Below are 55997 nucleotides of genomic sequence, written 5' to 3'. Positions count from 1 at the left end.
CGGACGGGCATGCGCCGCCACCTCTCGTGGTCTCTCACGATCTCTGGTTCCTCAGGCGATTCCAGAGCAGATCACCGGTGGCCGCATGTTGATCTTCACTCTGTCGGAAGGATCGGGCCCTGAAGATCGCGCCAGGACGCCGAAGGCCCCCGGCCGGGGGAGCCGGGGGCCTTCAGAAGCAGGTGCGGACCGTCAGTCCACCGGCGCGTAGAACGCGCGGAGCTTGCCGACGCCCGGTTCGAGGCCCTTCCAGAAGGACGGCACGTCGATCACGGCGATCGCCGAGGTCGGGAAGCCGGTGGCGCGCAGGTGGCCGAGGGTGTCCTCCTCGAACTCGCCGGAGAGGATCTCCGCCAGGCCCTGCACGCCCGGGTTGTGGGCGACCAGCAGCACCGTCCGGACGTCCTCCGGCAGCTCCTGCAGCACCTCGATCAGCTGACCCGGGGCGGCCTCGTAGAGCCGGTCCTCGTACACCGTGCGCGGGCGCTCCGGCAGCTCGTGGGCGAAGAGCTTCCAGGTCTCCCGGGCGCGCGCGGCGGTCGAGCAGAGGGCCAGGTCGGGGACGATGCCCGCAACGGCCAGCCAGCGGCCGGCGTTGGGGGCGTCCTTACGTCCACGGTCGGCCAGCGGCCGCTCGTGGTCGGCCACCCCCGAGGGCCAGTCGGCCTTGGCGTGGCGGAGGACGATGATCGTGCGGGACGTGTCGACGCTCATGTCTGTCAGCTTCGCAGAAAGCGGACGAAGCGGCAGGAGCTCACCCGAAGTTCGCGCCGATGGTGGCGATGATCGCGATGACCACCATGATCAGGCCGATCAGGCCGAACATCTGCAGGAGCTTCTTGTTGCCACCGGTGGGATTCGGTTCAAGAACAGGCATGGCAGGAAGTCTGCCACTCACCTCTCGTCCTCGATCTGCCGGGGTCGTCCTGCGGCGAGTCCGACGAACAGCTGGACCGTCATCAGCACCGCGAGCAGGATCAACGCCTGGTGCCAGCCGTGCTCACGCTGGTACAGCACGCCGATCACCACCGGGCCCGGCACCGAGATCAGGTAGCCGACGCCCTGGACGAAGGCGGAGAGCCGGGCCACGCCCTCGCTGGTCCGGGAACGCAGGCCGATCATCGTGAGCACCAGCGGGAAGGCGCAGTTGGCGATGCCGAGCAGCAGCGCCCAGACGTACGGCGCGGCGGCCGGGGCGAAGCCCAGGCCCGCGTAGGCGGCGAGCCCGCAGACCGCGAGGACGGCCGCGATCGGGCCCTGGTGCGGGATCCGCGTCGCCAGCGAGGGGATCACGAAGGAGAGCGGAGCGCCGACGGCCATCGTGACGGCGAGCAGCACGCCCGACTGCGTCGCGGAGATCCCGGCGTCCTGGAAGATCTGCGGCAGCCAGCCCATGGTGACGTAGGCCGCGGTCGCCTGCAGACCGAAGAAGACGCCGAGCAGCCACGCGGTGCGGCTGCGGGTGATCCGGATCGTGGCCGTGCCGGCGGCCGGGGCGCCCGCTCCGTCGCGGCGCAGCGTCGCCGCCTGGAACAGCCACAGCGCCAGCGCGACCGCGGCCGCCAGCGCCCAGACACCGAGCCCGACCCGCCAGCCCCCGCCCAGCGCGGTGGTCAGCGGCACCGCCAGCGCCGCCGCCACGGAGGTGCCGAGGGCCAGCGACATCGAGTAGAGGCCGGTGACCGGCCCGAGCCGGTCCGGGAAGTACCGCTTGACCAGCACCGGCATCAGCACGTTCGACACCGCGATGCCTGCCAGGGCGAGCGCGCTGAGCAGCAGGAACACCCCGCTGTTCGGGGCGAACGAGCGGGCGACGATCCCGAGCGTCACGGCCGCCATGCCCAGGCAGACCGTCACCGCCGGACCGAGCCGCCGAGCCAGCTTGGGCGCCAGCAGCCCGAACAGCGCGAAGCAGAGCGACGGCAGGGCCGTCACCAGACCGGCCACCCCGGCGCTCATGTGCAGGCTGCTCCGCACCGTGTCCAGCTGCGGCCCGAGCGCAGCGACGGCGGGGCGCAGGTTGAACGCGGCGAGGGCGAGCGCGAGCGCCAGCAACCAGCGCGCCTTGACGTGCACGGGCGCGAGGGTTCGCGGGGCTGAAACAGAAGATCGCGGGGCTGAGACAGAAGATTCGGCGTCGGGCAACGCCGGAGCGGCGGTCTGGTCGGCAGGCATGGCTGGATCATACAATGATGGGATGAATCCGGGGAGCGGTTTTACTCCCCTCCCGAACGCGGGATGATGTTCCGCACTCAGAACCAGCCGACAGGAGCGACATGGCACTGACCTCGCCCCGGCGCGAGCCGCTGGCCGACCAGGTGATCGCGCAGTTGCGCAGCCAGATCACCTCGGGTGAGTGGCCCGTGGGCTCCCGCATCCCCACCGAGGCCGAACTGGTGGAACGCCTCGGCGTCGCCCGCAACACCGTCCGCGAGGCGGTCCGGGCACTGGCCCACAACGGCCTGCTCGACATTCGCCAGGGCTCGGGCACGTACGTGCTCGCCACCAGCGAGCTCGCCGGCGTCATGCACCGGCGCTTCGCGGACGCGGACAAGGCGGAGATCACCGAACTCCGCCAGGCGCTGGAGGCGTCCGCGGCACGGCTCGCGGCTTCCCGCCACACCGCGCAGGATCTCCGGCTGCTGGAGACGGCACTGAGGCGGCGTGAGGACGCCTGGCGCTCCGGCGACGTGGAGGCTTTCGTCCTCAACGACGCCGCGTTCCACCAGGCGGTGACGGCGGCGGCCCACAACGAGGTCCTCTCCGCGCTCTACGCCGACCTCGGCGAGGTGATGCGGGAGGAGCTGCGCTCGGTCGTGGGACCGGTCCTGGACGAGAGCCGGTACATCAGCCACGACGGCATTCTCGACGCGATCCGCGCCGGCGACGGCGACACGGCGGCAGCGGAGGCCGCGTCAGCGCTGCAGTCGTGCCGGTAGGCACGAAGGGGCGCGGGGCTCTGCCGACATGCGGCTCCGCCGCGTGGGCGCGAGCAACCACCCTGCGCGGATGACCCTGACCGTTGAGGACCATCCGCATGCCGGTGGCTTGTCGCGCAGTTCCCCGCGCCCCTTGGTAGTGCAGCTATCTGCGGCAGCACGGGCACGGCTTGTCGCGCCCACGCGGCGGAGCCGCAAATCGGCAGAGCCCCGCGCCCCTAAAGTGCAACTACCTCGCGTGCCGAGCGCAGCGCTTACGCGCCGATGGCGTGGAGGCCGCCGTCGACGTGGATGATCTCGCCGGTGGTCTTCGGGAACCAGTCCGAGAGCAGGGCGACGATCCCGCGGCCGGCCGGCTCCGGGTCGGACATGTCCCAGGTCATCGGGGAGCGGGTGTCCCAGGTCTTCGCCAGGTCGGCGAAGCCGGGGATGGACTTCGCCGCCATCGAGCCGATCGGCCCGGCCGAGATCAGGTTGCAGCGGATGTCCTGCTTGCCGAGCTCCTTGGCCAGGTACCGCGAGGTCGCCTCGAGCGCGGCCTTCGCCGGGCCCATCCAGTCGTACTGCGGCCACGCGAACTGCGCGTCGAAGGTGAGGCCGACGACCGAGCCGCCCTCGGTCATCAGCGGAAGCAGCGCCGTGGTCAGCGACTTCAGCGAGAAGGCCGAGACCTGCATCGCGGTGGCGACGGACTCCCACGGCGTGTTCAGGAAGTTGCCGCCCAGGGCGTCCTGCGGCGCGAAGCCGATGGAGTGGACGACACCGTCCAGCCGGTCGCCGAGCTCGGCGCGGACCTTCTCGGCCAGGCCGGCCAGCTGCTCGTCGTTGGAGACGTCCAGCTCGAGGACCTTCGCCGGCTTCGGCAGCTTCTTGGCGATGCGCTCGGTCAGGCTGGGACGCGGGAACGCGGTCAGGATGATCTCGGCGCCCTGCTCCTGGGCCAACTTGGCGGCGTGAAACGCGATGGAGGACTCCATCAGCACGCCGGTGATCAGGATGCGCTTGCCGTCGAGGATTCCACTCATGGTGTTCAGTGACCCATTCCCAATCCACCGTCCACGGGGATGACGGCTCCGGTGATGTATGCGGCGTCGTCGGAGGAGAGGAAGCGCACCGCGGCGGCGATCTCCTCCGGCTGGGCGTAACGGGCCAGCGGCACCTGCGAGACGATCTCGGCGCGGCGTTCCTCGCCCAGCACCGCCGTCATGTCGGTGTCCACGAAGCCCGGGGCGACGACGTTGACAGTGATGTTGCGCGAGCCCAGCTCGCGGGCGAGCGAACGGGCGAAGCCGACCAGACCGGCCTTGGAGGCGGCGTAGTTGGCCTGGCCCGCCGAACCCAGCAGGCCGACGACCGAGGAGATCAGCACGACCCGGCCCTTGCGGGCGCGGAGCATGGCCCTGCTGGCGCGCTTCACCACCCGGAAGGTGCCGGTGAGGTTGGTGTCCAGGACGGAGGTGAAGTCGTCCTCGGACATGCGCAGCAGCAGCGTGTCGCGGGTGATGCCGGCGTTGGCGACCAGGACCTCGACCGGGCCGTGGGCGGCCTCGATCTCCTTGAACGCCTGGTCGACCTGCTCGCCGTCGGTGATGTCGCACTTGACGCCCAGCAGGCCCTCCGGCGGCTCGCCGGAGCGGTAGGTGACGGCGACCTTGTCGCCCGCCTCGGCGAAAGCCCGGGCGATGGCGAGGCCGATGCCCCGATTGCCTCCGGTGACCAGAACCGACCGGCTCACAGGCGTACCTCTCTCAACTGCGGGGACGTTCTCAGGGGCGGACAGTGCGACGCTATCCGCTGATCGCAGGCAGGAGCGAATCGACCCTCCACAGCACGGCGTGCGGGTATCTGTCGGCTTCTGACAGTTATGCGCGCACCCAGCGGGATTCAGGGCAGGATGCTGCCAGCGGATGATCCCACCTCACCGAGGAGACCCATGTCGCAAACTCCGACCCCGCCGGGCGTGGACGGCGCGTTCCTCTCGCTGCCGCTGCGGCGGCTCGCCGAGGCGGCCCTGACCAGGGCCCAGGCGCTGGGCGCCGCCCACGCGGACTTCCGCCTGGAGCGGGTCCGCAGCGCCTCGCTGCGGCTGCGGGACGCGCGGCCCGCGGGCGGCTCGGACGCGCTGCAGCTCGGCTACGCGGTGCGCGTGGTCGTCGACGGCGCCTGGGGCTTCGCGGCGGGCGTGGACCTGACGCCCGAGGCGGCGGCGCGGGTCGCGGAGCAGGCGGTCGCCGTGGCGCGGCTGTCGGGCGGGCTCAGCGAGGAGACCGTGGAGCTGGCCGAGGAGCCGTCCTACGGCGACGTCACCTGGGTCTCCTCCTACCAGGAGAACCCGTTCGACGTCCCGGACCCGGAGAAGTCGGCGCTGCTGGCCGACTGGAGCCGCAGGCTGCTGGACGCCAAGGGCGTCTCGCATGTGACGGCGTCTCTGCTGGCCGTCCAGGAGAACAAGTTCTACGCGGACACCGCCGGGACCACCACCACCCAGCAGCGCGTCCGGCTGCACCCCGAGCTGGAGGCGGTCTCGGTCGACGAGACCTCCGGAGCGTTCGACTCGATGCGGACGCTGGCCCCGCCGGTCGGCCGCGGCTTCGAGTACCTGCGCGGCACCGGCTGGGACTGGGACGCCGAACTCGCCCAACTGCCGGAGCTGCTGGCCGAGAAGATGAAGGCCCCGGGCATCGAGGCGGGCCGCTACGACCTGGTCGTCGACCCGTCCAACCTGTGGCTGACCATCCACGAGTCGATCGGCCACGCCACCGAGCTGGACCGGGCGCTCGGCTACGAGGCCGCCTACGCGGGCACCTCCTTCGCCACCTTCGACAAGCTCGGCTCGCTGCGCTACGGCTCCGACGTCATGCACGTCACCGGCGACCGCACCGTGGAGCACGGGCTGGCCACCGTCGGCTACGACGACGAGGGCGTGCAGACCCAGCAGTGGGACCTGGTCAAGGACGGCACCCTGGTCGGCTACCAGCTGGACCGGCGGATGGCGCTGATGAAGGGCCTCGGCCGGTCCAACGGCTGCGCCTTCGCCGACTCCCCCGCGCACGTCCCGGTGCAGCGGATGGCCAACGTCTCGCTCCGGCCCGCCGAGGGCGGCCCGGACACCGCGGGCCTGATCGCGGGCGTCGAGGACGGCATCTACATCGTCGGCGACCGCTCCTGGTCGATCGACATGCAGCGCTACAACTTCCAGTTCACCGGGCAGCGGTTCTTCAGGATCCGCGGCGGAAAGCTGGCCGGGCAGGTCAAGGACGTCGCCTACCAGGCCACCACCACCGACTTCTGGGGCTCGATGGAGGCCGTCGGCGGTCCGCAGACGTACGTCCTGGGCGGTGCCTTCAACTGCGGCAAGGCGCAGCCGGGCCAGGTGGCGGCGGTCTCGCACGGCTGCCCGTCCGCCCTGTTCCGCTCCGTCAACGTGCTCAACACCCAGCAGGAGGCCGGACGCTGATGCCCAGTCAGAACACTGTCCAGGCGGGCGCCGTCAAGCCGCACGAGCTGGTCGAGCGCGCGCTGGAGTTGTCCCGCGCCGACGGCTGCGTGGTCATCGCCGACGAGGAGTCCACCGCCAACCTGCGCTGGGCCGGGAACAGCCTGACCACCAACGGCGTCACCCGGGGCCGGACGGTCACCGTGATCGCCACCGTCGACGGCCGGGAGGGCACCGCCGCGGGCGTCGTCTCCCGCGAGGCGGTCACCGCCGACGAGCTGGAGTCGCTGGTCCGCGCCGCCGAGGACGCCGCGCGGGCGGCCGGTCCGGCCGAGGACGCGCAGCCACTGCTCGCACCGGCCGGTCCCGCGTCGGCCGACTTCACCGGGGCCCCGGCCGAGACGTCCATCGACGTCTTCGCCGAGTTCGCGCCCGCGCTCGGCGAGGCGTTCGCGCTCTCCCGCAAGAGCGGCCGGCTGCTGTACGGCTTCGCCCACCACACCGTCACTTCGACGTATCTGGGCACCTCCACCGGCATCCGGCTCCGTCACGACCAGCCGAGCGGCACGCTGGAGCTCAACGCCAAGACCGCCGACCTCTCGGCCTCCGCCTGGACCGGCGCGGCGACCCGGGACTTCCGCGACGTGGATGTGGAGGCCCTGGAGCAGCGCTTGGCGCAGCGGCTCGGCTGGGCCGAGCGGACCGTCGACCTTCCGGCGGGTCGCTACGAGACGCTGCTGCCGCCGTCTGCGCTGGCCGATCTGATGATCTATCTGACCTGGTCGGCGGGCGGTCGGGACGCCCACGAGGGCCGCACCGTCTTCTCCAAGCCGGGCGGGAAGACCCGCCTCGGCGAGCGGCTGTCCCGGCTGCCGCTGACCCTGCGCAGCGACCCGACCTACGCCGGGCTGGAGGCGGCGCCGTTCGTGGTCGCGCACGCCTCGGGCGGCGACACCTCGGCGTTCGACAACGGCCTGCCGCTGACGGCCACCGACTGGATCCGCGACGGCGAGCTGGCCAACCTGATCACCACCCGCCACTCGGCCGGTATGACGGGTCTTCCGGTCCGGCCCGCGATCGACAACCTGGTCTTCGAGGGCCCCGACCCGCGCGGCGGCGCGACGCTGGACGAGATGATCGCCCGCACCGAGCGTGGCCTGCTGCTCACCTGCCTCTGGTACATCCGCGAGGTGGACCCGGCGACGCTGCTGCTCACGGGCCTCACCCGGGACGGCGTCTACCTCGTCGAGAACGGCGAGGTGAAGGGGGCGGTGAACAACTTCCGCTTCAACGAGTCCCCGGTGGACCTGCTCGGCCGGATCACCGAGGTCGGCCGCACGGAGCAGTGCCTGCCGCGCGAGTGGAGCGACTGGTTCACGCGGGCGGCGATGCCGCCGGTGCGGGTCGGCGACTTCCACATGAGCTCGGTGAGCCAGGCGTCGTAGACCGTCCGGCCTCGCCCCTGGGCCGACACGCGACGTTTCGGGCACCCCCCTCTCCTCGGCGGGGTGCCCGAAGCGTACGGTGGACGGGAAGGGCCGCGAGAGGGGTCGGCCGGGCGTGGGCGGGTGAGTCAGGGTGGGTAAGTCGAAAGCGGTCCGTATCACCGGTGCGCGGTCGAGCCTGACCGAGGACGTCAAGGGCCGCCAGCGCAAGTACATGGTCTCGATGGCCGTCCGCACGATCTGCGTCATCCTTGCGGTCGTGCTCTGGTCCGAGTCGCGGATAGCGGCGATCATCGCGCTCGTCGGCGGCACGGTCATCCCCTACTTCGCCGTCCTGTTCGCCAACGCCGGTCGCGAGGGCCCGCCGAAGACGCCGGAGACGTTCGTGGGTTACCAGCCCCCGCCGATGCTGGGCGCCGGGTCGGCGGCTCCGACCGACGGTGAGGGGTCGTGAGGGCGTCCCTCGCGTCCGGGCTTGAGCGCGGGCTTGAGCGCGGACTCCGGCCCGGCTCAAGCGGAATGGCCTGATCCCGGGTCCGGAGCCCAGAGTTACGTGCCATACTGCTCACGCGCTCCGCGTCCCCCGTCGGAGCGACGGACCGATGCCGGGCGGCTCCCCCCGTGGCTGCCCGGCATCGCCATTAGGGTTTGGGGCATGAGCACCACCGACGCCCCCATCTGCTCCGCCAAGGGCTGCCGCGCCGCCGCGGTCTGGGTCCTGGCCTGGAACAACCCCAAGCTGCACACGCCCGACCGCAGGAAGACGTGGCTCGCGTGCGAGGAGCACCGCGAGCACCTGACGCAGTTCCTGGACCTCCGCGGGTTCCTCAAGGACGTTGTCCCGCTGGCGGAGTGGACTCAGGAGTGAGTTGCACGACCTAGTGCCGCGCCCCATGAGCACCGTGCAACCGGCCCTATCCGCCGATGGCCGACATCGGCCGCTCGGGCTGGTGGAAGGAGGGGTCGTCGATGCCGGCGGCAGCCTTCTTGCCCCACATCGCCTTGCGCCACAGCTCCGCGATCTCCGCGTTCCCCGCTCCCGCGCGCAGCGCGCCCCGCAGATCCGTTTCCTCCGTCGCGAACAGGCAGTTGCGGATCTGACCGTCGGCGGTGAGCCGCGTGCGGTCGCACGCCCGGCAGAACGGGCGGGTGACGCTGGCGATCACGCCGACGCGTGCCGGGCCGCCGTCGACCAGCCAGCGTTCGGCGGGGGCCGCACCGCGCCGCTCGTCCGGCTCGGGGGTCAGCGTGAAACGTGCGGACAGCCGCTCGAGGATCTCCTCCGCCGTGATCATCTTCGAGCGGTCCCAGCCGTGTTGGGCGTCCAGCGGCATCTGCTCGATGAAGCGCAACTCGTAGCCGTGCTCCAGCGCGTAGGCGAGCAGATCGGCTGCCTCGTGGTCGTTGACGCCGCGCATCAGCACCGCGTTGAGCTTGACCGGTCGCAGCCCCACCGCCTCCGCCGCGGCCAGGCCCGCGTGGACGTCGTCGAGGCGGTCGCGGCGGGTGAGCGTCTTGAAGGTGGCTGGGTCGAGGGTGTCGACGGAGACGTTGACCCGGTCCAGACCGGCGTCGCGCAGCGCCTGCGCGGTGCGCGACAAGGCGATGCCGTTGGTCGTCAGCGACAGCTCAGGGCGCGGCGTCAGCTGCGCGCAGGCCGCGACTATGCCGACGATCCCGGGACGCAGCAGCGGCTCACCGCCGGTGAAGCGGACCTCGCGCACGCCCAGCTCGCCGACGGCGATGCCGACCAGGCGGACGATCTCCTCGTCCGTCAGCAGCGTGTCCTTGGCGAGCCACTGCAGGCCCTCCTCGGGCATGCAGTAGGTGCAGCGCAGGTTGCAGCGGTCGGTCACCGAGACACGCAGGTCAACCGCGCGACGCCCGAAGGTGTCGAGCAGACCGGTTTCGACTGCGGTCACGATGCCACACACCTTTCTCTCCGCCTCACAGCCAGCGTAGTGCCCCGCACCGACACACGAGTCGACCGTCCACGGCTCCGCGTCCACCCGACCGGGCCGGAAGAGGCGCGTCCCCGGCCTGTCCCCGGCCTGCGCCCGTCCCATCCCCAGCTATGGACACGCAGGCGTGTCCAGGTGGCGCTTCTCACCACCCAGGCCTATTCCTCGGTCCGTTTGGATCTTGCAAGCATGGCCGCATGACAACGCCGACAGCACCCGCACCGCTCGACGGCGTGCTCGTGGCCGACTTCAGCCGGGTGCTGGCCGGTCCGCTCGCCGCAGCGACCCTCGCCGACCTGGGCGCGACCGTGGTCAAGGTGGAGCGCCCCGGCGCCGGGGACGACACCCGCGCCTGGGGACCGCCGTTCGTCGACGGCACCGCCGCCTACTTCGACGCCGCCAACCGCACCAAGCGCGGCATCACCCTGGACCTCGGCGACCCGGACGACGCCGCACTCGCCCGAGAGCTGGCGGCCCGCGCCGACATCCTGATCGAGAACTTCAAGCCCGGCTCCCTCGCCCGCTACGGGCTGGACCAGGCGTCCGCGCTGGCCGCCAACCCGGGGCTGGTCTACTGCTCGATCACCGGGTTCGGCACCGGCAGCCCGCTCCCCGGCTACGACTTCGTGGTCCAGGCCGTCGGCGGCCTGATGAGCATCACCGGCCCGGCCGACGGTGAGCCGCACAAGGTCGGCGTCGCCCTCGTCGACGTGCTGACCTCCAAGGACGCGGTCGCCGCAATCCTGGCCGCGCTGCGGCACCGGGACCGGACCGGCCAGGGCCAGCATGTGGAGGTCAACCTCCTCTCCAGCCTGCTCGGTTCGCTGGCCAACCAGGCGTCCGGCTTCCTCGCCACCGGCCGCGCACCCGGCCGGATGGGCAACCAGCACCCCAGCATCGCGCCCTACGAGACGCTGCACTGCGCGAACGGCGAGCTCCTCGCCGTCGCGTGCGGCAACGACGGCCAGTTCCGCGCGTTCGCCAGGACGCTGGGCGTGCCGGGCCTGGCCGAGGACCCGCGGTTCGCGACCAACGCGGAGCGGGTCCGGAACCGTCCGGAGCTGGTCTCGCTGCTGGAGGCGGCGCTGACGGCGCACGGCACGGCCGAGTGGCAGGCGCTGCTCACCGGGGCCGGGATCCCGTGCGGCCCGGTCAACGACCTGGCCGGCGCGTTCGCGCTCGCCGACGAGCTGGGCCTCGCGCCGGTGGCGGACGTCGGCGAGGGCCGCGTCCCGCAGGTCCGCAGTCCGCTCACCCTGACCGCGACACCCGTCCGTCAACCCGTCGCCCCGCCGCGTCTCGGCGAGCACAATGACGCCGTACGCGCCTGGCTCACCGCCCCGCGTTCCGAACCGCTCTCGACCACCGAGGAATCAGCATGAGCCCTGCTCTGGACCCCCGTGACCCGCTCGGTTTCGACGACCTGCTCAGTGCCGAGGACCTCGCCGTCCGCGACACCGTGCGGGAGTGGTGCGCGGACCGGGTGCTGCCGCACATCGCCGACTGGTACGAGGCGGGCGAGCTGCCCACGGTGCGCGAACTGGCCCGCGAGCTGGGCTCGATCGGCGCGCTGGGCATGCACCTGCACGGCTACGGCTGTGCGGGCGCCAGTGCCGTGCAGTACGGCCTCGCCTGTCTGGAGTTGGAGGCGGCCGACTCCGGGCTGCGGTCGCTGGTCTCGGTGCAGGGCTCGCTGGCCATGTACGGGATCCACCGTTGGGGCAGTGAGGAGCAGAAGCAGCAGTGGCTGCCGGGCATGGCGGCCGGCGAGATCATCGGCTGCTTCGGCCTGACCGAGCCGGATCACGGCTCCGACCCGGCGTCGATGCGCACCGCCGCGAAGCGCGACGGCTCGTCCGACGGGGCAGACTGGATCCTCAACGGCCGCAAGATGTGGATCACCAACGGCTCGGTGGCCGGCGTCGCGGTGGTCTGGGCGCAGACCGAGGACGGCATCCGGGGGTTCGTCGTACCGACGGACACGCCGGGCTTCTCCGCTCCGGAGATCAAGCACAAGGGCTCGCTGCGCGCCTCGGTCACCAGCGAGCTGGTGCTGGACAACGTGCGGCTGCCCGCCGACGCCGTCTTTCCGGAGGTGCGGGGCCTGAAGGGCCCGCTGTCCTGCCTGAACCAGGCCCGCTACGGCATCGTCTGGGGCGCGCTGGGCGCTGCGCGCAGCTGCCTGGAGACGGCGCGGGAGTACAGCATCACCCGCGAGCAGTTCGGCAAGCCGCTGGGCGCTTTCCAGCTCACCCAGGCCAAGCTGGCGGACATGTCGTTGGAACTCAACAAGGGCCTGCTGCTCGCCCTGCACCTCGGCAACCGCATGGACGCAGGCACGCTGCGCCCGGAGCAGGTCAGCTACGGCAAGCTCAACAACGTCCGCGAAGCGATCGAGATCGCCCGCACCGCGCGGACCATTCTGGGCGCGAACGGCATCAGCTACGAGTACCCGATCATGCGGCACGCCAACAACCTTGAATCCGTGCTCACTTACGAGGGCACCGTCGAGATGCACCAGTTGGTCATCGGCAAGACCCTCACCGGGCAGGACGCCTTCCGGTAGGAGCCGCACCGAAGACTCCCGGGGCGGTCGCCGGCTTCCCTCCCGGCCGCCCCGGGAGTCCTGGTGGTGCCGCGAGCCTACGACGGGTAACGGATCAGGCTCGTGGTAGCCAGGTCGAAGTCGAAAGGCGCCGGGATCGGGACGGTGTCACCGAACTTCCCGATCCACCGCTGCCGGTAAGTGCCGTCGGCGGGCTCGGAGTAGAGGGTGACCGTGCCCTCGCGCGGGTCGATGAGGAGATAAAGCGGAACACCCATGCGCGGATAGTCCCGCACCTTGCCGACGAGATCGTTCTCCGGGTTCGACGGGGAGACGATCTCCACCGTGATCTCCGCGAGGTCCGCGGACACCTCGTTGCCGCCCAGTTCCACGACTGCCAGCGGGATGTAGGTCAGGTCCGGATTGCGCAGAGTGCCGGTGTGCGGCGAGGCAAGGTCGGTGTTCTCGCTGGGCATGAGCTCAGCCGGCCGGTGCCTGTCGAACTGCTCCCGCACCACCAGAAGGTTCCGCTGGTGGATCACCGAGGGCCCGGCCATCATGATGACCTCGTCGCCGGACACCTCGATCTTCCAGCCCGACGGCGGGGTCAGGCTGGACGCGTAAGCCAGCAGTTGGGCGTGGCGCTCAGGGATGACAGGACCGGTCATGTCGCCATCATCCCATTCCGGAGCCACCCGGCGAACGACTCAGAAGGTGATCTTCACCTTCAGCGCCGTGCGCTCGTCCATCGACTTGTAGCCGTCCGGGACACCGTCCAGGCCGACCTCCGCGTCGAAGACCGGGGACGGGTCGATCGTGCCGTCGAGCACGTCGGCGAGCAGCTCAGGGATGTACGCCCGCGCCGGGGCCACACCGCCGCGGAGAGCGACGTTGCGGTTGAACATCTGGCTGATGTCCACGCCCGCGCTGCCGCCGTGCGGGACGCCGACGTAGCCGACCGCGCCGCCGTCGCGGGCGATGGAGATCGCGGTCTTCATGGACTGCTCGGTGCCGACGGCCTCCAGAACCGCGTGGGCGCCCACGCCGCCGGTCAGCTCGCGGACGGCCTCGATCGCCTCGTCGCCCCGCTCCGCGACGATGTCCGTCGCGCCGAAGGTGCGGGCGATGGCCGTGCGGGTCTCGTGGCGGCCCATGGCGATGATCCGCTCCGCGCCGAGCCGCTTCGCGGCGAGGACGCCGCAGAGGCCGACCGCGCCGTCGCCGACGACGGCGACCGTCGCGCCGGGACGGACGCCCGCCGCGAGCGCGGCGTGGTGGCCGGTCGCCATGACGTCAGACAGCGCCAGCATCGCGGTGAGCAGCCGCGGATCCGACTGGGCGTCAGTCGGCAGCTTGACCAGCGTGCCGTCGGCGAACGGGACGCGGACCGCCTCGCCCTGGCCGCCGTCGGAGCCGGGCGTGCCCCAGAAGCCGCCATGCGGGCAGGAGGTGGTAAGTCCTTCGGCGCAGAACTCGCAGACGCCGTCGGACCAGACGAACGGCGCGACGACCAGGTCGCCCGGCTTCACGTCGCGGACGTCAGCGCCGACGGCCTCGACCACGCCCAGGAACTCGTGCCCGATCCGCTGTCCCGGCTCGCGTGCGGCGACGCCGCGGTAGGCCCACAGGTCGCTGCCGCAGATGCAGGCGAGGACGGTCCGCACCACCGCGTCGGTGGACTTGCGTACCACCGGGTCGGGGACCTCCTCGATCCGGATGTCGTTCGGTCCGTGGATGACTGTGGCGCGCATGGTGCTTCTCTCTGGTGGTTCCGAGCCCGTGGTCACGGGCTTCGCCCGACAGTGCGGCGGTCGGCGCTGTCAGGCTCTCACCGTATTGTGGTCCACCATGCTTGCAGGGAGCGACACAGAGGCCATCTGGCCCGCGGAGTACCCGGACGCCGGCTGGGCGGTGGTGGACGTCGAGACCACCGGGCTCGGACGGACCGACCGGGTGATCTCCGTCGGCGTGTACCAACTGGACGCGCGCGGCGGCGTGCAGGACCACTGGTACGCCACGGTCAACCCGGAGCGCGATCCCGGACCGGTCTGGATCCACGGCCTGACCTCCGACGTGCTGGAGGGTTCGCCCACGTTCCCCGGCATCGCCGACGAGCTGTCGCGGCGGCTTGCGGGCCGGGTGCTGGTGGCCCACAACGCCCTGTTCGACTGGTCGATGATCTCCCGTGAGTACGCCCGGATGGACGGGCGCGCGCCGATCGAGCAGCGCCTCTGCACCATCGTGCTCTCCCGGGACCTGCGCCTGCCGCTGCCCAACCACAAACTCGGCACGCTGGCCGCGCACTTCGGCGTGGAGACCCGGCAGGCGCACCACGCGCTGGACGACGCCCGCGTGCTGGCGGAGGTGTTCCGGCCCAGCCTGCGGCTGGCCGCGGACGCGGGGCTGCGGCTGCCGCTGGTCCCGTGCGTGCCGATAAGCGACCTCGGGCCGAGCATGAGCACGGGGGCGACCGCGCCGGTGCCCTCGCAGACGATCCGCCGTCAGGGGTCCTGGGGCGGGTACCGGCCCGCCAAGCGGCGTCCGGCCTGCCCGTACCCGAACCCGGGCCGGTGGCAGCAGGACGGACCGCTGGTGCAGGGCATGCGCGTGGCGATCACCGGCGACACCGCGACCGACCGCGAGGTGCTGGAGGACCGGCTCACCGAGGCCGGGCTGCACGTCGCGACCTCCGTCAGCAGCCGGACCAGCCTGCTGGTCACCAACGACCCGGACGGCTGGACGGGCAAGGCGCGCAAGGCCCGCGAGGTCGGCACGCCGGTGGTCGACGAGGCCGCTTTCCTCCAACTCCTCCAACGGGTGGCACCCCAGCGCAAGGACTGACGGGGAGCGGAGGTAACGTCGTGGAGTGCTCCGCATCTTCCTCACCCGGCGCTGGCTGATCCTGACCCTGGTGTTCCTCGCCCTCATCCCGGCCATGGCGTGGCTGGGCCAGTGGCAGTACCACCGGTACCAGCAGACCAACCGCAGCAACGCGACGATCAACGCGAACCTGGCCGCGCGCCCGGTCGCGATGGAGACGCTGTCGAAGCCCGGTGTGACCGTCCCGTTGAGTGAGATGTATCGCACCGTCACCGCGATGGGACACTTCGACGCGGCGAAGGAGGTCGTGATCCGGAACCGGACCGACGCCTCCGGTGACCAGCCCGGCTTCTACCTGGTCACCCCGCTGGTCACCGACGACGGCAAGGTGGTCCTGGTCAACCGCGGCTGGATCGCGCCCGGCAACGCCACCGGCGCCCAGCTGCCTCCGCTGCCGACCACGCCGAGCGGCGAGATCACCGTCACCGGCCGGCTGCGGCCCGACGAGACGGCCGCGCTGACCGGCATCCACAACCCGGGCGGGCTGCCGAACCGGCAGTACATGCTGATCAACAGTCAGGAACAGGCCAAGAACTTCAGTCAGCCCGTGCTGGCCGGCTATCTGGAGATGACCGGGTCCTCTCCTGCCCTGTCGTCCTCCGCCCAGGCCGAGATGGTGCCCAACCCGAACGACACCAACTCCAACTCCCTGGCCGTGGTGGGCAAGGGCGTGCACCTGCCCTACGCCGTCCAGTGGTGGCTCTTCGCGGTGATGATCCCCATCGCCTGGTTCTTCCTCTTCCGACGCGACGTGAGGCTGGCCGCAAAGGCCTGACTTCGGGTGCCCCACCGGGCAGGATGGCCCCATGCCCGGACGCATCGAGGACTACGCGCTCATCGGAGACCTGCAGACCGCCGCGCTGGTGGGCAGGGACGGTTCCATCGACTGGCTCTGCCTGCCGCGGTTCGACTCGCCCAGCTGCTTCGCCGCACTGCTGGGCGGCGACGAGCACGGCCACTGGCGGCTCGCCCCCACCTCCGACGGCCAGGCGCCCCGCCGCTCCTACGTCGGCGACACCCTGGTGCTGCAGACCGAGTGGACCACGGCCACGGGCACGGTCCGGGTGATCGACTTCATGCCGCAGCGCGACCGCACGCCGGACGTGATCCGGATCGTCGAGGGCGTCAGCGGCGAGGTGCACATGACCGGCGAGGTCCGGCTGCGCTTCGACTACGCCCGGATCATCCCGTGGATGCGCCGCACCAACCACCACCGGGTCGCGGTCGCCGGTCCCGACTCCGTCTGGCTGCACTGCGGCGACGGCGTGCGGACGGTCGGCAAGGACTTCGCCACCATCTCGACGTTCACCGTCCGCGCGGGCGACCGGGTGCCGTTCGTGCTCAGCTACGCGCCCTCGCACCAGCGGCAACCCCCGCGCCCGGACGCGGAGGCGGAGCTGAAGAGCACTCTCGCCGACTGGGAGACCTGGTCGGCGCGGTGCTCGACGGAGATGGCCGAGAGGGACCACGCGGCCGTCATCCGCTCCCTGATCACGCTCAAGGCGCTCACCTACGAGCCGACCGGCGGCATCGTCGCCGCCGCGACGGCGGGACTGCCCGAGCAGATCGGCGGCGCGCGCAACTGGGACTACCGCTTCTGCTGGCTGCGCGACTCCACGATGACCCTCTCCGCGCTGCTGAACGCCGGCTACCGGCGCGAGGCGGAGGCCTGGCACAACTGGCTGCTGCGCGCGATCGCGGGCGACCCGGCCGACCTGCAGACGATGTACGGGGTCGGCGGCGAGCGCCGGCTCCCGGAGACGGTCGCCGACTGGCTGCCCGGCTACGAGGGCTCGCACCCGGTCCGGTTCGGCAACGCGGCCGTGGACCAGCTCCAACTCGACGTCTACGGCGAGGTGGTGGACACCCTCTACCTGGCCCACCAGCACGGGATCCGGATAGAGCGTCATGTCTGGGGCCTGCTGCGCAAGCTGCTGGAGTTCCTGGAGGAGCACTGGTCCGACCCGGACGAGGGCCTGTGGGAGGTGCGCGGGCCGCGTCGCCAGTTCGTCCACTCCAAGATCATGTGCTGGGTCGCCTTCGACCGCGCGGTCAAGCTCGCCGACGAGACCGGCCTGCCCGGCCCCACCGAGCGCTGGCGCGAGCTGCGCGACAACATCCACGACGACGTCTGCGCACGCGGCGTCGACCCCAAGCGGGGCGTCTTCACCCAGTACTACGGCGGCCAGGCGCTGGACGCCGCCACCCTCTTCGTGGTCAAGACCGGCTTCCTGCCCGCGTACGACGCCCGGGTGGTCGCCACGGTCGAGGCGGTCCAGCGCGAACTGGACCACGACGGCTTCGTCCGCCGCTACTCGACGCCTGCGGGCTCCGACCAGACGGACGCGGTGGACGGCCTGGCGGGCACCGAGGGCGCGTTCCTGGCCTGCTCGTACTGGCTGGCCGACGCGCTGCTGGCGATCGGCCGCGTGGAGGAGGCGCGGGCCCTGTTCGACCGGGTCTCCGGCCTGGCCAACGACCTCGGCCTGATCTCGGAGGAGTGGGATCCGCTGACCGGACGCCAGCTCGGCAACACACCACAGGCGTTCACCCATGTCGCCCTGGTCAACACCGCGTTCGCGCTGGCCGCAGCGGAAGAGGAGTGAGACGGAGATGGATCTCGGACTCGGTGGTCGCGTCTACCTGGTGACCGCGGCGACGCGCGGACTGGGCTTCGCGACGGCACGGGAGCTGGTCGCCGACGGCGCGAAGGTCGTCGTCACCGGCCGCACCAAGGAGTCGCTCGCGGACGCGGTCGAGGCGCTGGGAGGACCGGAGGTCGCCGAGGGCGTCGTCGCCGACAACGGCGACCCGGACACCGCGACCCGCCTGATCGGCGCGGCGCTGGAGCGCTTCGGCCGCCTCGACGGCGTCCTGATCAGCGTCGGCGGCCCGGCTGCGGGCTCCGCGCTGGCCACGCCGGAGTCGGCGTGGCGGGACGCGTTCGAGTCGGTCTTCCTCGGCGCGCTCCGGATCGCCCGCGCGGCGGCGGACGTCCTGGGCGAGGGCGGCGCGATCGGCTTCGTCCTCTCCGCGTCGGTCCGCGAACCGATCCCCGGCCTGGCCGTCTCCAACGGCCTCCGGCCCGGTCTGGCGATGGCAGCGAAGACGCTCGCCACCGAGCTCGGCCCGGAGGGTATCCGGGTCTTCGGGCTGCTCCCCGCTCGGATCGAGACGGAACGGGTGACCCACCTCGACAGCCTGGCGGCTGATCCGGCGGCGGCCCGGAGCGCGGCGGAGGCGGGCATCCCGCTCAGGCGCTACGGCCGCCCGGAGGAGTTCGGCAAGGTCGCGGCGTTCGCGCTGTCGCCTGCGGCGTCGTACCTGACGGGAGTGATGATTCCGGTGGACGGCGGCGCGCTGCACGGCATTTGAGCACTTTGAGGTCGGCGGGGACCATGCAGTGACCTCAGGGGCGCGGTGCTCTGCTTGATCAACTGCGTGCGCGAGAAACCACCGGCATGCGGATGGTCCTCAACGCGCAGGACCATCCGCACAGGGTGGTTACTCGCGCAGAGCCCCGCGCCCCTTGAGTAGTTGCAACTACATCACCCGCAAAGAGTTACTCCCCCACGCCTGCCAGGTCGCGCAGGCGACGGAGCTGGGCCGCCCGCTCAGCCGCGCGCTGCTCGTCGAGCGAGCGCCCGCCCACGCCCTGCAGCAGCGCCTTGGTCTCGATCAGCGCGGAGCGCGGCGCGGCCAACAGCGCAGCGGCCAGCTCCGACGCGGCGGCGTCCAGCTCCTCGGCCGGGACGACGAGGTTCGCGAGCCCGGTGCGGGCCGCCTCCTCCGCGCCGACCCAGCGGCCGGTCCCGCAGATCTCCAGGGCGCGGGCCGGGCCGACCAGGTCGACCAGCGGCTTGGTGCCGGTGAGGTCGGGGACCAGGCCGAGGGCGGTCTCCTTCATCGCGAACTGGACGTCCTCCGCGACCACGCGGAGGTCACAGGCGAGCGCCAGCTGGAAGCCCGCGCCGACGGCGTGGCCCTGGACGGCGGCGATGCTGACCAGGTCGGGGCGGCGCCACCAGAGGAAGCCCTCCTGGTACTCGGCGATGACCTCGTCCGCGTCCTCGCTCTTGGCCAGGTCGATGAAGGACCGCTCGCCGGGGATGCCCTCGGGGGTGAAGGCCTGCCGGTTGAGCCCGGCGGAGAAGGAGACGCCCTCGGCGCGCAGCAGCGCCACGCGGATGGTGCCGGGCAGCTCCCGGCCGATCGCGGCGAGCGCACGCCACATCGCGGGCGACTGCGCGTTGCGGCGCTCGGCGCGGCACAGCGTGACCGTGGCGAGCTCACCCGCCAGCTCCAGGCGGACGCCCGCCTCCGCCCACTCGGCTGCTTGATCGCTCACAGGGTCCCTCCGGCAGTAGCAGAAGCATTGCTACCGAAGAGTAACCTCTGGCGTACCGCACTGCCAGCGTCCCGTGACGTGACGAACGACGGCCGGGGGGAGGATACCCGGACCGCCGTTTCGTCGAAGTGCAGATGGGGCGGAGCGTCAGGAAGTCGCCGCGGCCTTGGCCTTACCGCGCGTGGCACCGCCACGGCCACGCAGGGAAACCCCGGACTCGCTGAGCATGCGGTGGACGAAGCCGTACGAACGACCCGTCTCCTCCGCCAGCGCGCGGATACTCGCACCGGAGTCGTACTTCTTCTTGAGCTCGGTCGCGAGCTTCTCCCGCGCGGCACCAGTCACCCGGCTGCCCTTTTTCAGAGTCTCGGCCACCCGTGCCTCCTCGTAGCAGTCTCTGTCGGAATCCCATGATCACCCATGGGGGGCCCGATGGCCACCCATTCGACAAGGTCGATACGGGGATTCCCCCACCGAAGTGGTGCTGGCGCGCACTCGGGGAGCGTGCAGTACTGGGCTGCACGCCCCCGATCCGACTCACCCGATTCCGCGAAAATGCTGATCAGCAGCGGTAATTGAGCAGTGCACCGGAATCCGGATTCTCAGGAATCCCAGCAGACCCGGGAGAGGGAAGGGCCAGAAGGCGATATGAACTCTTCTGGTCCAGATGCATGATCCCCCGACTAGTCGAACAGTTCCGATACAGGGTTTTGCTACTGATAATTCACGCGAGGGACACGAGATCGGCGTATCCCTCGTTCCACAGGTCCTCCACACCGTCCGGAAGCATGATGATGCGCTCCGGCTCGAGCGCCTGGACGGCGCCCTCGTCGTGGGTCACCAGGACCACCGCACCGGCGAAGGAGTGGAGCGCGCCGAGGATCTCCTCGCGGCTGGCCGGGTCGAGGTTGTTGGTGGGCTCGTCGAGCAGCAGCACGTTGGCGCTGGAGACGACCAGGGTGGCCAGCGCCAGCCGGGTCTTCTCGCCGCCGGAGAGGACTCCCGCGGGCTTCTCCACGTCGTCGCCGGTGAAGAGGAACGAGCCGAGGATCTTGCGGACCTCGACCAGGTCCATGTCGGGCGCGGCCGAGCGCATGTTCTCCAGGATCGTCCGGTCCGGGTCCAGGGTCTCGTGCTCCTGGGCGTAGTAGCCGATCTTCAGGCCGTGGCCGGGGACGACCGAGCCGGTGTCGGGCTGCTCCACGCCCGCCAGCATCCGCAGCAGCGTGGTCTTGCCCGCGCCGTTGAGGCCGAGCACGACGACGCGCGAGCCCTTGTCGATGGCCAGGTCGACGTCGGTGAAGATCTCCAGCGAGCCGTAGGACTTGGACAGCCCCTCGGCCGTCAGCGGCGTCTTGCCGCAGGGGGCCGGCTCCGGGAAGCGCAGCCTGGCGACGCGGTCGTTCTGGCGCACCGCCTCCAGCCCGGAGAGCAGTCGCTCGGCGCGGCGGGCCATGTTCTGGGCGGCGACGGTCTTGGTGGCCTTGGCGCGCATCTTGTCGGCCTGCGAGTTGAGCTGCGCGGCCTTCTTCTCCGCGTTGGCACGCTCGCGCTTGCGGCGCTTCTCGTCGGCCTCGCGCTGCTGGAGGTAGAGCTTCCAGCCCATGTTGTAGACGTCGATGCAGGTGCGGTTGGCGTCCAGGTAGAAGACCTTGTTGACGACCTCGTCGACCAGGTTCACGTCGTGGGAGATGACGATGAAGCCGCCCTTGTAGGTCTTCAGGTAGTCGCGCAGCCAGAGGATCGAGTCGGCGTCCAGGTGGTTGGTCGGCTCGTCCAGCAGCAGGATGTCGGAGTCCGAGAAGAGGATCCGGGCCAGCTCGACGCGGCGGCGCTGACCGCCGGAGAGGGTGTGCAGGGGCTGGCCGAGGATCCGGTCCGGAAGGCCCAGGCTGGCGGCGATGGTGGCGGCTTCGGCCTCGGCGGCGTAGCCGCCCTTGGTGAGGAACTCGGTCTCCAGCCGCGAGTACTTCTTCATGGCCTGATCGCGGGTCGCGCCCTTGCCGTTGGCCATCTTGTCCTCGTTGATGCGCATCTTGCGCAGGACCTCGTCGAGGCCGCGGGCGGAGAGCACGCGGTCGCGGGCGAGGACGTCGAGGTCGCCGGTGCGCGGGTCCTGCGGAAGGTAGCCGACCTCGCCGCTGCGGGTGACCGTGCCGCCCGCGGCCTGGCCTTCACCCGCGAGGACCTTGGTCAGCGTGGTCTTGCCCGCACCGTTGCGGCCCACCAGCCCGATCCGGTCACCGGCCGCGACGCGGAACGTCGCCGACTCGATCAGGATGCGCGCGCCCGCGCGCAGTTCGACGTCGTTGGCGGCGATCATGGCGAAGCGGCTCCGTAGCTGGGCCCGGGGTGCGGGACGGTAACTGGCTGCGGGACCGTCCGGACGGACCCATGCTGCAGATTTCAAGCAATTCTAACGGGCCGCGCAAATGCATTCCCGAGCCGCTCGGCCGGTGACGGGGTCCACGGCGAAGGACCGCAGCCAGGGCAGCGCCGTGACCTGGAGGGCCGTGCCGCCGACACCGCTCATCGAGACCGCGTCGTAGGGGCGTCCCCAGAGCCGTCCGTCGAGGTCGTAGCCCTCCAGCGAGACCCCGCCGCCCGCGCAGTCCCGGCGCACCACCAGCCAGTCCCCCACCTGAGCGGGCGCTGCCGCTCCGGTCAGCCGGTAGCGGCAGCCCTGGGGCGGCAGGGTCGAGGTGCGGATCGTCCCGTCGCCGGTGTTGTAGGTCATCACCAGCTCGGAGGTCAGCACCAGGAACGACGCTCCGGTGGGCACCGTCGGCGGAGGCAGCGGCCTCCCGCCCGCGTCGGCGCCGTCGCCCGGCTCGCTGCCGAGCGGCACGACCAGCAGCGGGCCGGTGGGCGTGATCCCGGGTACGAAGCGGTGCCAGCGCACGGCGGCGGCGCCGGGCTGCAGGCCGGTGAGCATCCCGTCGTCCCAGACGGCCACGCTGGTCCCCGTGCCGTCGCTTCCGTCCCCACGGGCGCTTCCGGTCAGCGGGACCAGTCGGATCGGGGTGCGTCCCGGCCTGCGGTAGCTCCACGCGGCGACGCCGGTACGCCGGTCGTAGGCCTGCACGGCGCCTCCTGCGGTCACCCGCAGGGCGTCGGCGGCGATCCCGCGCGCGTGCGGGTCGGACGAGTCGGCGACGGCGTCCCCGAACGGCGCGGGCCGCAGGGAGCGTGCGGTCGCGCCGAGGGCGACCAGCCCGCCGAGCAGCAGGGCCACCAGCGAGAGGAGCAGAAGCCGCGGTCGGAGGGTCGGCGAGCGCATGGACGTCACGGTAAGGGCGCGACCCCGGCCAGAACGTCAGGCGCGCGGCTGATAGATGATCAACCCCGCGCCGACCAGGCATACGCAGGCCCCGACGATGTCCCAGGGGGACGGCCGGAAGCCGTCCACCAGGACGCCCCAGGCGAGCGAGCCCGCGACGAAGACCCCGCCGTAGGCGGCCAGCACCCGCCCGAACGAGCCGTCCGGCTGCGCGGCGGCGACGAACCCGTACGCGCCGAGCGCGAGCACACCGCCGACGGCGAGCAGCCAACTGCGGTGCTCGCGCACGGCCTGCCAGATCAGCCAGCAGCCGCCGATCTCTGCGAAGGCGGCGAGGACGAAAAGCAGGAGGGAACGGGTGACGGCCATGGGAATGAGACTAAGAGATCGTCGATGCAGGTGGGGACGGGCTAAACGTCAGTGGCGCGGCGCTCCACCGATCTGCGGCGCCGCCGCGTGGGCGCGGCCAGGCGGTACTTCGCTCCCGTAGGACGTTGCACGGTCAGGGAGAGCCCCGCGCCCCTGAGGCGCGACTTCCCCAAATTGCCTCAGAAGTCGCTAACTGTCGCTCTGCGTCCCGCCGGAGAGGCGATGTGCCAGCACTCGCCGCCACGACCGGACGCTCGCCAGCCACGGCATGCGCTCGCGCGCAAAGCCCTTCACGCGCCCGCTCGCGCACGCCGCCATTGCGACGGCGGCGACGGCCGGGCGAGAGCCCAGGAGGACGCGTTCGTTGTGGGCAGGGTCGGGGCGCCAGCGTTGTTTGTAGGGCTCGTTGCCGCGAAGCAGGCTGAGTTCGGCGCGGCCGGCGGCGACGGTGTGGGCGAGGGCCTCGCCGAACAGCATGCCGGCGATGTCGACGCGCTCGCGGGCCTCCGGGTGGACGCCGTAGACGTAGAGCGCCGTCAGGGTCGGGCCCTGGAGCTGTAGGTCGCAGGCGATCAGGCGGCCGTCCAGGCGGTACTCGCGGAGGGTCGCCCGGTCTGTGGCGGCCATGCTGGTCGCCGCCGCGCGCAGGTGTGTGGCGAACCGGTCCCGCATGTGCTCGGGGGTCGCCCCGCGGTCGCGCCACTGGAGCGCGTGCAGGGCGAGCATGCGGTCGACCGCCTCGGGGGCCTCCCCCGGCAGGACGGTGCGGACCTCGATCCCCGCGGCGGCCAGCTTGCGCAGCTTGACCTTGGTGCGCTGGGCCGTGCGGCCCGGCAGGCGGGTCAGCAGTTCCTCCATCGGGACGCCGGGCAGGTGCTGGACCAGGGAGCCGGGCAGGCGGCGCAGCGTGCGCGGCCAGTGCGGGGCGAGGTGGTGGAGCGCCGCGTCGGCCCGTACCTCACCGAGGTCGAGGCGGGCCCAGGGGCCACGCAGCTCCGCCGCCAGCGCGGCGGCGAGCGCGCCGGCGGCCTCGTCCAGATGCTCGCCGTCGAGCAGCACGTCGTGGAAGTCGGTGATCTCCCCGCCGAGCGGACGCAGCGCCGCGCCGTCGCGGTGGAGCGGGGCCACGGCGATCAGCCTGTCGTGCCGACGGACCGTCACCAGCCGGAGCCGTCCCGGGCGTCCGTAGCTGTGCCACCACGAGGAGAGCCAGGCGTGGCTCTGGAACGGCGTGGCACCGGGACTGCGGTCCTGCAGCTCGTCCCACTCCGCCGCCAGGGCGTCCAGCGCGCGCTCGTCGCGCAGCACGACGGTCTCCAGCAGCGGAGCGGGCCCCGAGGCCGCCGACTCGGGGGCGAGCGTGGTCATGCCCCGGCCCCGGCCGACTCCCGCTGTTGCTCGGGCACCGGCGCGGCGTCGGACTCCGTGGGCTCCACGCTCCCGGTCACCGCGTCCGCCGTCCCGGGCAGGTCCTCCGGGCGACGGCCGGTGCCGCCGGTGCGGGCCAGCAGGGCGAGGCTGCCGAGCAGCGCACCCGCCGCGCCGCCCACCGCGACGTCCAGGCTGCGCGAGGGTGAGGACGGGGTGGCGGGCTCGGCGGCTGTGGCGAAGGTCATCAACCGGATGTGGGTCTGCTTGGCCGTGGTGTCGCCGAAGTCGACCATGGAGCGGGCGACCGCGTTGGCCTCGCGAGCCGCCTGGTGGGCGCTCGCCGCGGAGCCGGTGATCTCGATCACCGGCGCGTCCGGGGAGGTCTGCGCCTGGATCTGGGTGGTCAGTTGACGGACCGTCGCGCCGGTCGTGGCGGCGGCCGGGGCGAGGATCTCCGGCTGGCCCACGACGCGGCCGTAGGCCTGGGCGAAGTTCACCGCCGTCGAGCTGTCCGTGCCGGGGTCGGCGACCGCCATGACGTAGGCGTTCGCCTGGTACTGCGGGGTGGCCACCAGGGCGTAGCCGCCGCCCGCGACCGCTCCGGCGGGGACGGCCACCAGCAGGGGCCACCACCTGCGCAGCGCGGCGCGCAGCACGGGGTGCGCCTTGGCTGTCTGCTTCTCGCTCTCAGGCACGGGTCATCTCCTTGGGTGAGGCTTCGCGGTCTTGCGGTGCGGCGGGGTGTGCGGCGGAGTCCGGGTCGGGATGCGGGAGGGGGTGAGGGACGGGGTGAGGGTCCGACGACGGGCGGCCGGGTTCGCCGAGTGCCTCGGCGTAGACGGCGGCGACGCGCGGGGCCAGCCGGGCGATGTCGTAGCGGGTGACGACCGCGCGGGGCGGGTCCGGTCGGTCCGAGCTCCCCTGTCCGGGTTCCGTGCCGCGCAGGCGCAGTCGCTCCACGGCCGCCGCATACGCCTCGGGCGTCGGCTGGGTGCGGGCCGATCCCTGGCGGTCCAGGGCGCGTTGGTCCATGACCGGCAGCTCCGTAAGGGCCGGGCCGGAGGACCAGAGCACGGGCAGCCCGGCGGCCAGCGCCTCGACCAGCGCCAGCCCGAAGGTCTCCCCCTCGGACGGCGCGGCCAGCACGTCCATCGCGCCCAACAGCGCGGGCACGTCGTCGCGTTCGCCGGTGAGGACCACCCGGTCGGCGACGCCGCGCGCTCGGGCCAGGTCGAGCAGCTCCGCCCGTGCGGGGCCCGCGCCGACCAGCAGCAGCCGGACGGCGTCCGGCAGCAGCGGCATCGCGTCGAGAAGGACGTCGAAGCGCTTACCCGGCACCAACCGGCCCACGCCGCCGACGACGTACGCCTCCTCGGGCAGCCCGAGCGCGGCACGGCATGCGGCACGGGACGTGTCGGGGGACGCGGCTCGGGACGCAGCCGGGGGCGCGGCTCGGGGCACCGCGGGGCACGCGGCGGGGAGGTGGTAGGCGTCCGGCTCGATCCCGTTGGGGACGATCCGGATCCGGCCCGGCCTGACGCCCCAGGCGCGGAGCTGCTCGGCGACCGCCTCGGAGACGGCGATGGTGGTGGTTCCCAGCCGCTCAGCGGCCAGGTAGAGCCGCCGCACGCCGAAGCCGGTGCGCCGTCCCTCCAGCACGCCGGGCTGGAGCGAGTGCTCGGTGGCGACGACGGCCCTGACCCCGGCCAGCCGGGCGGCCAACCGGCCGTAGAGACAGGCCCGGTAGAGGTGGCAGTGCACCACGTCGTAGCGGCCGTCGCGGATCAGCCGGACCAGGCGCGGCAGCGCGGCCAGGTCGCGGTTGCCGCGCATCCCGAGCTCGTGGACGGTGATCCCGTCGGCGCGCAGGCCGACGGCGACCGTGCCGGGGTCCGGTCCCGATGCGCAGAGCTGGACCACCTCGCAGTGGACCGCGCCCGGCCCGGCGGTGGGCAGGTGCCGCAGCAGCAGCCGCAGTTGCTGCTCGGCGCCGCCTGCCCGCAGGCCGGTGATCACATGGAGCACCCGGAGCGGGCGCTCGGCACGGACCCGCTCGGGGCCGGGCTGATCCGCACCGGCCTGACGCATCGTCACCATCCGATACCCCGCACCGCGTGGCGTACGCGCTTGGCACGCAGGCGCAGACCGCCGTCCCGCTGGCCGACGTAGCAGCGCGGCAGCGCCCAGCGGCTGGTCCCGGCGTGGTGGCCGATGCCGACGCCGTAGCCGTACCCGGCCTCGCGGACCGCGCCGATCGCTGCGTCGTCGAACAGACCGTACGGGTAGCAGAAACCGGCGACCGGGGCCTCCACCACCGACTCCAGCAGTTCCTTGCTGCGGCGGGTCTCCAGGGCCAGCTCCTCGGCGGGCAGGCCCTTCATCCGGCGGTGGCTGAGCGAGTGCGAGCCGATCTCCACCCCGGCCGAGGCCATGGCCCGGACCTGCGCGATCGTCACCAGCGGCTTGCGCGGGGCGTCCGCGTCCCAGGCGTTGTGGCCGCCCATCCGTCCGGCGACGACGTAGGCGGTCGCGGTGAAGCCGTGGCGGCGCAGTACCGGCACCACCTCGCGCGGGAAGTCCGCGTAGCCGTCGTCGAAGGTCAGTCCGACCAACCCGGCGGCGGCGCCGTCGGCGTGGGCGCGGAGCAGCTCGCTCATCGCGACGCCGCGCAGCTTGCGCCGGTGCAGCCAGTCCATCTGCCGGGCGAATCGTTCCGGGGAGACGGTCAGCAGGTACGGGTCCTGCTCGTCCGAGTCGACCGAGTGGTACATCAGCGTCCACGGCGGCCTGCCGGCGAAACCCTCCGCGCGCTCGACGCCTTCGGTGCCCTCGACATCCTCGGTGCGCTCAGCCTGGACCACGTTCCCCCTCTGCTGCGCCAACGGCCGTTCGTCCTGCAGCGGTTCAGCAACCATCAGACTCTCCCGTCGCATGTTCGATCTCTGCGCCGCGCGGGCGCACGACGGTCGGCCGCGAGGCCAGCCGTCCGCGCAGTCCGGCCAGCACGTCGCTCACGCCGGGAGCGCGCAGCGCCCCCGCCAGAGCGAGGAAGAAAAGCAAGCCCGTGACCGCTCCGAGCAGCAGCGGCGGCAGGTTCCCGAACGCGTCCACGCCGGGGATGTTGGCGGCCAGCCAAGCCGGGACGGTGGCCCCGGCGGCGGCCAGGACGAGCCGCAGCTGGCCGCCCAGAACGGTGTGCGTCCGCACCGGAATGCCGCGCGTGCGCAGCGCGTGCAGCAGCAGCACGGCAGTGAGGCTGATCCCGGCGGCGTTGCCCGCGGCCAGGCCGAGGGCGCCGACGAAGGGGGTTGCCCCGACGGCGACCACGATGTTGACCAGCAGCCCGAGGGCCATCGCGGCGATCGGGTACCAGTCGGTGCGGTCCAACGGCCGTGCGGTGTGCCGCTGCGTCCCGTCGACCGCGACGCCCGGGCCGAAGCCGACGGCCGGACGAGCGGCGAGAAACGGTCGGATCAGCGCGCCGACCAGGCCCTGCGCCAGCAGTCCGAGGCTGTAGACGCGCATCAGCGACGCCGTCGCCGCGGCGTCCTGTGCGGTGAACGCGCCGCGCTCGAACAGCACACCGACCACCTGCGGCGCGCAGGCCACCAACACCACCGTCCCGGCCAGCACCACCGCGCCGACCACGGACAGGTCGGCCTCGACGCGCTGGCGCGCGCGCTGGACGTCGCCCTCGGCCAGCGCCCTGGCGATCATCGGGAAGGTGACCGTGCAGACCAGGATCCCGATGATCATGACGTTCTGGGCGACCTTCTCGGCGTAGTTGAGCTCCGAGATGGTGCCCGGCGGCAGCGTGGAGCCGATGAACCGCTCGACGAAGATCTGCGACTGCCGGGTCAGCGTGAACAGCACGATCGGCAGCAGCGCCATCGGGCTGAGCACCGGCCCGCCGGACGTCGCCGCCCCGGCCGCGCCCGCTCCGCGCGGCCGACGCCACGTCAACCGGCTGACGTGCCGGGCGAACGGCGGCAGCAGCACCGCCGTCATCAGCAGGCTGCCGAGCGCCACGCCGCCCGCCGCGGCGCGAACTCCGAGGCTGCCGTGGAGCAGCAGCATCACGCCGAGGATCCCGGAGTTGTACGCGATGTAGACCGCGCCGGGCCCGGTGAAGCGGTGGTGCGAGCGGAGTCCGGCGCTGAGGTAGCCGGTGAGGCCGAACGGCAGCACGGTGACGGCGGTCAGCCGGGTGCAGACGACGGCGAGCTGCGGATCGGCCAGCCCGGGCGCGAGCAGGCGCACCAGCACCGGCGCGCCGATCGCGGTCACCGCGGAGAGCAGCGCCAGCGCGAGCGCCAGCGGCGGCAGCGTCGCCGCGACCAACGCCCGGACCTGGTCGACCTCCTGGGCTTCGGCGGCGGCCTCCCCGGACACCGCCTGCTCACCCTGCTTCCCGCGGGCGGCCAGCGCGGCGCTGAAGGCGGGGACGGTCAGGAACGCCATCCCGTCCTCGATCAGCAGCGGCGCGGCCGTCTCCGGCACGGTCCAGGCGACCAGGAAGGCGTCCGTGGCAGAGCCCGCGCCGTAGAAGCGGGCCAGCAACAGGTCGCGCAGCAGCCCCAGGATCGAGCCGAGCGCGCTGAACAGCGCGGTGACGCCGAACGCCCTGGCGACGAAGGAGCGTGTCGGCGCGGGAGCCGGTGCGTCGGGTGCCGGTGCGGGCGGCGGGGCTTCGGTAGCCGTGGTCATCGGGCCGACGCCTCCCTTCGGGTCAGGGCGGAGCGCGGCGACGGGATCGCCAGCGGTCCGGGCCGTGTGCCCACCCCGGCGCAGAGGCCCAGCAGCACGGAGATCAGCACGGTGGTGGTGCCGCCGATGTCGGCGTAGAGGAAGTCGACCAGCTGCCAGACCAGCAGCCCGAGCACGGCCGGATTGCGCCAGCAGCCGAGGGCGGTTCCGAGCAGCAGCGCGCCGAAGCAGGTCAGCCCGAGAAGGCCCTGCTCGCTCAGCACCAGCAGGTACATGTTGTGCGGCGACAGCAGCGGTTCGCGCGAGTACGCCGCGCCCGCGCCGCCGGTGTCGGAGCCGGACGAGAGCCGCAGCGGCGCGGAGGCGTCGCGGAAGGCGGGGAACTCCTTCGGCCCGACGCCGGTGACCGGGTGCGCCCGCCAGATGCGTTCGGCGGTGGTCCACAGGTCGTAGCGGTCGGTCACCGAGTGGTCGGCGGCCCCGGTGACCGAGCCGATGCTGGCCAGACGGGCCGTCACCGAGGCCTGGCCGCCGTCCGGTCCCCCCATCTTCACCACACCGCCCGCGGCCAGCCCGCCGAGCAGCACCACGCCCGCCGCCGTCGCCACGACCACGCAGCGCAGCAGCAGCCGGACGTCGGTGAGCAGCAGCACCACGGTCACCGCCACGCCGGTGGCGATCCAGCTGCCACGGCTGAACGACAGTGCCAGCGGAACGCTCAACGCCAGTGCGGTCAGCGACCACCAGCGCATCGGCACGGTCCGCTGCTCCCGACGGGCCTCCAGGGCCAGCCCGAGCGCGGCGAGCAGCCCGAAGCTGACCACCACGGACATCGCCATCACGTCCTGCGCCCCGAAGGTGCCGACCGCCCGCTGGTCGCCGCCCGCGTAGGAGGCGCCGGTGCCGGTCAGGTACTGCGAGACGCCGAGCGCGCCCTCCAGCAGCGCCGCCGCCGCGAACGCGCCGAAGACCAGCCGCAGGTCGCGCCGGTCGCGGACGGCGTAGAGCACGGCCGCGGGCACCACCACGAAGATCTGGACGAACCGGACGAAGCCGGAGAGGCTGGTGTGCGGGTCCTGCGAGGCGGCCGTCGCCACCCCGACGCCGACCAGCGTCGCCGCGCTCAACACGGCGGCCCGGAGCGGCATGAACCGGGTGCGCCGCCACAGCGCCCACGGCAGCGTGATCGCGACCAGCGCGAGCGAGCCGACGTCCGCCGGGGTCACGTGGACCTGTGCGGTCACGTCCTGGTTGCCCGGCGGTACGCAGACCAGGACCACGGTCAGGGCGACCAGGTGGGCCGGCCGCACGGCGCCCCACCGTAGGGCGAGTCCCCGCAGGGTGAACCCCCGGAAGGTACTCCCGCACAAACCGAAGCCCCGCACCGTGAGACCCTGCACCCTCTCAGCCAGGTGCACTCTCAGCTCCCGTCCGTCCGCAGCACCGCGAGCACCGTGCGGAGCAGGATCTTGACGTCCTGCCACAGGCTCCAGCTGTCGATGTAGTAGTTGTCGAACCGGGTCCGGTCCTCGATGGAGGTGTCCCCGCGCAGCCCGTTGACCTGGGCGAACCCGGTCAGCCCGACGGGGACGCGGTGCCGCTCGCGGTAGCGCGGGTAGGCCTGGGCGAACCGCATGACGAAGTAGGGGCGCTCGGGACGCGGGCCGACCAGACTCATCTCGCCGCGCACCACGTTCCACAGCTGCGGCAGTTCGTCGAGCGAGGTGCGGCGGAGGAACCGCCCGACGGGGCCGAGCCGGTCGTCGTGGGCGATGTTCCAGCGCGTCGAGGACTCGTGCTCGTCCACCGGCCGCAGGGTGCGGAACTTGAACAGGGTGAAGGTCCGCCCGTCCAGGCCGACGCGTTCCTGACGGAAGATCACTCCCGGTCCGCCCTCGGCCCGCACGGCGATCGCGCAGGCCAGCAGGACCAGGGAGGACAACAGCAGCCCGACGCCCGCGAAGCAGAGGTCGGCGGCGCGCTTCAGCGCCCAACTGGGCCGGTGCATCGGGCTGCTGCCGAGCCGCAGGCAAGGGAACCCCCAGAGGTGGTCCCCGACGGCCGTGCGCCGTCCGCCGTGCTCGAACGCCCCGTAGTCGGGGAAGCCCGGCACGAACCAGACGTCGCAGCCGAAGTCGGTGCTGGTCCGCAGCATCTGCGCGGACCGCTCGTCGTCCATGCCGCCGCTGGTGAGGATCACGTCGCGGATGCCGCGCAGGGGCAGCTCGCGCACCAGTGCGTCCGGGCCGCCCAGGACCGGCATGGTGGAGTCGGCGGGCAGGAAGATCGGGTCCGGGTCGATGAAGCCGACCGGACGCAGCCCGTACTCGGGGTGCTCCAGCAGCGCCCCCGCGATCCGCTGGCCGACGTGCCCCGCGCCCGCGATCAGCGTCGGTCGGGGGGAGCGACGGCGATGCGTGCGCACGGCGCGGTAGACGAGGGCGCGGCCGACCGAGTCGAGCACCAGGTGGCACAGCAGCAGCGCGCCCAGCACCCGGGCGTCGGCCGGGATGGAGGTCGGCAGCGCGAACGGCAGCAGGTAGGTCTGCAGACAGCGTTCGAGGGTCAACGCGAACGAGAGGGCGATGGCCGCCCGCCCGGCCAGGCCGGGCAGTTCGTCCAGTACCGAGGGGGCCAGCCGGAGCCGGTACTGCCCACCGGAGGAGTACATCAGCACGAGCACCGGAAGCAGCCCGCAGGCGGCCCGCAGAGTGGCGGCCGCGTCGCCCGGCAGCACCAGCGCCAGCGCCCCCAGAGCAGCCACGACGTCGACGGCGAGCAACGCGGCGGGGATGCCGGTTCCACCCCGGACGGCCGGGGAGCTCGCCGCGGAGGAGACTCCCGGACCCTGCCGACGGGCGGGGGCCAGGCCGACAGCCCCCATGCCCGCAGGCAGTTCCTCGTTGTCGATGGTGGTCATCCGCGCACGTACTCCCCTGACGGAGGTAGCACCTGCCGCCGCGAGCGGCACCCATGCCGTCTCACGGAGAAAGGAATGAAGCAGGCAAATAGGACATTACAGAATTTCTGCTGGAATACTCACAGCGGCGGGCGGTCTTCACACCGTTGACGATTAGTCAGACTTTCCGATCCGTCGACCGACGGCTGTCGCGGCCGTCCCGACCGGACCGGCGGGCGCCGGAACGCGACGCGACTGGAGCACGGCGTCGTACGTCTGCGCCATCAACATCCGTGTGGCACGCAGATCATGACGCTCCGCCGTCCGCACGCGGGACCGACGCCCGAGCTCCGCGCAGAGCGACTGGTCGGAGAGCAGCCGGGTGAGCGACGTGGCGAGCGTTCGGGTGTCGCCGACGGGAACAGGGAATTGCTGTTCGCCCAGACATTCGCGTGCGCCCGCCACATCCGAGAGCACCACCGGGCGGCCACAGGCCATCGCCTCCAGCGGAGCCAGCGCCATGCCCTCCCACCGCGAGGGCAGCACCATCACGTCACCCGCCATGTACCAGGGGCGCGGATCGTCCACCCGACCCGCGAAGACGACACTCTCCGGCACCGGAAGCGTCGCCGCGCAGTCCTCCAGCGCGCCCCGGTCCGGCCCGTCCCCGACCAGCGCGAGCCGCGCGTGCGGCAGCTCGGCCAGCACCTCGCCCCAGGCCCGGAGCAGCAGGTCCTGCCCCTTCTGCCGGCAGAGCCGCCCGACGCACACCGCCAGCGGCGCGTGCTGGGTCAGCCCCAGCGCCCGACGGGCGCGCTGCCGGGAGGGCAGGCCCTTGGGGTCGTACCGCTCCAGGTCGATGCCGTTGGGCACCAGCGCCCACCGTCCGCCGAGCCCCACGGCCTGGCCGCGGGCCCGCTCCTCGGCGCTGACGCAGACCAGCCGGTCGCTCCAGCGCGTCGCCCAGCGCTCCCACCGCTCGGTCATGCGGGCCGTGGGCCCCGACACCGCCTCGAACGACCAGGCGTGCGGCTGGAACACGGTGGCGATCCGCCCACGGATCGCCAGTCGGCCGGCGAGGCCGGCCTTGGAGCTGTGCAGATGGACCAGGTCCGGCCGCGCCTCGCCAACGACCTTGCGCAGCGCGGCGATCTCCTGCGGCAGCCCCGGCCCCGGACCGCGCTCGGCGCTCCACGGCACGAGCCGCGCGCCGGCCGCCACGGCCTCCCGCCCGAGCCGACCACCCTCCGGACACGGGCACGTCACCACCACGTCGTGCCCGTCGGCGACCTGACCCCGCACCAGGTCGGCCACGACCTGGGCGACGCCGCCGTCGACGGGCTGCGATACATGAAGGATCGTCAAGGGTTCACAACTGGGCACGTCGCGCAACATATGCCGGTGGACAGGAGGTTTTCTCCGACGCTCACCCGGACGGAGGATTCTTGTACCTGCTTGGGTGAGCAGGCGTCACTTCGGTGACTCCGACGGCGTTGGACCGCCGGGGACCGTCACAGGATCTTCACGGACCGTTACGCCGACCGGGTCCGTTGCACTACCAGGGGCCCGGGGCTGTGCTGATCTGCGGCTCCGCCGCGTGGGCGCGACAAGCCACTGCTTTCGCTGCCGCAGGTAGTTGCAACACCCAGGGGCGCGGGGAACTGCGCGAGAATCCACCCGGTGCGGATGGCCCTGCGCGTTCGGGGTTCCACCTGCGTGGGTGGCTTGTCGCGTAGTTCCCCGCGCCCCTGGTAGTGCAACGTCCCCTTGTCCCCGACTTGCCCGCTAGTCGTCCAGGCGGTGGGAGAGGTGCAGGTCGCGTTCCGTGTGGCCGTCCTCCAAGCGGAGCGCCGTGGCGACCGGCGGGTAGCCCGCCGCGATCACGGTGTACTCGCCCGGTTCCAGGTCCGTGAAACGGAACAATCCGTCCTCGCCCGTCGTCGCGGCAGCGACCACCGCGCCGGAGGCGTCCATCAGCGTGACGCGGGCGTCGGCCACCGCGCGGCCGAGCGACGTGCGGACGGTGCCGCGCAGCGTCCCGCTGCCCGCGAGGGTGACGTCCTGCCGGGTCTCGCCGCTCGGCGCGACGTCGACGGCGAGCGCGGCAGGGCGGTAGGCCCGCGCGCTGACGGTCAGTGTGTAGACGCCCGAGACCAGGTCCCGGAACGCGTACGCGCCGTCCGCGTCGGCGTGCGCGCTGGCGACGACCTCGCCGTGCGGGTCGGTCAGCGTGACCGACGCCTCCGCGACGGGCGCCCCCTCCGCGCTGCGGATCGCGCCGCTCAGGCGTCCCGTGCCGCCGAGGACGACGTCGACCTCCACCGGTCGGCCGCCGACGCTCACCGTCACCGCCTGCGGCTGGTGGCCGGGGGCCGCGGCGATCAGCACGTAGTTGCCGTTGCGCGGAGCGGCCAGCACCCAGCGGCCGTCGCCGCCGCTGCTGGTGCGGGCGATCTGCCGCCCGTCCATGTCCACCAGCGTCAGCACGGCACGCGCGACCCCGACCCGGTCGGGCTGCAGCACCGAGCCGGTGACGGGGGTGCCCGTCAACGGCATCGAAGCCGACTGCTGCGGAACGGACTCGGGCGTGAAGCTCTCCGAGCCGAAATCCTCCGGTGCGGCGTGGGTGACCAAGGGTTTCTCCTTCAGCAGGAAGGCCAGGACGAAGCCCAGCGCCAGCACCGGCGCCAGGTAGAGGAAGACGCGCGGCATCGCCGCCGCGAAGGCGTCCACGTAGCCGCTGCGCAGCGGCGCGGGCAGGGCGTGGACGAGGGCCGGGGTGATCGAGTCGTTGCGCGGCAGGCCGCGCTGCGCCAACTGGTGGTCGAAGCGGGACGCGAAGATCGTGCCGAAGACCGCCGCGCCGATCGAACCGCCGATCTGCCGCAGGTAGTTGTTGGCCGAGGTGGCCGCGCCGATGTCCCTCGGCTCGACCGAGTTCTGCACCGCGAGGACCAGCACCGCCAGCACCAGGCCGACGCCGAGCCCCAGCACGGCCATGGCCAGGCTCTGCACCGCGAAGGAGCTGTGGGCGCTGAGCCGGCCGAGCAGCACCATGCCGACCGTGGAGAGCGCGCCGCCGGCCAGCGGGTAGATCTTGTAGCGCCCGTACCGGCTGATCAGCTGGCCGGAGGCGATCGACGCCACCACGATGCCGCCCATCATCGGCAGCATCTTCAGCCCCGAGTCGGTGGCGCTGGCGTCGTCCACCATCTGCAGGAAGCTGGGCAGGTAGCTGGCCGCGCCGAAGAGCGCGACGCCGACGACCACGCTGATCAGGCCGGAGACGGTGAAGACGTTGTCCTGGAACAGCCGCAGCGGAATGACGGGCGCACCGCCGCGTCGCTCCACCCACAGTTCGACGGGCGCGAACAGCACCAGGCCCAGCGCCGAGCCGCCGATCAGCCCCAGGATCGTCGGCGAACCCCAGGCGTAGGTGCTGCCGCCCCAACTGGTCGCCAGCACCAGGCAGGTGCCGACGGCGGCGAGCAACAGCGCCCCGAGCCAGTCGAGTTCGCGGTACCGGCCACCTGATGTGCTCTGTCCGAGGGCGCGCGGCAGCACCAGGGTGACCACCAGCAGCGCCAGCGCTCCCAACGGGAGGTTGACCCAGAAGCACCAGCGCCAGCCGGGCCCGTCGGTGAACCAGCCGCCGAGCAGCGGACCGGCGACCGAGGAGAGCCCGAAGACCGCGCCGATCAGGCCCATGTAGCGGCCCCGCTCACGCGGGCTGACGACGTCGGCGATGATCGCCTGGACGCCGATCATCAGCCCGCCGCCGCCGATGCCCTGGACCGTGCGGGAGACGATCAGGTCGGTCATGCTGTGCGCGGAGCCGGACAGCGCGGAGCCGACCAGGAAGACCACGATGGCGAACTGGAAGACCGGCTTGCGGCCGATGAGGTCGCCGAGCCTGCCGTAGACCGGCAGGCCGACCGTGGACGCCAGCAGATAGGCGGTGACCACCCAGGACATCCTGCTCAGTCCGTGGAGGTCGCCGACGATCCGCGGCAGCGCGGTGGCGACGATGGTCTGGTCGAGCGCGGCCAGCAGCAGGGCCAGCATCAGCCCGACGAAGACCAGCCGGACCCGCACCGCGGGGACCGGCGCCGGTCCGCCCGACACCCGCTCGACAGACACGAATTCGGGTGCGGTTTCGGCCCGTTCGGGTGCTGCTTCGATCACGGACATGCCGGAATCCTTGCAGCTTGCACCGATTGACCGGACCGGCACGATCATCACATCAACCGCGCCGGTCCGGCGTCACCTGCACGGATGTGACGCCAAGTCGACATGTCCGCTCACCGATCAGGCGTCAGATTCACCCTCAGGGGCGAGCAGCTTGGAGCGCGCTCGCAGAGCCGTGCAGAACGGTGGGACAGGGCCTCAGACGGCCGCGGCGAGACGGTTCAGGACCTCGTCGTGGATCCGGTTCAGACCCTTGGGCGCGAAGGTGCGCTCGAAGAAGCCGCCGATGCCGCCCGCGCCCTGCCAGGTGGTCTCGATGACGACCTTCGACTTGCCCTCGCCCGCCGGGGTGACCGTCCAGGTGATGACCATGGAGGAGTTGGCGTCCGTCTCCACCAGGCGGCCGGAGGACGGCTCGGTGACGGTGAAGAGGCAGTCGCGCACGCGCTTCTCGGTCGCCTGGAGCTTCCAGTGCACGACCGTGCCCGCGCCACGGCCGCCCTCGCGGACCTGGTACTCGCTGTACTGCTGCGGCAGCAGGGTGGGCCGGACCTTCTCGTAGTCGGCGACGGCGTCGAAGACCTGCTCGGGCGACGCGTCCACCACGCGCTCGGTGACGGCGTAGACCTGACCCATGACGTGCTCCTGACGGGGGTGTACTGGTGCTTGGGATTGCGGGGGAACCGATGCAGGAATGCTGCGCGCCAAGCCAACCACATCGACCGATCGCCTCCGCCCTCTGGTGGCCGGGCGCGCGGCACTGCCATCTTGGCGACATGACCGATGGAGCGACGAAATGGACCACCGACGGATCGCGCGAGCGCCGGATCCTGACGGTGCGTCCCAAACCCGACGAGTACGCGTGGACCTTCGGCGGCGCCGCGCCGGTGGCGCGGATCGCGCCCGGGACGGTGCTGGACCTGACGACCGAGGACTGCTTCGCCGGACGGGTGACCTCCGAGCGGACGCTGGTGTCGGAGGTGTGCGAGTTCCCCTTCCTCAACCCGCAGACCGGGCCGTTCTGGGTCGAGGGCGCGGAACCCGGCGACACGGTCGCGGTGCACTTCGTCTCCGTCGAGCCGTCCCGCGACTGGGCGGCGTCCACCACGGTCCCGCTCTTCGGAGCGCTGACCTCCACCCACGCCACCGCCACGCTCCAGGACCCGCTGCCGGAGCGGGTCTGGATCTGGGAGCTGGACCGTGCCGCCCGCCTCTGCCGGTTCACCGCGCACGACAGCGACCTGGTCCTCGACCTGCCGATGGATCCCATGCACGGCACCGTCGGTGTGGCCCCCGCCAACCTGGAGGTCCGCTCGGCCCTCGTGCCCGACGCCCACGGCGGCAACCTCGACACTCCGGAGATGCGTGCGGGCGTCACCTGCTATCTCGGCGTCAACGTCGACGGCGCGCTGCTGAGCCTGGGCGACGGCCATGCCCGCCAGGGCGAGGGCGAGACCTGCGGCGTGGCGGTCGAGTGCGCGATGAACACGGTCGTGCTCGTCGAACTGTTGAAGGGTGTGGCGACGCCCTGGCCGCGCATCGAATCCGACACCCACCTGATCTCCACCGGCTCGGCCCGCCCGCTGGAGGACGCCTTCCGGATCGCCCAACTCGACCTGGTGCAGTGGCTGGTACGGGACTACGGCTTCTCGTCGATGGACGCGTACCAGTTCCTCAGCCAGGCGGTGGAGTCGCCGCTGGCCAACGTCTGCGACACCAACTACACCGCCGTGGCGAAGGTCAGGAAGGAGTGGCTGCCGGGCGCGGCCGAGTCGCCGTACCGCGGTCTGCACACGCATCTGCGCGAGGTCGCGCGCGAGATCGGCGGGGCCCTGCCGGCATGACGCCTGGCATGATCCCTGGCATGACCGAGAACCAGGCCCCTCTCAACGAGGACGAGATCCTCGACGTCGTGGACGCCGAGGACAACGTCGTCGGTCAGGCCACCCGCCGCGAGGTGATGGACCGCAGGCTGCGCCACCGCTGCGTCTTCATCCTCGCCACGGACGACGACGGCCGGATCTTCGTGCACCGGCGCACGCCGCAGAAGATCGTCTTCCCGTCGATGTACGACGTCTTCGTGGGCGGCGTGGTGGACGCGGGCGAGTCCTACGACGCGGCGGCGAAGCGCGAGGCCGAGGAGGAGCTCGGGGTCACCGGCATCCGGCCGGAGCACCTCTTCACCTTCCTCTACGAGAGCCCGGACCACAGCTGGTTCTCCGCCGTCTACCGCGCCCGCACCCCGGTCGAGGTCGCCCCGCAGGTCGAGGAGGTCGCCTGGCACGCCTTCCTGACACCGGATCAGCTCGCCGCCACACTGCCCGGCTGGGACGTCGTCCCGGACGGTCTGGAGGCCTGGCACCGCCTCCAGGCCTGGGCGGCTACTCGGTGACGACGGCCTCGACCCGGCCGAAGAGGCGCACGGCGAGGTCCTAGTCGCCCAGGCCGAGGTTGACGCGAAGGGTCAGCAGGTCGCTCGGAACCCCGTCGTCCTGCAGCAGCTTCATCGCCGCCGTCCAGTCCTGCTCAGAGGCGGCGCGAGCCAGGACCTGGGCGTCGGATGCCTCGACCCTGTCGTCCTGGGCCAGTTCGAGGGCCGCCTGCTGCCGGAACTGTCCGGTGAAGACGGTCTGCGTGGCGCTCGGACCGGTGACCTGCTGCGACTCGGCCCGGTCCGCGGCGGCCAGTTGGGCGGCGACGGCACGCCCCTGAGCCCAGTCGAGAGAAGAGATGTCGTTCACCTCGGCGCGGAGCACGGCGGTCGGGCGGACCAGATCCAGGAAGGCGAGCTGCGGTGCGGTGAAGTGGGACTTCAGCGGCTCCAAGTCACCGGTGAGCGGACCGCTTCCGCCGTACCCGGCAATGGTGCACCAGATCTCGGGCACGCCCGTCCACTGGGACTCGTCGGGGTAGTAGGACCAGATGACCGCGCTCTGGGCCGCCAGGCCCATCGGGTCGACCAGATCGGCGTACGCGAGCCGGTCACAGTCCAGCGTGCTCTGCAGCTTGTCCGCGTCCAGCCCGGGATACGGGCCGCTCATGACGTCCCGCGCGAAGAGCTGCCGGTCGTGCTGCCCACTGCAGGGCACGGGGTTCACCAGGTACGTCGATCCGTCGATGCCGTTGGGCACGTCGAAGCACGTGCCGAGCGGGAGTTGGTCGACCGGGACGCCGGCGGCCGGTGCGGCCGCGCCCGAGGAGCTGGGGTACCGGACCGGCGCCGACTGGTACAGGAGGACCAGCAGGACCACGATCCCGACGGCCACGGTCTGCAGGCTCGACAGGATCACGCCCGCGATCGCCAGCCCCTTGCCCCGCCGCCGGGTGCGGCCGACGCCGACCAGGGCGAGGATTCCGAAGATCATGCTGAGCGGGAACACACCGAGCACTCCGAGGACGAAGGAGGCGATCGCCTTCCCGTCCCAACCGGAGACCGGCTCCGGCTGGTACCCGACTGCCCACGGGTAGATCAACGGGCCGTGGGTCTGGCCCTGCACCGGCTGTAGCTGCGGCTGCGGCCACGGTTGTTGCACCGGCTGCGCCACGACGGGCTCGGGCGGCGCCTCCGGCATCCCGGACGCGGCCGGCACCTCAGGTGCCGCGGGCGCGGGCGGAACGGGTGGAACAGGTGGAACAGGTGGGACCGGTGGCGGTGTCTCGGTCATCAAACCCCCCTTGTCATCTAGTCGGCCCGGACAGTACCGAATCCCCGTCGAGGTCATCACCTCCGTTCAGCGCCCACTCTTCCTACCGCGGGGTAACCGGGGTATCGTGGCTGCACCACCTCCGTCGGCGTTGGGAGCCGCCGCGACGGAGCGTTCGGGTGTCACAGCACGCTGAGCCTGCGCCCTCGGCGTAGACGCCTCACGATGTTCTTGACCACGGTCCTTCAGTCGCGCCGTGGGTGTTCTTCAACGTCTTCACTTTCTTCAGCCGCCGCGTCGGAGCGGAACGACTGCGGCGTACTCCCTGCTTCCCAGGAGTCACGCCATGACTGAGAACGTCCCCGCCAACAGCTCTGTCTTCCCCACCGTCGCCGTCGTCGGCCTCGGCACTATGGGTGCCGGGATCGCCGAGATCGTCGCCCGCAGCGGACGGCAGGTGATCGGGATCGAGGCCTCCCCCGCCGAGGCGCACGCCGCCCGGGTGCGGATCGAGGAGGCCACCGCCCACCACGTCCGTCGCGAGCACCTGACCGAGGACGAGCGCACCGGGCTGCTGTCCCGGATCCGGGTCACCGACGACCTGACCGCCGCCGCCGAGGCGCAGCTGGTGATCGAGGAGGTGCCCGAGCAGCTGGAGCTGAAGCGGGACCTGTTCGCGCAGCTGGACAAGATCTGCCCGCCGGAGACCGTGCTCGCCACCGGCACCACCGCCCTCTCCGTCACCCGGATCGCGGCCGCCACCGCCCGCCCCGAGCGCGTGCTGGGCCTGCACTTCTTCAACCCCGCGCCGGTGATGCAGCTGGTCGAGGTGGTCCGCACGGTGCTGACGGGCGCGCAGACCGCCGAGGACGCCGCCGAGTTCGCCCGTTCGCTGGGCAAGTCGCCGGTGGCCGCCGGGGACCGGGCCGGGTTCATCGTCAACGGCCTGCTCTTCGCCTACCTCAACCAGGCCGCCGCGATGTTCGAGTCGCGCTACGCCAGCCGCGAGGACATCGACGCGGCCATGCGCTTCGGCTGCGGCCTGCCGATGGGCCCGCTGGCGCTGCTTGACCTGATCGGCATCGACACCGCGCGCACCGTGCTGGAGGCGATGTACGCGCAGTCGCACGACCGTCTGCACGCGCCCGCGCCGATCCTGGGTCAGCTGACCGCCGCCGGGCTGCTCGGCCGCAAGTCCGGTCGCGGCTTCTACACCTACGCGGCGCCCGGCAGCTCGCAGATCGTCGCCGAGGAGAACGCCGCCGCCACGGTCCGCGTCGCCGGGCGCGAGGTGCGCAGCGTCGGCGTCTGCGGCTCCGGCACCATGGCGACCGGCATCGCCGAGGTCTTCGCCAAGTCCGGCTACGACGTCACCCTCGTCGCCCGCACCCAGGAGAAGGCCGACAAGGCCAAGGCCGCGATCCAGAAGTCGCTGGACCGCATGGTCAGCAAGGGCCGCCTCGCCGAGGACGACCGCGACGCGGCGCTGGCCCGGGTCACGGCGAGCGGCAGCTACGAGGACCTGCACAGCGTCGACCTGGCAATGGAGGCCGTCGCCGAGGACCTGACCGTCAAGCGCGAGCTCTTCGCCACGCTGGACAAGATCTGCAAGCCGGGCGCGGTGCTGGCGACCACCACCTCCTCGCTGCCGGTGATCCAGTGCGCGACGGCCACCGGCCGTCCGCAGGACGTGATCGGCATGCACTTCTTCAACCCCGCCCCGGCGATGAAGCTGGTCGAGGTGGTCTCCACGGTGCTGACCGCCGAGGACGTCACCGCGACCGTGCTCGACCTCTGCACCAAGGTGCGCAAGCACCCGGTGGAGTGCGGCGACCGGGCCGGGTTCATCGTCAACGCGCTGCTCTTCCCGTACCTGAACGACGCGGTGCGGATGATCGAGGAGCACTACGCCTCCGTCGACGATGTCGACACCGCGATGAAGCTGGGCTGCGGCTACCCGATGGGCCCGTTCGAGCTGCTGGACGTGGTCGGTCTGGACGTCTCGCTGACGATCGAGAAGGTGCTGCACACCGAGTTCCGCGAGCCGGGCCTGGCGCCCGCGCCGCTGCTGGAGCACCTGGTGACGGCGGGCTGCCTCGGCCGCAAGACCGGCCGCGGCTTCCGCGACCACGCGCGTCGATGAGGGCAGGTAGCCTTCCCGTCATGAGCACCGAAGAGCAGCAGCTGGCGCAGGCGGGACCGCAGAGCACGGGCGGGACTGTCCAAGCCAACGGCGGCAGCCCGGTGCGCCGGGCGGCGACCGCCCAGCGGCAGCTGATGCGTCAGGAGCTGGCCGCCGCGGCCATGGAGCTGTTCGCGAGCCAGGGCTACGAGGAGACGACGGTCGACCAGATCGCCGCCGCGGCGGGCGTGGCCCGGCGCACCTTCTTCCGGTACTTCCGGTCCAAGGAGGAGGCGATCTTCCCGGACCACGACGACACCCTGGTCCAGGTGGCCGACCTGCTGGCCAGCGCGGAGCCGACGGAGCATCCGCTGGACGTGGTCTGCCGGGGCATCAAGGAGGTGCTGCGGATGTACGCGGCGACCCCCTCGGTCTCGGTGGCCCGCTACCGGCTGATCCGCCAGGTGCCGACGCTGCGCGAGCGGGAGATCGCCGTGGTCGCCCGCTACGAGCGGCTCTTCACCCGCTACCTGCTGGGCCGGTTCGACACCGACCAGGGCGACGACGCGATGCTGGCCGAGGTCTCGGCGGCGGCCGTGGTCGCCGCCCACAACCACGTGCTGCGGCGCTGGTTGCGGGCCGGCGGGCGGGGCGAGGTGGAACCCCAGTTGGACCACGCCTTCGAGGCGATCCGGCGGACCTTCTGGGGCGATCTCAGCACCAAGCGGGCGACACCGTCAGTGGCACCCAGTGCCATCGGCTCGGTCAGCACGCCCAGCACCGGGTCCGGCGAGATCGTCATCACGGTCACCCGCACGGACGCCCCGCTGGACGAGGTGGTGGCCAGCATCCGCACCGCGCTCACCCAGTCGACGGGCCAGTAGCAGCAGAAATAATCGCAGGCCGGAGCCGGTAAACGGCTTCAAAGACAAGGTCAACGAAGGGCCCCGCGCCGCACTCGGCACGGGGCCCTTCCGTCGTGTTGCCGTCGTGTTGCAACGTGACGACACTCACGTGACACTCGATGCAAATGTTGGCACGCAGTGTCTTTACGAGTGGCACAGGGTGCCAGTACGTTGTTACTCACTGGTCGCGGCGCCGCGGCTCCCCACCCGGCGCGCCGTGACCACCGCCCGCGCGCCACCCCTGCGCAGGCCGCAAGCTCGAAGCACAGCTCACAGCTCGCGACAGCCAGCTCCAACTGAACTGCCGACCACCCCAGCTCAGCGACTGAACCCCGCCCCTGGACCAGCCGGTGTCCGCTCCCGGCGACCTCCACGCACCGCCCAGACCGCCCGTTCCCCAGACGCACCCTGCTTCCCTCAGCAGGTACGCCGCCGGAGGCCAGCCATGAAGGAAATCCTCGACGCGATCCTCAACGAGGGGACCAGCGCCGCCGAATACGCAGCGCTGAAGCTCCCCGAGTCGTATCGCGCGATCACGCTCCACAAGGACGAGCAGGAGATGTTCGCGGGCCAGGACAGCCGCGACAAGGACCCGCGCAAGTCCCTGCACCTGGACGAGATCGCCCTCCCCGAGCTCGGCCCGGGTGAGGCTCTGGTCGCAGTGATGGCGAGCGCGGTCAACTACAACACCGTGTGGAGCTCGATCTTCGAGCCGGTCTCCACCTTCTCCTTCCTGGAGCGCTATGGCCGCGTCAGCCCCGAGGCCTCCCGCCACGACCAGCCGTTCCACGTGGTCGGCTCCGACCTGGCCGGTGTGGTGCTGCGCACCGGGCCGGGCGTGCACGCCTGGAAGGCCGGCGACCAGGTGGTCGCCCACTGTCTCAGCGTCGAGCTGGAGAGCGCCGACGGCCACAACGACACCATGCTCGACCCCGAGCAGCGGATCTGGGGCTTCGAGACCAACTACGGCGGCCTCGCCGAGGTCGCGCTGGTCAAGTCCAACCAGCTGATGCCGAAGCCCAAGCACCTCACCTGGGAGGAGGCGGCGGCGCCGGGCCTGGTCAACTCCACCGCCTACCGCCAGCTGGTCTCCCGCAACGGCGCCGGCATGAAGCAGGGCGACAACGTGCTGATCTGGGGCGCCAGCGGCGGCCTCGGCTCCTACGCCACCCAGTACGCGCTGGCCGGCGGCGCCACCCCGATCTGCGTGGTCTCCAGCGAGGCCAAGGCCAAGATCTGCGAGGCGATGGGCGCCGAGGCGATCATCGACCGCAACGCCGAGGACTACAAGTTCTGGAAGGACGAGAACAACCAGAACCCGCGCGAGTGGAAGCGGTTCGGCGGCAGGATCCGGGAACTGACGGGTGGTGAGGACGTCGACATCGTCTTCGAGCACCCGGGCCGCGAGACCTTCGGCGCGTCCGTCTACGTGACCCGCAAGGGCGGCACGATCGTCACCTGCGCCTCCACCTCCGGCTACATGCACCAGTACGACAACCGCTACCTGTGGATGTCGCTCAAGCGCATCGTCGGCTCGCACTTCGCCAACTACCGCGAGGCGTGGGAGGCCAACCGCCTGATCGCCAAGGGCAAGATCCACCCGACGCTGTCGAAGACCTACGCGCTGGCCGACACCGGCCAGGCCGCGCTGGACGTGCACCACAACAAGCACCAGGGCAAGGTCGGCGTGCTCTGCCTCTCCCCCGAGGAGGGCCTCGGCGTCACCGACCACGAGCTGCGCGCCAAGCACATCGACGCCATCAATCGCTTCCGTGGTGAATGAGAGCAGTTGAGATGACGACTCATCGGGACCGGCCCTGGCTGATGCGGACCTACGCGGGGCACTCCTCCGCGGCCGCGTCGAACGAGCTGTACCGGAAGAACCTGGCGAAGGGTCAGACGGGCCTCTCCGTCGCCTTCGACCTGCCGACGCAGACCGGCTACAACCCCGACCACGTCCTCGCCCGCGGCGAGGTCGGCCGGGTCGGGGTGCCGGTCAGCCACCTCGGTGACATGCGGACGCTCTTCGAGGGCATCCCGCTTGAGCGCACCAACACCTCGATGACCATCAACGCCACGGCCATGTGGCTGCTGGCGATGTACCAGGTGGTCGCCGAGGAGCAGGGCGCGGACATCGCCAAGCTCACCGGGACGACGCAGAACGACATCGTCAAGGAGTACCTGTCGCGCGGGACGCACGTCTTCCCGCCCGGTCCGTCGATCCGGCTGACCACCGACATGATCGCCTACACGGTCGCCAACATCCCCAAGTGGAACCCGATCAACATCTGCAGCTACCACCTGCAGGAGGCCGGGGCCACGCCGGTGCAGGAGCTGGCGTTCGCGATGTGCACGGCCATCGCCGTGCTCGACGCGGTCCGTGACGGCGGTCAGGTCAAGCCGGAGCAGATGGGCGAGGTCGTCGCCCGGATCTCCTTCTTCGTCAACGCGGGCGTCCGCTTCGTCGAGGAGATGTGCAAGCTGCGGGCCTTCTCCCGGCTCTGGGAGAAGGTGACGCTGGAGCGCTACGGCGTCACCGACCCGAAGCAGCGCCGGTTCCGATACGGCGTCCAGGTCAACTCGCTCGGCCTGACCGAGGCCCAGCCGGAGAACAACGTCCAGCGCATCGTGCTGGAGATGCTCGCCGTCACGCTGTCCAAGGACGCCCGCGCACGCGCCGTGCAGCTTCCGGCCTGGAACGAGGCGCTGGGCCTGCCCCGGCCCTGGGACCAGCAGTGGTCGCTGCGGATCCAGCAGGTGCTGGCCTTCGAGTCGGACCTGCTGGAGTACGGCGACCTGTTCACCGGCAGCGTCGTCGTCGAGGGCAAGGTGGCGGAGCTGGTCGAGGGCGCCGAGGCGGAGATCGCCAAGGTGCTGGAGATGGGCGGCGCGATCCCGGCCGTCGAGTCCGGCTACATGAAGGCCGCACTGGTCGGCTCGCACGCCGAGCGACGCGCCCGGATCGAGTCGGGCGAGGACAAGGTCGTCGGTGTCAACTGCTACGAGACCACCGAGCCCAGCCCGCTGACCGCCGACCTGGACACCGCGATCATGGTGGTGGACGGCGACGCCGAGCGGTCCGTGACCGAGGCCTTCGCGGGCTGGGTCGCCGGTCGCGACGAGGCCGCCGCCCAGGCGGCGCTGGCCGAGCTCAAGGCGCAGGCCGTCACCGACGCCAACCTGATGCCGGCCACCCTGGCGTGCGTCCGGGCCGGCGTCACCACCGGCGAGTGGTCGCAGGCGCTGCGCGACGTCTTCGGCGAGTACCGCGCGCCCACCGGTGTCGGCGGCGCGCCGATCACCGGCACGATCGACCCGGAGTCCGGCGGCGAGCTGCTGACCGTCCGTCAGGCCGTTGCCCGTACCGCCGAGGAGCTGGGCAGCGGCAGGCTGCGGCTGCTGGTCGGCAAGCCGGGCCTGGACGGCCACTCCAACGGCGCCGAGCAGATCGCCGTCCGGGCCCGCGACGCCGGGTTCGAGGTGGTCTACCAGGGCATCCGGCTGACGCCGGAACAGATCACCGCCGCGGCCGTCGCCGAGGACGTCCACTGCGTGGGCCTGTCGATCCTCTCCGGTGCGCACGCCGAGCTCGTCCCGGACGTGCTGCGGCGCCTTGCCCGCGCCGGTGTCACCGACGTTCCGGTCGTGGTCGGCGGCATCATCCCGGCCGCCGACGAGCAGGCACTGCTTGCCCAGGGCGTGGCGGCGGTGTTCACTCCGAAGGACTTCGGGATCACCACGATCATCGGCCGTATCGTCGACGAGATCCGTCGGGCCCACGGGCTGGACACGATCTTCGCCCAGACCGCTCCGACCTCGGACAACAAGGAAGAGACCCTCGCCTCATGAGCAACGTCAACCGGTTGCGTCCGCGCCGCTCCTGCCTGGCCGTCCCGGGCTCGAACCCGCGCTTCCTGGAGAAGGCCCAGGGCCTGCCCGCCGACCAGGTCTTCCTGGACCTGGAGGACGCCTGCGCGCCGCTGGCCAAGGAGGGCGCCCGCCACACCATCGTCGAGTTCCTCAACAACGGCGACTGGACCGGCAAGACGCGCGTGGTCCGGGTGAACGACTGGACCACGCACTGGACCTACCGTGACGTCGTCACCGTCGTCGAGGGCGCGGGCCAGAACCTCGACTGCATCATGCTGCCCAAGGTCCAGGACGCCCAGCAGATCGTCGCGCTGGACCTGCTGCTGACGCAGATCGAGAAGACCATGGGCTTCGAGGTCGGCAAGATCGGCATCGAGGCGCAGATCGAGAACGCCAAGGGTCTGATCAACGTCGACGCGATCGCCGAGGCGAGCCCGCGTCTGGAGACCATCATCTTCGGCCCGGCCGACTTCATGGCCTCCATCAACATGAAGTCCCTGGTCGTCGGCGAGCAGCCGCCCGGCTACCCGGCGGACGCGTACCACTACATCCTGATGCGCATCCTGATGGCCGCGCGCGCCAACGACCTGCAGGCCATCGACGGTCCCTACCTGCAGATCAAGAACGTCGACGGCTACCGCGAGGTCGCCGGCCGTTCCGCTGCGCTGGGCTTCGACGGCAAGTGGGTGCTGCACCCCGGCCAGGTCGACGCCGCCAACGAGGTCTACTCCCCCTCGCAGGAGGACTACGACCACGCCGAGCTGATCCTGGACGCGTACGACTGGTGCACCAGCGAGGCGGGCGGCAAGAAGGGCTCGGCGATGCTCGGCGACGAGATGATCGACGAGGCCTCGCGCAAGATGGCCCTGGTCATCTCCGGCAAGGGCCGCGCCGCGGGCATGCAGCGCACCACCAAGTTCGAGATCCCTGAGAGCTGAGGGCCACGGCGATGCAGTTCGGACGCACCTACGAGGAGTTCGAGGTCGGTGCCATCTACAAGCACTGGCCCGGCAAGACGGTCACCGAGTACGACGACCACCTCTTCTGCCTGCTCACCATGAACCACCACCCGCTGCACATGGACGCCAACTACGCGACCACCACCGTGCAGGGCAAGAACGTCGTGGTGGGCAACTACATCTACTCGCTGCTGCTGGGCATGTCCGTCCCGGACGTCTCGGGCAAGGCGATCGCCAACCTGGAGATCGAGTCGCTCAAGCATGTGGCGCCGACCTTCCACGGCGACACCATCTACGGCGAGACGACCGTCCTCGACAAGCGGATGACGTCCAAGCCCGACCGCGGCATCGTCCACGTCGAGACCAAGGGCTACAACCAGGACGGCACCCTGGTCTGCGTCTTCCGCCGCAAGGTCATGGTCCCGACCGAGCAGTACATCAAGGAGCGCGGGGGCGAGCAGCCCGGCCGCCCCGAACTGCGCGAGCAGCCGTAACACCAAACCGCTCTCCCCCACAGTGCTCGGGCGCTCCATGGTGTATGCCACGCCCGTGGAGCGCCCGGACAGAAGAGAAGGACACGACCCATGGGACGCCTCGCCCAGACCGAAGGTCTCAACGAGATCCAGCAGGAGATCCTCGCGACGGTTCGCAGCTTTGTCGACAAGGAGATCATTCCGGTCGCCACCGAGCTGGAGCACCGTGACGAGTACCCTGCCGAGATCGTCGAGGGCCTCAAGGAGATGGGGATCTTCGGCCTGATGATCCCGGAGGAGTACGGCGGCCTCGGCGAGTCGCTGCTCACCTACGCCCTGACCGTGGAGGAGATCGCCCGCGGCTGGATGTCGGTGTCGGGCATCATCAACACCCACTTCATAGTCGCCTACATGATCAACGCCCACGGCACCCAGGAGCAGAAGGACTACTTCCTGCCCCGGATGGCCACCGGCGAGATCCGCGGCGCCTTCTCGATGTCCGAGCCGGGTCTGGGCTCCGATGTCGCGGCCATCGCCACCAAGGCCGTCAAGGACGAGAGCGGCGAGTTCTACGTCCTCAACGGCCAGAAGATGTGGCTGACCAACGGCGGCACGTCCACCGTCATCGCCTGCCTGGTCAAGACGGACGAGGGCGCCTCCTCCCCGTACAAGAACCTGACCACCTTCCTGATCGAGAAGACGCCGGGCTTCGGCCCGAACAAGACGGTCCCCGGCCTGACCGTCCCCGGCAAGATCGAGAAGATGGGCTACAAGGGCGTCGACACCACCGAGCTGGTGCTGGAGGACGTCAAGCTGCCCGCGGACCGGATCCTGGGCGGCGTCCCTGGCCGCGGCTTCTACCAGATGATGGACGGCGTCGAGGTCGGCCGCGTCAACGTCGCGGCCCGTGGCTGCGGTGTCGCGCAGCGCGCCTTCGAGCTGGGCATCCGCTACGCGCAGCAGCGGCAGACCTTCGGCAAGAAGATCGCCGAGCACCAGGCGATCCAGTTCAAGCTGGCCGAGATGGCCACCAAGGTCGAGGCCGCGCACCAGATGATGGTGATGGCCGCGCGCAAGAAGGATTCCGGCCAGCGCAACGACCTCGAGGCCGGCATGGCCAAGTACCTCGCCTCCGAGTACTGCAAGGAGGTCGTCGAGGACTCCTTCCGGATCCACGGCGGCTACGGCTTCTCCAAGGAGTACGAGATCGAGCGCCTCTACCGTGAGGCCCCGATGTTGCTGATCGGTGAAGGAACTGCGGAGATCCAGAAGATGATCGTGGGACGTCGTCTGCTGGAGGAGTACCGGCTCGCCGAGTAGCCGTCGGAGAGCGCAAGCAGGGGCGTGAACGCTTGGTTCACGCCCCTGTTCCTGTACGAATCCCGGCCGGACCCAGGGCGGATCCCGCCCGGAGCCCGGCCTGAGGGTTTCGTCACCGTTCGCCCACAGCCCTTGGCCTGCCCTGCTCCGGCGGCTTACCTTGGCGGGAGAGACAGAGAGACACACGGGAACAGCCCGCCCGGGCTCCCGGAGCTTGCTACGGCACCACCCGCTGCCGATAGCATCCCTTCGGATAGATAACTGTCGGCTACCGGCACCTGTCGTCAACGGCAATGTCGCACACGGCACTGTCGTCCCCGAACCCCTCGACTGCTGCGACCCTTTCGGTCGCCACAAAGGTCTTCGATGCCCCTTCGTCCGTCCCAACCGACCGACGCAAGCCCGGCCCGTCCGCGCGTGACGCTGGCCCGCGGCGCGTCACCCTGGCTGGTACCCACCGTGCTGACCGCTGCCGCGTGCTCCGCCCTCACCCGGCGCAACGGCAGATGGGCACTGGCGGCGGTGCCGGCCACCGCGCTCAGTGCGGGGATGCTGTGGTTCTTCCGCGACCCCGAGCGCGAGATCGGCGAGGGCCGGGTCATCTCGCCCGCGGACGGCGTGGTCCAGAGCATCGACGCCTGGCCGGACGGTCGGACGCGGGTGGCGATCTTCATGAGCCCGCTCAACGTGCACGTCAACCGCGCGCCGCTGCCCGGCGTGGTGCGCTCGGTCGAGCACGTGCCCGGCGGCTACGTCCCGGCGTTCAACAAGGACAGCGACCGCAACGAGCGGGTCGTCTGGCACTTCGACACCGAAATCGGCGACATCGAGATGGTGCAGATCGCAGGCGCGGTCGCCCGTCGCATCGTCCCCTACGTCACCACCGGTACCAAGGTCGACCAGGGCGAGCGGGTCGGCCTGATCCGCTTCGGCTCCCGCGTCGACACCTACCTGCCCGCCGGAGTCGAGCCCGGTGTCGAGGTGGGTCAGCGCACGACGGCAGGGGTGACACGTCTTGACCGTGACTGAACCCGAGGCGTACGCGGACCACGACGACGACGGCCTGCACCAGGCCGTGCGCCCGGCCCTGCACGGTGGTCTCCGCGACGAGCTGGACGACGAGTTGCTGGACGACGAGTTGGACGATGAACTGAACGACGCCGAGACCGAGCACGAGCGCGCCGTACGGCGGCTGCGCTGGGCGCGCGACCGCGAGATGCGACGCGAGTTCTCGCCGCAACACCTGTCCACGGCGGACCTGTTCACGCTGGGCAACGCGGTCTGCGGCTTCCTGGCCATCTACTGCACCACCACCGGCGTGCTGATCCCGCACCTGACCGGCGTCGCCACCAGCGGCGACCGGCGCAGCGCCGCGACCGCGGTGACGCTGCTGCTGATCGGCTCGATGTGCGACCTGTTCGACGGTCTGGTGGCGCGCAAGCTGCGCAGCTCGGCGCTGGGCGCGGAGTTGGACAACCTGGCCGACCTGATCAGCTTCGGCATCGCCCCGGCCTACTTCGTGGTCGTCTGGGGCATGACCGCGGGCGGCGCGCACCAGCGGATCGGTGCGGGCATCGCCATCGTGGTGCTGCTGGCCGTGGTGCTGCGGCTGGCCCGGTTCTCCTGCACGGAGGCGCGGCCCGGGGTCTTCCAGGGCATGCCGTCCCCGATGGGCGCGCTGACGGTCATCTCGATCGTGCTGCTCAACCCGCCGTTCGTGCTGGGCGCGCTCGGGATCGTGGCGGTCGCGGCCCTGATGGTCAGCCAGGTCGAGTACCCCAAGCCGCAGGGCAAGCTGGCGACAGCCACGCTCTGCTGGATCGCGGTCGCGATGGGCTGCCTCGCCGCCTGGGCCACCGGCCTGCCGGGCGGCGGGACGCTGCTGCAGATCGGCGCCTCGCTCCAGGTCGCCCTCGCCCTGATGGCGCCGATGATGGTCATCCGCCGCAAGGTCGGCGACGTCCGCGCCAAGCGGGCGGAGGCGCGCAGCGCGACGCACTGACGTCGGCGCCTGTCGGCGAAGCGAGAGGGCCCCGGGACCGCACATGCGGTCCCGGGGCCCTTCGGTTTGTACGCTGAAGCTGATGGCACATCCGCCGCCGGGCGGACCGCCGGCTCAGCGGCCGTGGCTGTTGAACTTCCGTACCGCCAGCGGGAAGAAGACCGCCAGCAGCAGGGCCACCCAGGCCAGCGTGGCCGGGATCGGGTGCTGGAGCGGCCACGGGTCGCCCGGCTGCAGTGGCACGGCGTTGCCGAAGAGCTGGCGGGCTGCCGCCGCGACCGCGCTGATCGGGTTCCAGTCGGCGAGGAAGCGGAGCCAGCCCGGCATGCCGCCGGTGGTGACGAAGACGTTGGTGACCATGCTGAGCGGGAAGACCAGCACCGACAGCTGTCCCGCCATGTCCTCGCGTCCGACCAGCAGACCCAGGTAGATGCCGATCCAGTTGGTGGTGAAGCGGAAGAGCAGCAGCAGCCCCATCGCGGCCAGCGCGTCTCCAAGGCCGTGGTGGGCCCGCCAGCCGAGGGCCAGGCCGACGCCGACCATCATGGTCAGCACCACGGTGCTCACCATCACGTCGGCCAGCGTCTGCCCGAGCAGCGCGGCGGAGCGGGAGATCGGCATGGACCGCAGCCGGTCGGCGACGCCGCGACCGACGTCGCGCGCAGCGCCGTTCATGGCGGGCATGATGCCGTTGACCGCGACCAGGATGAACATGCCCGGCATCAGGTAGTCGCGGTACTTGCCGCCGCCGGGCAGCGAGATGGCGCTGCCGAAGATGTAGCCGAAGACCAGCAGCATCGCCAGCGGTGCCAGCAGCGAGGCCGCGATCAGGCCGGGCGAGCGGCGGTAGTAGAGCAGGACACGCAGCGTCAGGGTCCGCGCGTCGGCCAGCGGGTGGCTCCCTGCGCGGGAGGAGGGCGGGGCGCCGGTCGGGCGCGGAGGCGCGGCAGGGGCGAGGGCGGTCACGTGGTCACCGTCTCCTTGGGGACGTCGGACGCGGCGGGTACGGCGGCCGGTCGGCTGCCGGTGAGGGCGAGGAAGGCGTCGTCGAGCGAGGGATGGCCGAGTGCGACGTCCTGGGCGGCGACGCCCGCCGCGTCCAACTCGCGGACCAGCTGCGGCAGCAGGATCCGGCGGCCGGGTTCGCTGACGGCGCTGACGCTGCGGGTGTCGGGGGCCAGCACCGGCTCCCCGCCCGCGAGGGCCGCCACCACCCGGGCCGCGTCGTCGAGTTGGCCGAGGTCGGCCAGGGTGACCTCGACGCGGGTGCCGATGGAGGACTTGAGCCGCTCCGGCGTCCCCGAGGCGATGACCCGGCCGTGGTCCACGACCACGACGTCGTCGGCGAGCTGGTCGGCCTCGTCCAGGTACTGCGTGGTCAGCAGCACGGTGGTGCCGTCCGAGACCAGCTCCCTGACGATGGCCCAGATGTCGTTGCGGCTGCGCGGGTCGAGCCCGGTGGTCGGCTCGTCCAGGAAGAGCACGGGCGGGCGGACCACCAGCGAGGCGATCAGGTCGAGCCGTCGCCGCATACCGCCGGAGTAGGTGCGGACCAGGCGGTCGGCCGCCTCGGTGAGGTCGAAGCGCTCCAGCAGCTCGGTGGCGCGCTGCCGGGCGCCGCTTGCGCCGAGGTGGTGCAGACGGCCGACCAGGTGCAGGTTGTCGCGGCCGGTCAGCCCCTCCTCGACGGCCGCGTGCTGACCGGCGAAGCCGATCCGGCTCCGCACCTCGTCCGCCTGGCGGACCACGTCGTAGCCGACGACCCGGGCCTGTCCCGAGTCGGGCGCGGCAAGGGTGGCCAGCACCCGGACAGCGGTGGTCTTGCCCGCTCCGTTGGGCCCGAGCAGGCCGCAGACGATTCCGGGCGGAACGCTCAGCTCCAACCCGTCGAGGGCCTGGGTGGGACCGAAACACTTGTGCAGATCCGTCACTTCGACGGCGGGCAGGCTCATGCGAACCCCTCTCTAGGTACACCGTACGTAGAAGCGCGCTGCGCTCACCGTACTACAACTACGTACGATGTACGTAGAGAGAAGTCGGGATCGCTAAACTGCGGACGGAGGAAAGGTGATCCACTGATGCCACCTGCGACGGAACCCAAGACCGACGCCACGGCCGTGCCGGGGATGATCTGGCTGCGCCCGGAGCGCACCGGACGCGGCCCGGAGCCCGCGCACAGCCGCGCTGCGATCGCCGCGGCGGCGATCGAGCTCGCCGACGCGGAGGGGCTGGACGCGGTCTCCATGCGCAAGGTGGCGGCGGCACTGGGCGCGGGCACGATGTCGCTCTACAACTACGTGCCGAAGAAGGAGCACCTCTTCGACCTGATGCTGGACGCGACGGCCGGGGAGTTCGCGCTCCCCGACGAGCCCGGCGGCGACCCGTGGGCGGACCTGCGCCTGCTGGCCCACGAGGAGCTGGCCGCGATGCGGCGGCATCCGTGGCTGGCCGGACTCTGCCTGACGCGCCCCTCGATGGGCCCCAACGCGCTGCGCTGCACCGACTTCTTCCTCGCGGCGCTGGAGTCGTCACCCGTGGCCTCGGCGCTCCCCGGCGGGACCAGGATGGAGTTCTTCGCGCTGCTCAACGGCCACGTCTGCCAGTTCGCCGAGTGGGAACGCAATGTGACGGGTGGTCAGTCCGCCCGGTGGCAGGCCGAGCTGATCACCTACCTCGCCGCCCAGGTGGCCACCGGCCAGTACCCCCACCTCGCCGCCACCCTGGCCGGCGGCGCGGACACCGCGCCCCTGGAGCCGGACGTGATGTTCGCCAACTCCCTCGACCGACTGCTCTCGACGATGCTGGGCCCGCCTCCGGCGTGAGCCGAGGGGCTGTGCCCAGCCCAGAGGCCCACCCCAGCGGTCTACCCCAGCGGAGGCAGTGACTCCAGGGCGTGGCGGCCGAGTTCGTCCAGACCGGCGACGGTTGCGGCCAACTGGTCGGGAGTGAGCACCTGGAAGACGTGCCGGTCTATCGCCTCCGCGTGCCGCTGGGCCGCCTCGGCGAGCTTGTCCGCGCCCAGTTCGGTGATGGTGACCATCTGGATGCGCCGGTCCGAGCGCGAGCGCTCGCGGCGGACCAGCCCGGCCTCGACCATCCGGTCGACCAGCCGGGTGGCTCCGCCGCTGGTCAGCACGGCGTCGCGGGACAGATCCCCCATGGTCGCGCCCTCGGGCGCGGAGGCGAGCCGGAGCAGCACCTCGAACATCGGGTGCGAGATGCCGCTCTCCCGCTCCATCGCCGCACCCAGCAGGCGCTCCAGCCGCGCGGTCGCCGTCAGCAGCACACCGAACGCCTGCACGCGCTCGTCGGCGACGGCCTCGGCGGCGGTTCCTATGCTGATCGCGGTCATCGCGCGGCTCCTTCCCCAGGGGATCTTCCACACGTTACCGGCAGGCGCGCGTCACCGGGCCTCCGAAAGTCACCGGGCCACCGTGAAGCGACGGCCGAGGTGGGCCGGCTTCTCGATCTCGTCGAGCAGCGCCACGGCGTAGTCCTCGCACGTGATGTAGGACTTGCCGTCGGCGTCCACCACGAGCTGCTCAAGGCCCGTCCGGTAGGCACCGCTGCGCTCGCCCGGCTCGATCGTCCCGGAGGGGCTGAGCACGGTCCAGACGACGTCGTCGACGCCGTTGTAGTAGGCCTGGGCGTCGCCGTGGGCGTGCATGATCTGGAGCAGCCATTCGGGCAGGCCCGGGGTGTCCCAGACCTGCACGCCGGGCGCGGTCTCCAGGCTGCCTGCGCCGCCGACCGCGATCAGACGCGGAGCGGCCGCGCCGAGGCCGCGCAGGCCCTCGACGAGGGAACGTGCGGCGGGCTCGATGGTGGCGAGGTGCCCCGGCCCGTCCCCGCCACCGCCCCCCACCGCACTGACCAGCACGTCCTGCCCGGCGGCGACCTTCGCCACGGACGCGGGGTCCAGCACGTCCCCGGCGACGACCCGCACGCCCTGCGGCGCGGCGTAGCCCTCGGGCTCGCGCACCACCGCGGTCACCTGGTGCCCGCGGCGGAGCGCCTCGGTGACGATGCGGGTACCGATGGTGCCCTTGGCTCCGATGACGGCGATCTTGGCCATGATGCCTCTTCCATGTCCGGGGTGCGGGGTTCCGCGCTTCCACCCATGGAAACATCTGAGCAGTCAGGGATTATTTCGAGTCGGAGAGAAGATTTTTCGGGGCGGGGAAGTTGCAAACGTCAGGGGCGCGGGGGGGGGGGGGGCCCCCCCCCCCCCCCGCCCCCCCCCCCCCGGGGGGGCGCGCCCCCCCCCCCCCCCCGCCCCTGGTGGCTGCAGCACAAGGAGAGTGCACAGGTGCAGCTCAGCGATACAGCGGACG

Annotated in this window: 52 protein-coding genes (1 of these 52 running past the window's edge); 23 read left to right on the top strand and 29 right to left on the bottom strand. The window is 71.5% G+C overall.

The features are described 5' to 3' along the window. The 4 genes from ABH940_RS25745 to ABH940_RS25730 all read right to left on the bottom strand — a co-directional run. Nucleotides 1-11: the 5' portion of an alpha/beta hydrolase gene (locus ABH940_RS25745; protein ID WP_370072418.1), read on the bottom strand. It extends 1315 nt beyond the left edge of the window; 11 of the gene's 1326 nt are visible here — the first part of the coding sequence; its start codon is at nt 9-11; its stop codon lies off the left edge, out of view. Between the two features lie 181 nt (nt 12-192). Beyond that, the gene (locus tag ABH940_RS25740) at nt 193-714 is read right to left on the bottom strand and encodes a histidine phosphatase family protein (protein WP_370072419.1); all 522 of its coding nucleotides are present in this window, start codon (nt 712-714) and stop codon (nt 193-195) included. A 40-nt stretch (nt 715-754) separates the two neighbouring features. Beyond that, nucleotides 755-877, bottom strand: a complete 123-nt coding sequence (locus ABH940_RS25735; RefSeq protein WP_268926978.1) for an SGM_5486 family transporter-associated protein — start codon at nt 875-877, stop codon at nt 755-757. Between the two features lie 17 nt (nt 878-894). Next, nucleotides 895-2175 (bottom strand): CynX/NimT family MFS transporter, encoded by a 1281-nt coding sequence (locus ABH940_RS25730; protein WP_370106272.1) that lies wholly within the window; start codon nt 2173-2175, stop codon nt 895-897. Nucleotides 2176-2276: 101 nt separating this feature from the next. Between ABH940_RS25730 and ABH940_RS25725 the strand changes: the two genes are divergently transcribed. Beyond that, a complete protein-coding gene (locus ABH940_RS25725; protein WP_370106271.1) occupies nt 2277-2939 on the top strand; it encodes a FadR/GntR family transcriptional regulator in 663 nt (220 codons plus the stop codon). Between the two features lie 254 nt (nt 2940-3193). Here the strand turns inward: ABH940_RS25725 and fabI are convergent, their stop codons facing one another. Together fabI and fabG are read right to left on the bottom strand one after the other, a co-directional pair. Beyond that, nucleotides 3194-3964 carry an enoyl-ACP reductase FabI gene (gene fabI / locus ABH940_RS25720; RefSeq protein WP_370072483.1) on the bottom strand — a complete coding sequence of 257 codons (771 nt, stop codon included), beginning with the start codon at nt 3962-3964 and terminating at the stop codon, nt 3194-3196. Nucleotides 3965-3969: 5 nt separating this feature from the next. Next, nucleotides 3970-4674, bottom strand: coding sequence for a 3-oxoacyl-[acyl-carrier-protein] reductase (fabG, locus tag ABH940_RS25715; protein ID WP_370072484.1), 705 nt, complete (start codon nt 4672-4674; stop codon nt 3970-3972). Between the two features lie 198 nt (nt 4675-4872). Between fabG and ABH940_RS25710 the strand changes: the two genes are divergently transcribed. The 4 genes from ABH940_RS25710 (at nt 4873) to ABH940_RS25695 (ending at nt 8688) form a co-directional block, all read left to right on the top strand. Then, on the top strand, nt 4873-6396 hold the full coding sequence (locus ABH940_RS25710) for a TldD/PmbA family protein (protein ID WP_370106270.1): 1524 nt from the start codon (nt 4873-4875) through the stop codon (nt 6394-6396). After that, nucleotides 6396-7820: a metallopeptidase TldD-related protein gene (locus ABH940_RS25705; protein WP_370106269.1), complete on the top strand. Its 1425-nt coding sequence runs from the start codon at nt 6396-6398 to the stop codon at nt 7818-7820. Before ABH940_RS25710 ends, ABH940_RS25705 begins: the two co-directional genes overlap by 1 nt. 133 nt (nt 7821-7953) lie before the next feature. Further along, complete coding sequence (locus ABH940_RS25700) at nt 7954-8274, top strand: DUF3099 domain-containing protein (RefSeq protein ID WP_370072487.1); 321 nt, start codon at nt 7954-7956, stop codon at nt 8272-8274. Between the two features lie 201 nt (nt 8275-8475). Continuing rightward, nucleotides 8476-8688: a hypothetical protein gene (locus ABH940_RS25695; RefSeq protein ID WP_370072488.1), complete on the top strand. Its 213-nt coding sequence runs from the start codon at nt 8476-8478 to the stop codon at nt 8686-8688. A 46-nt stretch (nt 8689-8734) separates the two neighbouring features. On the opposite strand, the gene moaA is transcribed toward ABH940_RS25695, so the two are convergent. Beyond that, complete coding sequence (moaA, locus tag ABH940_RS25690) at nt 8735-9742, bottom strand: GTP 3',8-cyclase MoaA (protein WP_370106268.1); 1008 nt, start codon at nt 9740-9742, stop codon at nt 8735-8737. 236 nt (nt 9743-9978) lie between these two features. On the opposite strand from moaA, the gene ABH940_RS25685 reads away from it, so the two are divergent. Together ABH940_RS25685 and ABH940_RS25680 are read left to right on the top strand one after the other, a co-directional pair. Next, complete coding sequence (locus tag ABH940_RS25685; RefSeq protein ID WP_370072490.1) at nt 9979-11163, top strand: CaiB/BaiF CoA transferase family protein; 1185 nt, start codon at nt 9979-9981, stop codon at nt 11161-11163. Beyond that, nucleotides 11160-12347, top strand: coding sequence for an acyl-CoA dehydrogenase family protein (locus ABH940_RS25680; RefSeq protein WP_370106267.1), 1188 nt, complete (start codon nt 11160-11162; stop codon nt 12345-12347). The genes ABH940_RS25685 and ABH940_RS25680 overlap by 4 nt, the downstream gene beginning before the upstream one ends. Before the next feature lie 77 nt (nt 12348-12424). Here the strand turns inward: ABH940_RS25680 and ABH940_RS25675 are convergent, their stop codons facing one another. Beyond that, nucleotides 12425-12994, bottom strand: a complete 570-nt coding sequence (locus ABH940_RS25675) for a Uma2 family endonuclease (RefSeq protein ID WP_370106266.1) — start codon at nt 12992-12994, stop codon at nt 12425-12427. 39 nt (nt 12995-13033) lie between these two features. Then, nucleotides 13034-14077, bottom strand: a complete 1044-nt coding sequence (locus tag ABH940_RS25670; RefSeq protein WP_370072493.1) for a zinc-dependent alcohol dehydrogenase family protein — start codon at nt 14075-14077, stop codon at nt 13034-13036. A 97-nt stretch (nt 14078-14174) separates the two neighbouring features. Between ABH940_RS25670 and ABH940_RS25665 the strand changes: the two genes are divergently transcribed. From ABH940_RS25665 to ABH940_RS25650, 4 genes are read left to right on the top strand one after another with little or no spacing between them, the layout of a single operon-like run. Beyond that, nucleotides 14175-15167, top strand: a complete 993-nt coding sequence (locus ABH940_RS25665; RefSeq protein WP_370072494.1) for a DEDDh family exonuclease — start codon at nt 14175-14177, stop codon at nt 15165-15167. 25 nt (nt 15168-15192) lie between these two features. Further along, on the top strand, nt 15193-15981 hold the full coding sequence (locus ABH940_RS25660; RefSeq protein WP_370072495.1) for an SURF1 family protein: 789 nt from the start codon (nt 15193-15195) through the stop codon (nt 15979-15981). A gap of 31 nt (nt 15982-16012) precedes the next feature. After that, on the top strand, nt 16013-17812 hold the full coding sequence (locus tag ABH940_RS25655; RefSeq protein ID WP_370072496.1) for a glycoside hydrolase family 15 protein: 1800 nt from the start codon (nt 16013-16015) through the stop codon (nt 17810-17812). A gap of 7 nt (nt 17813-17819) precedes the next feature. Further along, entirely contained in the window at nt 17820-18581 is a 762-nt protein-coding gene (locus ABH940_RS25650) for an SDR family oxidoreductase (RefSeq protein ID WP_370072497.1), read from the top strand. Between the two features lie 187 nt (nt 18582-18768). Here the strand turns inward: ABH940_RS25650 and ABH940_RS25645 are convergent, their stop codons facing one another. The 15 genes from ABH940_RS25645 to ABH940_RS25575 all read right to left on the bottom strand — a co-directional run bounded on the left by ABH940_RS25645 (nt 18769) and on the right by ABH940_RS25575 (nt 37004). Beyond that, nucleotides 18769-19554: an enoyl-CoA hydratase/isomerase family protein gene (locus ABH940_RS25645; RefSeq protein WP_370072498.1), complete on the bottom strand. Its 786-nt coding sequence runs from the start codon at nt 19552-19554 to the stop codon at nt 18769-18771. Nucleotides 19555-19701: 147 nt separating this feature from the next. After that, nucleotides 19702-19929: a helix-turn-helix domain-containing protein gene (locus tag ABH940_RS25640; RefSeq protein ID WP_370072499.1), complete on the bottom strand. Its 228-nt coding sequence runs from the start codon at nt 19927-19929 to the stop codon at nt 19702-19704. Nucleotides 19930-20278: 349 nt separating this feature from the next. Beyond that, nucleotides 20279-21877, bottom strand: coding sequence for an ABC-F family ATP-binding cassette domain-containing protein (locus tag ABH940_RS25635; protein WP_370072500.1), 1599 nt, complete (start codon nt 21875-21877; stop codon nt 20279-20281). A gap of 93 nt (nt 21878-21970) precedes the next feature. Then, nucleotides 21971-22834, bottom strand: a complete 864-nt coding sequence (locus tag ABH940_RS25630; protein ID WP_370106265.1) for a hypothetical protein — start codon at nt 22832-22834, stop codon at nt 21971-21973. A 36-nt stretch (nt 22835-22870) separates the two neighbouring features. Next, nucleotides 22871-23203 (bottom strand): YnfA family protein, encoded by a 333-nt coding sequence (locus ABH940_RS25625; RefSeq protein ID WP_370072502.1) that lies wholly within the window; start codon nt 23201-23203, stop codon nt 22871-22873. A 189-nt stretch (nt 23204-23392) separates the two neighbouring features. Continuing rightward, complete coding sequence (locus ABH940_RS25620; RefSeq protein WP_370106264.1) at nt 23393-24571, bottom strand: GNAT family N-acetyltransferase; 1179 nt, start codon at nt 24569-24571, stop codon at nt 23393-23395. Next, a complete protein-coding gene (locus tag ABH940_RS25615; RefSeq protein ID WP_370106263.1) occupies nt 24568-25269 on the bottom strand; it encodes a lipopolysaccharide biosynthesis protein in 702 nt (233 codons plus the stop codon). Before ABH940_RS25615 ends, ABH940_RS25620 begins: the two co-directional genes overlap by 4 nt. Next, complete coding sequence (locus ABH940_RS25610; protein WP_370072528.1) at nt 25262-26662, bottom strand: glycosyltransferase; 1401 nt, start codon at nt 26660-26662, stop codon at nt 25262-25264. The genes ABH940_RS25615 and ABH940_RS25610 overlap by 8 nt, the downstream gene beginning before the upstream one ends. Nucleotides 26663-26664: 2 nt before the next feature. Then, complete coding sequence (locus ABH940_RS25605) at nt 26665-27489, bottom strand: polysaccharide deacetylase family protein (protein WP_370106262.1); 825 nt, start codon at nt 27487-27489, stop codon at nt 26665-26667. Further along, the gene (gene murJ / locus ABH940_RS25600) at nt 27479-29281 is read right to left on the bottom strand and encodes a murein biosynthesis integral membrane protein MurJ (RefSeq protein ID WP_370072506.1); all 1803 of its coding nucleotides are present in this window, start codon (nt 29279-29281) and stop codon (nt 27479-27481) included. Before murJ ends, ABH940_RS25605 begins: the two co-directional genes overlap by 11 nt. Beyond that, nucleotides 29278-30591: an O-antigen ligase family protein gene (locus ABH940_RS25595; protein WP_370072507.1), complete on the bottom strand. Its 1314-nt coding sequence runs from the start codon at nt 30589-30591 to the stop codon at nt 29278-29280. Before ABH940_RS25595 ends, murJ begins: the two co-directional genes overlap by 4 nt. Before the next feature lie 110 nt (nt 30592-30701). After that, a complete protein-coding gene (locus ABH940_RS25590) occupies nt 30702-32201 on the bottom strand; it encodes a sugar transferase (RefSeq protein ID WP_370072508.1) in 1500 nt (499 codons plus the stop codon). Nucleotides 32202-32354: 153 nt separating this feature from the next. Then, nucleotides 32355-33545, bottom strand: coding sequence for a glycosyltransferase (locus ABH940_RS25585; RefSeq protein ID WP_370072509.1), 1191 nt, complete (start codon nt 33543-33545; stop codon nt 32355-32357). A gap of 420 nt (nt 33546-33965) precedes the next feature. Further along, nucleotides 33966-36371 (bottom strand): MFS transporter, encoded by a 2406-nt coding sequence (locus ABH940_RS25580; protein ID WP_370106261.1) that lies wholly within the window; start codon nt 36369-36371, stop codon nt 33966-33968. Nucleotides 36372-36566: 195 nt separating this feature from the next. Then, complete coding sequence (locus ABH940_RS25575) at nt 36567-37004, bottom strand: SRPBCC family protein (protein WP_370072511.1); 438 nt, start codon at nt 37002-37004, stop codon at nt 36567-36569. Nucleotides 37005-37144: 140 nt separating this feature from the next. On the opposite strand from ABH940_RS25575, the gene ABH940_RS25570 reads away from it, so the two are divergent. After that, nucleotides 37145-38212: an acetamidase/formamidase family protein gene (locus ABH940_RS25570; protein ID WP_370072512.1), complete on the top strand. Its 1068-nt coding sequence runs from the start codon at nt 37145-37147 to the stop codon at nt 38210-38212. 20 nt (nt 38213-38232) lie between these two features. After that, nucleotides 38233-38760 (top strand): NUDIX hydrolase, encoded by a 528-nt coding sequence (locus tag ABH940_RS25565; RefSeq protein ID WP_370072513.1) that lies wholly within the window; start codon nt 38233-38235, stop codon nt 38758-38760. A 40-nt stretch (nt 38761-38800) separates the two neighbouring features. Here the strand turns inward: ABH940_RS25565 and ABH940_RS25560 are convergent, their stop codons facing one another. Further along, nucleotides 38801-40033, bottom strand: coding sequence for a hypothetical protein (locus ABH940_RS25560; RefSeq protein ID WP_370106260.1), 1233 nt, complete (start codon nt 40031-40033; stop codon nt 38801-38803). A 325-nt stretch (nt 40034-40358) separates the two neighbouring features. On the opposite strand from ABH940_RS25560, the gene ABH940_RS25555 reads away from it, so the two are divergent. The 9 genes from ABH940_RS25555 (at nt 40359) to pssA (ending at nt 51663) form a co-directional block, all read left to right on the top strand. After that, complete coding sequence (locus tag ABH940_RS25555; protein WP_370072515.1) at nt 40359-42155, top strand: 3-hydroxyacyl-CoA dehydrogenase family protein; 1797 nt, start codon at nt 40359-40361, stop codon at nt 42153-42155. A 20-nt stretch (nt 42156-42175) separates the two neighbouring features. Continuing rightward, complete coding sequence (locus ABH940_RS25550) at nt 42176-43018, top strand: TetR family transcriptional regulator (RefSeq protein ID WP_370072516.1); 843 nt, start codon at nt 42176-42178, stop codon at nt 43016-43018. 466 nt (nt 43019-43484) lie between these two features. Then, entirely contained in the window at nt 43485-44822 is a 1338-nt protein-coding gene (gene ccrA, locus ABH940_RS25545) for a crotonyl-CoA carboxylase/reductase (RefSeq protein ID WP_370072517.1), read from the top strand. An 11-nt stretch (nt 44823-44833) separates the two neighbouring features. Further along, a complete protein-coding gene (locus ABH940_RS25540; protein ID WP_370106259.1) occupies nt 44834-46888 on the top strand; it encodes a protein meaA in 2055 nt (684 codons plus the stop codon). Beyond that, a complete protein-coding gene (locus ABH940_RS25535) occupies nt 46885-47847 on the top strand; it encodes a CoA ester lyase (protein ID WP_370072519.1) in 963 nt (320 codons plus the stop codon). Before ABH940_RS25540 ends, ABH940_RS25535 begins: the two co-directional genes overlap by 4 nt. 11 nt (nt 47848-47858) lie before the next feature. Further along, on the top strand, nt 47859-48362 hold the full coding sequence (locus ABH940_RS25530; protein ID WP_370072520.1) for a MaoC family dehydratase: 504 nt from the start codon (nt 47859-47861) through the stop codon (nt 48360-48362). A 90-nt stretch (nt 48363-48452) separates the two neighbouring features. Next, complete coding sequence (locus ABH940_RS25525) at nt 48453-49661, top strand: acyl-CoA dehydrogenase family protein (protein ID WP_370072521.1); 1209 nt, start codon at nt 48453-48455, stop codon at nt 49659-49661. A gap of 366 nt (nt 49662-50027) precedes the next feature. After that, nucleotides 50028-50690, top strand: a complete 663-nt coding sequence (locus ABH940_RS25520) for a phosphatidylserine decarboxylase (protein ID WP_370072522.1) — start codon at nt 50028-50030, stop codon at nt 50688-50690. A gap of 187 nt (nt 50691-50877) precedes the next feature. Further along, nucleotides 50878-51663, top strand: a complete 786-nt coding sequence (gene pssA, locus ABH940_RS25515; RefSeq protein ID WP_370072529.1) for a CDP-diacylglycerol--serine O-phosphatidyltransferase — start codon at nt 50878-50880, stop codon at nt 51661-51663. A gap of 114 nt (nt 51664-51777) precedes the next feature. Here pssA and ABH940_RS25510 read toward each other — a convergent pair whose 3' ends face one another. After that, nucleotides 51778-52629 (bottom strand): ABC transporter permease, encoded by an 852-nt coding sequence (locus ABH940_RS25510; protein ID WP_370106258.1) that lies wholly within the window; start codon nt 52627-52629, stop codon nt 51778-51780. Next, nucleotides 52626-53615 (bottom strand): ATP-binding cassette domain-containing protein, encoded by a 990-nt coding sequence (locus tag ABH940_RS25505; RefSeq protein ID WP_370106257.1) that lies wholly within the window; start codon nt 53613-53615, stop codon nt 52626-52628. The genes ABH940_RS25510 and ABH940_RS25505 overlap by 4 nt, the downstream gene beginning before the upstream one ends. Before the next feature lie 126 nt (nt 53616-53741). Between ABH940_RS25505 and ABH940_RS25500 the strand changes: the two genes are divergently transcribed. Then, nucleotides 53742-54485, top strand: a complete 744-nt coding sequence (locus ABH940_RS25500) for a TetR/AcrR family transcriptional regulator (RefSeq protein WP_370072525.1) — start codon at nt 53742-53744, stop codon at nt 54483-54485. Between the two features lie 41 nt (nt 54486-54526). On the opposite strand, the gene ABH940_RS25495 is transcribed toward ABH940_RS25500, so the two are convergent. Together ABH940_RS25495 and ABH940_RS25490 are read right to left on the bottom strand one after the other, a co-directional pair. Then, entirely contained in the window at nt 54527-55015 is a 489-nt protein-coding gene (locus ABH940_RS25495) for a MarR family winged helix-turn-helix transcriptional regulator (protein ID WP_370072526.1), read from the bottom strand. 69 nt (nt 55016-55084) lie between these two features. Then, complete coding sequence (locus ABH940_RS25490) at nt 55085-55738, bottom strand: NAD(P)-dependent oxidoreductase (RefSeq protein WP_370106256.1); 654 nt, start codon at nt 55736-55738, stop codon at nt 55085-55087. Nucleotides 55739-55997: the final 259 nt, after the last annotated feature.

It is taken from the genome of Streptacidiphilus sp. BW17 (assembly GCF_041262485.1).
GTDB lineage: Bacteria > Actinomycetota > Actinomycetes > Streptomycetales > Streptomycetaceae > Streptacidiphilus.
This window is presented reverse-complemented; position numbering and strand designations above follow the sequence as displayed.

What these genes read in the sequence shown, in the direction of transcription:
- ABH940_RS25695 (WP_370072488.1), top strand. Translation starts at nt 8,476, where the DNA reads ATGAGCACCACCGACGCCCCCATCTGCTCCGCCAAGGGCTGCCGCGCC.
- ABH940_RS25710 (WP_370106270.1), top strand. Translation starts at nt 4,873, where the DNA reads ATGTCGCAAACTCCGACCCCGCCGGGCGTGGACGGCGCGTTCCTCTCG.
- ABH940_RS25735 (WP_268926978.1), bottom strand. Translation starts at nt 877, where the DNA reads ATGCCTGTTCTTGAACCGAATCCCACCGGTGGCAACAAGAAGCTCCTG.
- ABH940_RS25495 (WP_370072526.1), bottom strand. Translation starts at nt 55,015, where the DNA reads ATGACCGCGATCAGCATAGGAACCGCCGCCGAGGCCGTCGCCGACGAG.
- murJ (WP_370072506.1), bottom strand. Translation starts at nt 29,281, where the DNA reads ATGACCACGGCTACCGAAGCCCCGCCGCCCGCACCGGCACCCGACGCA.
- ABH940_RS25655 (WP_370072496.1), top strand. Translation starts at nt 16,013, where the DNA reads ATGCCCGGACGCATCGAGGACTACGCGCTCATCGGAGACCTGCAGACC.
- ABH940_RS25675 (WP_370106266.1), bottom strand. Translation starts at nt 12,994, where the DNA reads ATGACCGGTCCTGTCATCCCTGAGCGCCACGCCCAACTGCTGGCTTAC.
- ABH940_RS25610 (WP_370072528.1), bottom strand. Translation starts at nt 26,662, where the DNA reads ATGCGTCAGGCCGGTGCGGATCAGCCCGGCCCCGAGCGGGTCCGTGCC.
- ABH940_RS25730 (WP_370106272.1), bottom strand. Translation starts at nt 2,175, where the DNA reads ATGCCTGCCGACCAGACCGCCGCTCCGGCGTTGCCCGACGCCGAATCT.
- ABH940_RS25685 (WP_370072490.1), top strand. Translation starts at nt 9,979, where the DNA reads ATGACAACGCCGACAGCACCCGCACCGCTCGACGGCGTGCTCGTGGCC.
- ABH940_RS25535 (WP_370072519.1), top strand. Translation starts at nt 46,885, where the DNA reads ATGAGCAACGTCAACCGGTTGCGTCCGCGCCGCTCCTGCCTGGCCGTC.
- ABH940_RS25540 (WP_370106259.1), top strand. Translation starts at nt 44,834, where the DNA reads ATGACGACTCATCGGGACCGGCCCTGGCTGATGCGGACCTACGCGGGG.
- ABH940_RS25625 (WP_370072502.1), bottom strand. Translation starts at nt 23,203, where the DNA reads ATGGCCGTCACCCGTTCCCTCCTGCTTTTCGTCCTCGCCGCCTTCGCA.
- ABH940_RS25705 (WP_370106269.1), top strand. Translation starts at nt 6,396, where the DNA reads ATGCCCAGTCAGAACACTGTCCAGGCGGGCGCCGTCAAGCCGCACGAG.
- ABH940_RS25605 (WP_370106262.1), bottom strand. Translation starts at nt 27,489, where the DNA reads ATGGTTGCTGAACCGCTGCAGGACGAACGGCCGTTGGCGCAGCAGAGG.
- ABH940_RS25680 (WP_370106267.1), top strand. Translation starts at nt 11,160, where the DNA reads ATGAGCCCTGCTCTGGACCCCCGTGACCCGCTCGGTTTCGACGACCTG.
- ABH940_RS25630 (WP_370106265.1), bottom strand. Translation starts at nt 22,834, where the DNA reads ATGCGCTCGCCGACCCTCCGACCGCGGCTTCTGCTCCTCTCGCTGGTG.
- fabI (WP_370072483.1), bottom strand. Translation starts at nt 3,964, where the DNA reads ATGAGTGGAATCCTCGACGGCAAGCGCATCCTGATCACCGGCGTGCTG.
- ccrA (WP_370072517.1), top strand. Translation starts at nt 43,485, where the DNA reads ATGAAGGAAATCCTCGACGCGATCCTCAACGAGGGGACCAGCGCCGCC.
- ABH940_RS25500 (WP_370072525.1), top strand. Translation starts at nt 53,742, where the DNA reads ATGCCACCTGCGACGGAACCCAAGACCGACGCCACGGCCGTGCCGGGG.
- ABH940_RS25570 (WP_370072512.1), top strand. Translation starts at nt 37,145, where the DNA reads ATGACCGATGGAGCGACGAAATGGACCACCGACGGATCGCGCGAGCGC.
- ABH940_RS25555 (WP_370072515.1), top strand. Translation starts at nt 40,359, where the DNA reads ATGACTGAGAACGTCCCCGCCAACAGCTCTGTCTTCCCCACCGTCGCC.
- ABH940_RS25505 (WP_370106257.1), bottom strand. Translation starts at nt 53,615, where the DNA reads ATGAGCCTGCCCGCCGTCGAAGTGACGGATCTGCACAAGTGTTTCGGT.
- ABH940_RS25620 (WP_370106264.1), bottom strand. Translation starts at nt 24,571, where the DNA reads ATGACCACGCTCGCCCCCGAGTCGGCGGCCTCGGGGCCCGCTCCGCTG.
- ABH940_RS25580 (WP_370106261.1), bottom strand. Translation starts at nt 36,371, where the DNA reads ATGTCCGTGATCGAAGCAGCACCCGAACGGGCCGAAACCGCACCCGAA.
- ABH940_RS25565 (WP_370072513.1), top strand. Translation starts at nt 38,233, where the DNA reads ATGACCGAGAACCAGGCCCCTCTCAACGAGGACGAGATCCTCGACGTC.
- ABH940_RS25550 (WP_370072516.1), top strand. Translation starts at nt 42,176, where the DNA reads ATGAGCACCGAAGAGCAGCAGCTGGCGCAGGCGGGACCGCAGAGCACG.
- pssA (WP_370072529.1), top strand. Translation starts at nt 50,878, where the DNA reads ATGCGACGCGAGTTCTCGCCGCAACACCTGTCCACGGCGGACCTGTTC.
- ABH940_RS25525 (WP_370072521.1), top strand. Translation starts at nt 48,453, where the DNA reads ATGGGACGCCTCGCCCAGACCGAAGGTCTCAACGAGATCCAGCAGGAG.
- ABH940_RS25665 (WP_370072494.1), top strand. Translation starts at nt 14,175, where the DNA reads ATGCTTGCAGGGAGCGACACAGAGGCCATCTGGCCCGCGGAGTACCCG.
- ABH940_RS25590 (WP_370072508.1), bottom strand. Translation starts at nt 32,201, where the DNA reads ATGACCACCATCGACAACGAGGAACTGCCTGCGGGCATGGGGGCTGTC.
- ABH940_RS25520 (WP_370072522.1), top strand. Translation starts at nt 50,028, where the DNA reads ATGCCCCTTCGTCCGTCCCAACCGACCGACGCAAGCCCGGCCCGTCCG.
- ABH940_RS25575 (WP_370072511.1), bottom strand. Translation starts at nt 37,004, where the DNA reads ATGGGTCAGGTCTACGCCGTCACCGAGCGCGTGGTGGACGCGTCGCCC.
- ABH940_RS25530 (WP_370072520.1), top strand. Translation starts at nt 47,859, where the DNA reads ATGCAGTTCGGACGCACCTACGAGGAGTTCGAGGTCGGTGCCATCTAC.
- ABH940_RS25725 (WP_370106271.1), top strand. Translation starts at nt 2,277, where the DNA reads ATGGCACTGACCTCGCCCCGGCGCGAGCCGCTGGCCGACCAGGTGATC.
- ABH940_RS25650 (WP_370072497.1), top strand. Translation starts at nt 17,820, where the DNA reads ATGGATCTCGGACTCGGTGGTCGCGTCTACCTGGTGACCGCGGCGACG.
- ABH940_RS25490 (WP_370106256.1), bottom strand. Translation starts at nt 55,738, where the DNA reads ATGGCCAAGATCGCCGTCATCGGAGCCAAGGGCACCATCGGTACCCGC.
- ABH940_RS25635 (WP_370072500.1), bottom strand. Translation starts at nt 21,877, where the DNA reads ATGATCGCCGCCAACGACGTCGAACTGCGCGCGGGCGCGCGCATCCTG.
- ABH940_RS25560 (WP_370106260.1), bottom strand. Translation starts at nt 40,033, where the DNA reads ATGACCGAGACACCGCCACCGGTCCCACCTGTTCCACCTGTTCCACCC.
- ABH940_RS25740 (WP_370072419.1), bottom strand. Translation starts at nt 714, where the DNA reads ATGAGCGTCGACACGTCCCGCACGATCATCGTCCTCCGCCACGCCAAG.
- ABH940_RS25670 (WP_370072493.1), bottom strand. Translation starts at nt 14,077, where the DNA reads ATGCGCGCCACAGTCATCCACGGACCGAACGACATCCGGATCGAGGAG.